Genomic DNA, 56,947 nt, shown 5'->3' on the forward strand with positions numbered 1-56,947 from the left:
CATCTCCGCTCCCGCCGGCCGCAAGGTCGCCCTGCTGACTCTCGGCTGTGCCCGTAACGAGGTCGACTCGGAGGAACTCGCCGCCCGCCTGCACGCCGACGGCTGGCAGGTGACCACCGACGGTGAGAACGCCGACGTGGTGCTGGTCAACACCTGTGGCTTCGTGGAGAAGGCGAAGCAGGACTCCATCCAGACCCTGCTGGCAGCCTCCGAGACGGGCGCGAAGGTCGTCGCCGCCGGTTGCATGGCCGAGCGGTACGGCCGGGAACTGGCCGACAGCCTCCCCGAGGCGCAGGCGGTGCTCGGCTTCGACGACTACCCGCAGATCGCCCAGCGCCTCGACGCCGTGCTCGCCGGTGAGACGCTCGTCGCGCACACCCCCCAGGACCGGCGCAAACTGCTGCCGCTGACCCCGGTGCAGCGGCGCGCCGCCGCGGTAGTGGTCCCCGGTCACGGTTCCGAGCCGGTGACCGACGAGCACACCCCGGCCCACCTGCGGCAGGTGCTGCGCCGTCGTCTGGACTCCGGCCCGGTGGCCTCCCTGAAGCTGGCCAGTGGCTGCGACCGGCGCTGCGCCTTCTGTGCGATCCCGGCCTTCCGTGGCGCCTTCGTCTCGCGTACCCCTGACGAGCTGCTCGCCGAGGCGGAGTGGCTGGCCAAGTCCGGGGTGCGGGAGCTGGTGCTGGTCAGCGAGAACTCCACCTCCTACGGCAAGGACCTCGGTGACCCGCGGGCGCTGGAGAAGCTCCTGCCGCAGCTGGCGGCGATCGACGGCATCGTCCGGGTGCGCGCGAGCTACCTGCAGCCGGCCGAGACCCGCCCCGGCCTGATCGAGGCGATCGCGGGCACTCCCGGTGTCGCCCCCTACTTCGACCTGTCGTTCCAGCACTCCAGCGAGCCCGTGCTGCGCCGGATGCGGCGGTTCGGCTCCACCGAGCGCTTCCTGGAGCTGCTCGACTCCGCCCGGGCCCTGGCGCCGGCAGCCGGTGCCCGCAGCAACTTCATCGTCGGGTTCCCCGGCGAGACCCGCGCCGACTACGAGGAGCTGGTCCGGTTCCTCTCCGAGGCACGGCTGGACGCCATCGGCGTCTTCGACTACAGCGACGAGGACGGCACCGAGGCCGCCGGGCTGCCCGGCAAGGTCTCCGCCGCGACGATCAAGCGCCGCTACGACCGGCTCGCCGCGCTCGCCGACGAGCTCTGCTCGCAGCGCGCCGAGGAGCGTCTCGGCGACACCGTCGAGGTCCTCGTCGACAGCATCGAGGAGGGCATTGTCGAGGGCCGGGCGGCGCACCAGGCCCCCGAGGTCGACGGCTCCACGACGCTGGTCGCGCCCGCCGACGGCGGGGTCGACCTGGCCGCGCTGCGCCCCGGCGACCTGGTCAGTGCCACGGTCACCGGCACCGAGGGTGTGGACCTGGTCGCGGTGCCGGTGGCGATGATCTCCGCGGCGCCGGGTCAGCGGTGACCCGGGTGACCGAGCCCGCGCAGGCCGCGGTCCGGACCCCGCCGCTGCTGAACGCGGCCAATCTCCTCACCGGGGCACGGCTGCTGCTGGTGCCGGTCTTCGTGGCGCTGGTCGTCGTCTCGCAGATGACGCGTCCCGGCTGGCAGATCGCCGCCTGCGTGGTCTTCCTCATCGCCTCGATGACCGACCTGCTGGACGGCTGGATCGCCCGCCGGTTCGATCTGGTCACCTCGTTCGGCAAGGTCGCCGACCCGATCGCCGACAAGGCGCTCACCGGCGCCGCCCTGGTGCTGCTCTCCTGGTACGACCTGCTGCCCTGGTGGGTGACGGCGCTGATCCTGGTCCGCGAGTGGGGTGTCACCGCGATCCGGTTCTGGGTGATCCGGTACGGCGTGATCGCCGCCAGCCACGGCGGTAAGGTCAAGACCGCTCTGCAGATCGCGGCGATCGTCTGGTACCTCCTGCCGCTGCCGGCGGCCCTGGCCGCGGTGGGCCCGTGGGTGATGGGGGCCGCGGTGCTGGTGACCGTGGTGACCGGGATCGACTACGTGCTGCGGGCGGTACGGCTGCGCAGCCGGGATTGAGCCTCACCCGGTCCGGGCAATTCCTGTGCCGGCTGCGCGTTGTCACATGCGGCGCAGCGGGAGGAGGAACCGATGGAACGCGACGCGCAGGGGCGGCAACCCGGCGGCAGTGCGGCCGCAGCGGTGGTGCACGCCCTGGTCGAGCGGCAGGAGAGCCTCGCCACCGTCGAGTCGCTGACCGGTGGCCTGCTCGCCTCGAACGTGGTGGAGGTGGCCGGGGCCAGCCGGGTGTTCCGGGGTGGGCTGGTCGTCTACGCCACGGAGATGAAGGCGCTGCTGGCCGACGTACCGCAGGAGCTGCTGCGGGAGCGCGGACCGGTCGACCCGGACGTCGCCCGGGCGCTGGCCGAGGGCGGCCGGAAACGCTGCCTCGCGGACTGGTGCGTGGCGACCACCGGGGTCGCCGGGCCGCAGCCGCAGGACGGCAAGCCGGTGGGCCTGGTCTACGTCGCCGTCGCCGGGCCGCAGGGGAGCACGGTGCGCCGGTTGGAGCTGTCGGGTGGCCGGGACCTGATCCGCACCGCGTCGGTGACCGAGGCGCTGCGACTGCTCGCCGACCAGCTGCACGCGCTGGCGGCCGCCGGGCGGTAGCGGGGGCCGGGCAATCTCCGGGGCGGGGTCCGATGTCAGGAGAGCCGAAGGCAGGTACGGTTGCGGGAAGGCTTCGGCAACGGATGGTGCCGCCGGAGGCGGAGCCGCCCTCCGGTGCCGCGCAGAGCCGCGGTGCGGTGGGTTCCAGATCAGGGGAGGTGCGATGGTCCTGCTCCGACGGGTGATCGGCGATGCGCTGCGGGCGCGGCGTCAGGGTCAGCATCGCACCCTGCGCGAGGTCTCCTCGGCCGCGAACGTCAGCCTGGGCTACCTCTCCGAGATCGAACGCGGCCAGAAGGAGGCTTCCAGCGAGCTGCTGGCGGCCATCTGTGACGCGCTCGGCGCCCGCCTCTCCGAGCTGTTGCGCGAGGTCAGCGACACTGTGGCGCTCGCCGAGCAGTTGCCGGAGCTGATGCCGGTGGCGGCGGCAGAGCCGGCCGCGCAGCCGGCCCGCCGCGCGGAGCGCCGGCCGGTGCGCCAGGTCGCCACCGACGGCAAGGTCTCCGTCGAGGTACGGCAGGAGACGCCGTTGAAGACCACGCTGCGTGCCACCCGGCGGGTCGCCGGCGAGCCGCACCGCGACGTGGTCTGCGCCGCCTGAAAAGGCGGCCCGATGGGGCGCGGCGGTGCATTGCCCGCTCTTCGTGGGGCCCCGCGTAGTGTTGATCACGTCGTCGGCCCGGTGACGGGTGACAGGGGTGGCGCCGGGCTGAGACGATGGAGACCCTGCCGCGTGGTCGCCGCTGTTGCGTCCCGTGGGCAGTAACCGTGGGATGTCACTGAGGGGATACCGCAACAATGGCTAACCCGTTCGTCAAGGGCTGGCGCTACCTGATGGCGCTCTTCGGCGCTCAGATCGATGAGCACGCGGATCCCAAGATCCAGATCCAGCAGGCCATCGAAGATGCGCAGCGCCAGCACCAGGCGCTGGTTCAGCAGGCTGCGGCAGTGATCGGCAACCAGCGGCAGCTGGAGCTGAAGCTCTCCCGGCAGATGTCCGAGGTCGAGCGCCTCCAGGCGATGGCCCGGCAGGCGCTGGTCCTGGCCGACCGGGCACGCGCCGGCGGCGACGAGGTCGAGGCGGGACGCTACGAGCAGTCCGCGCAGACGCTGGCCGGTCAGCTGGTCACCGCCGAGCAGGGCGCGGAGGACCTCAAGACGCTGCACGACCAGGCGATCGCCGCGGCCGGGCAGGCCCGCCAGGCGGTGGAGAACAACTCGATGATCCTCCAGCAGAAGCTCGCCGAGCGGACCAAGCTGCTCAGCCAGCTCGAGCAGGCCAAGATGCAGGAGACGGTGGCCAAGTCGCTGGAGTCGATGTCGTCGCTGGCAGCGCCCGGTAACACTCCCTCCCTCGACGAGGTCCGGGACAAGATCGAACGCCGCTACACCAACGCGATGGGCCGGGCCGAGCTGGCCGGCAACTCCGTCGAAGGTCGCATGATGGAGATCCAGCGGGCTAGCCTGGACACCGCAGGTGTGTCCCGGCTCGAGCAGATCCGCAGCAGCATGGCCGGCGAGCAGCTGGCGGCGAACCCGCAGCGGCCCGCGGTCGAGCAGCAGGCGGCGTCGGGCGCGGGCGCGGACCCGAACAGCGCGGCCCGGCTGGACGCGATCCGGGCCAGCCTCGCCAAGGAACAGGGCGGCACCGGAGACGCCGGCACCGCGAGCTGACATCAACGGGAGGGCAGTGGTGGCGGACGAACGGGCCCGGTACTTCCGCCGGCTACGCCGGCTGCGGGGGTCTGCCCGGCGGTGGAGTGTCGCCGCCGGCGGCCTTGCGGGCGCCGCCGCCATCCTCACCCCCTACGCCGGTCTCGGCATGGCCGACGCGGTCTGGGCCGGCGCGGCCGGTGCCTCGACGATGCTCGCCGCCTGGCGCTGGAGTGAGCTGCGCCGGGTCGCGGCTCGGCCGGCGCCGCCCGCCCTCGACGCGGCCGAACAGGCAGCCCGCAACCGCGCCCGGCTGGTCAGCGCCGTCGAGCGGCTGCCGGTCGGCGCCGGGGTGCTGACCGAACTCCGCCGGCAGCGGACCCGCTTCGCGCTGCGCGGCTCCGCCACCGGCACCGCCTGGGAGCGGCTCGACCGGGCATCGCAGACCCTGGCCGCTGTCGCCGGGCAGCTGACCGGGGTGGCCGAGCCGGTGCTCGCCGAAGCCGCCGAAGCCCGCCGTACGCTCAGCGCCCTGGTCGAGCAGACCGCCGGCATGGAACGCGCCCTCGCCACCGCCCCGCCGGCTGGTCGCGACCAGCTCCGGCACGCCCGTGACGAGCTCATGGGGCAGCTGCAGGGCGGGGTGGAGGCGTACGAGCACCTGGTGGTCGCGGCGCTGGACTACGTGGCCCAGACCACCGTCCCGGTCCACGGCGCCGGGCCGGACACCGCGCGGCTCACCGAAGCGGGAGACCTGCTCCGCGAGGTCGCCGCCGCGCTCGCCGAGCTGCGTGCCGCCGAACGGCCGATCTCCACCGCCTACTGAGGCCGACGTCGCACCGCAAGCCGCTACCGGGTCACCGACGGTCGGGCTGGCAGGCAGGGCACCAGTAGGTGATCCTCTCGCCCTGACCCGCGACCCGGATGGGAGTGCCGCAGCGGCGGCAGGGCCGGCCCCGGCGGCCGTGCACATAGGTCGTCTCGCCGCGCCGCAGTGAGCCCGTGCTGCTCTGGGTCCAGCGGCCGCGATTCGCCGCCAGGAGCCTGCCCGCAAGCTCCGCCAGCGCCGCCGGCTGTGTGACCTCCCCGATCGGTGTCCACGGCGAGATCCCGCGCAGGAAGAGCGCCTCGCACTTGTAGAGATTCCCGACCCCGGCGAGTTTGCTCTGGTCCAGCAGGGCCTCGCCGACTGCGGTCTCCGGCTCGGTCAGCAACCGCCGCACCACCTCGTCGACGTCCCAGTCCGTGCCGAGCGGGTCGGGCCCGAGCCGGCCGACGATCCGCTCCTCCTCGTCGGTCGGCACCAGCGTCAGCTCGTGCAGGTGGTAACCGACAGCCACCGCCTGCGGGGCGCGCAGCACCGCCCGGATCAAATGACCCGGTCCGCCGGTCCAGCGCTGCCCCGGCGCGTACGTGCGCCAGGACCCCTCCATGCGCAGGTGGGAGTGGAGGGTTCGGCGCTCGCCGCCGTCCGGTGCGGCCAGTCGCAGCAGCAGGTGCTTGCCGCGGCTGGCCGACTCGACCACGACCCAGCCGGTCAGGTCCGTCGTCGCCAGCGCCGGCACCCGCAGGTCTGTGCCGGTGAGCCGGGTTCCGGCGAGAGCGCGGTGCAGCAGCCGCGCCGTGTTCCAGACAGTGTCCCCTTCGGGCATCGCTCCATCGTGCCGCGTGGGCGGTCCGGTCGCGACGATCCACGCGGAACGTCCTGTCCGGGGACCGGAGCTGAGCAGTCACCGATTCCGTTGCACGGCGTGTGCGGTCCGCTACTTCCCGCTCCTTCGGCCATGATGAGTGACGAAATGATTACGCCGGGTTGGCCTGCTGGTCGCTCCGGATCCGTCCCGCGACACCTGCCGAGACAATTGATGATCGCTTTGCGCTTGTACCGGGTGCTCCCGAGGGAGCATCGCCTGCGACTGCTGTACCTCGTCCCGTCACAACGTCGGCTCTGGCTGGTGCGGCGGTTGACCCGGACCCCGGGCCGCCGCTCGCCGGCAGCGGTGGGCAGTCGGCTGCGCCTGACGGGCACACACGGCACCCTGCGCGCCACGGTCGTCACCGAGGCGAGTCCGACGGCCGCCTGGCGGCGGAATCTGGACACTGTCGTCGCCCTCCTGGAAAGCGGCGGCATCGAATACTCCTGCCTGCGTCCCGCCAATGACCTGACCTCGGCGGTGGCCGTCGGCGACCGCGACCGCGACCGCGTGCTGCGGCTGCTGTGTTCCGCCCCGCAGCTCGCCGGTGCGGTGATCCGGACCGGGCGGGTCGTCAACGGCGTGTTCCGGCCGGCCCAGCGCCAGGTGACGGTGGTGCAGGTCTTCTTCCCGCTCACCGACCCGACCGCGACCCTGGTCATCGCCGCCGACGTCGCCTGCGAGGTGGAGTTCTGGGCCGACCTGCCCGGCACCGAGGAAGAAGCGCCTGCGCTGCTCGCTCCCCGCCGCAACGGAGTCGGTGCGGTCTTCCCCGCCGCGCCCAGCGCCTGCCGGGTAACGGCGCGGGCGTTGAGCGAATTCCACGGCAGTGCGGATGGGCTCAAGCCGTACCGGGTCACCGCCGCCGACGACGGCTACCGCTCCCGGGAGGAGTTCGCCACCACCCCGGTGGAGACGATCGAATTCCCGATCGACGCCGTCTACACCTGGGTCGACGGCGCCGACCCCGACTGGACGAAGCGCAAGAACGCGGCACTGCAACGAACCGGCCAGGGCCAGATAAACCCGATCGCGGCGAACGACTCCCGCTACACCAGCCGCGACGAACTGCGGTACTCGTTTCGCTCACTGGCGACCTTCGCCCCGTGGCTGCGGCGCATCTTCCTGGTCACCGACGACCAGGTGCCGGCCTGGCTCGACCCGGAGCATCCCCGGATCACGGTGGTCAGCCATCGTCAGATCTTCGACGACACCTCGGTGCTGCCCACCTTCAACTCACACGCCATCGAGTCGCGGCTGCACCGCATACCCGGCCTCGCCGAACACTTCGTCTACTTCAACGACGACATGTTCCTCGGCCGTCCGGTCCGCCCGACGACGTTCTTCCACGCCAACGGCATCGCGAAGTTCTTCCGCTCGCCTGCGCAGCTGGACCCCGGCCCGGTCACCGTCTTCGACGCTCCGGTCACCGCCGCCGGAAAGAACAACCGCCGGCACATCGCCGAACGGTTCGGCCGCACCATCACCCAGAAGATGCAGCACGTGCCGTACCCGTTGCAGCGCAGCGTGCTGGCCGAGATCGAACGCGAACTGCGCGACGAGGTACGGCAGACCGCCGCCCACCGGTTCCGCCACCCCGGGGACCTCTCGATCCCCTCCTCGCTACAGCACTACTGGGCGTACCTGACCCGGCGGTCGGTGCCGGGGCGGATCGCCTACACCTACGCCGATCTGGCTCACCCATCGACTCCGGTGAAGCTGGCGAGACTGCTGCGCCGGCGCAACTTCGACGTGTTCTGCCTCAACGACACCGACTCCGCCGAGGTCCCCCTCGTGGAGCAGGTCGAGATGCTGCGTGACTTCCTGCCCCGGTACTTCCCGTTCCGCTCGCCGTTCGAGCTTCCGGAGGGGGCGAGCGCCGAACGTGCCGCGGTCACCCCCACCCAGCTCGGGCGCGCCGTCCTCGGCGGCGGTGAGGTGCTTCGGCCACGGCAGGCGCCGCCCGGCCTGGCGGCGGCCAGGCCGGAGCCGCACAGCTGACACGTGCGGCACCAGCCGGGCGGCTCACAGTCCGGCGTCAGGCACGTTCGTCAGGACGGGCGGTCCGCACCACGTCCTGGTATCGGGGATGGCTCGCGCCGTAGATGGCGAAATTCAGCCGGGCGGCGGAGAGGCTCAGATCACCGTTGGGCCCGCCACGGACCACATCGGCATCGGTGTCGCTCTGGCCGTCGTCGGTCCAGAAGCAGATCGGACAGGTCGTGACGCCGGTAAGAAAACCACAGCAAGGACATGCGCCGTCGTCGGCAGTTCGTTGTGCACCCACGGGACCAGAGCCTTCCACAACCGGGCCGTCTCCCGCATCGACCGTGTGGATCTCAATCGACGGTTTCGATCCGGAGCGGATCCGCCGCGGTCACCCCGAGCACGTCCGCGGCCCGGCCGCCGTTGATCGCCACCGCCACCAGGCCCGCCGAATCGCCGTAGACAACCATCTCACCGGGGGGCACCACCCCGAAGGTCTCCGCCTTGCTGGCGCGGACCTCGCCGACCCGGACCCGGGGACCGAGCCCCGCCAGGGCCGAGGCGTCCGCACCGAGCTGCACATTGCCGAAGTGGTCGACGGTGCGGACCGGTGCGTTCAGCCAGCCGTCACCGACTTCGACAGGGGGCTCCGGCAGCCGGACCAGGTCGGCCGGGTCGAGCTGGGGGCCGGCCTCGCTGATGCGGTGACCGAGCGCGAGGTGCGCGGCGACCGGCGCGAAGACGTCGCGGCCGTGGAAGGTGTGCGACACGGTCCCGGCGAACCAGGCCGGGTTGGTCAGCTCGACAGCCTCCCGTACGCCGCCGAGCGCATCTGCGGCCGGCAGCAGCAGGCCGTTGTCGGGGCCGACGAGCGCCCCGCGGGGCGTCTGCAGCGCGACGCCCCGTCGCTGGGTTCCCACGCCGGGATCCACCACCGCGACATGCACCGCGTCCGGCAGGTACGGCGCGGTCTGCGCCAGCACCGCCGCTCCGCGTGCGACGTCGGCCGGGGGCACCAGGTGGGTGACGTCGATGATCCGGATGGCGGGCACGATCCGGGCGAACATCCCGTGGCAGGCAGCGACGAAACCGTCCGACAGGCCGTAGTCGGTGGTCAGGCTGATCCAGTGGTAACCAGGCATGACCGCAGGCTAGCGCCGGTCGCCGTGCTGAGGCGCCGGGTCGGCGGAAGCCGGCCGTGGTCAGGCGCCCGGTCGCGGTCAGGTGCGCAGCCGCAGGCCCCGTGGCGTCGCGCGGAAGCCGGCGGCGGTCAGGGCGTCGCGAAGTGGGGAGCTCTGCACCGGCCCGCCGTCGGCGCGCTCCACCGACAGCACGCCGAGCGCGCCGGAGGCGACGGCCGCACCGAGCGCCCGTGCCGCCGCCGCGAGCGCACCGCCGTCGTCGGTGAACGAGAGGATGGTCCGGCCCCCGCGTTCGACGTAGAGGATCGGCTCGCCGGCGGCGAGCACCACCAGCGCCCCGGCCTTGCGTCCGGGCCGGTGGCCGGTGCCGCCCGGCGCGCCCGCGCCGGACTCGACAACCCGGTCCGGCCAGGGCAGGGCGGCGCCGTACGGGTTCGCGGGGTCGGTCGCGGCGAGCACTCGGGCCTCGTCATCGCCGCGGGCGGGGTCGGCGAGGGCCCGCAGCCGGTCCACCGCGCCCGGTACGGCGAACTGCGCCGCCCCCAGGCCTTCGACGAAGTAGCCGCGCCGGGCTGCCCCACGCTCCTCGAGCGCGGCCAGCACCGGGTAGACCGCGGCGTACCCGCCGGGGATCTGCTCGGCGGCGACGGCGTCGCGGGTCACCACGCCGTGCCGCTCCAGCAGCGTGTCGGCCAGCAGCGTCGCGTGCCGGGTCGGGTCCGGATCCGGGGCCGGCAGCCGGGACCAGCGCCCGGCGGCGATCGGCGGTCCGGAGCGGGCCGGCAGCACCGCCCGTCCCGGCCGGCGGTAGCGCGCCCGTGGGGCCGCCGCCCGGGACCGGTGCGCGCCGGCACCGCCGAGCAGCGCCCGCAGCGGCGCGAGCGTGTCGTTGGTCAGCCGGCCGCTCCAGACGAGGTCCCAGAGGACCGCCGTCAGCTCGGCGTCGTCGAGCGCGCCGACCCGGTCGGCCAGCGGCCGGAAGAAGAGGGCCTGGCCGTCATCGAGGGCGGCGAGCACCGCCTCGTGCAGCGGGGTCAGCGCTGTCGCCTCGTCCGGGGGCGGGAACAGCAGCGCGGCGCTGTCGGCGTAAACCAGCCGGATCCAGCCGTCCTGGCGCCCGATCGCGCCCGCCCCGGCCCAGACCAGCTCGCCCCCGGCGCAGAGCTCGTCGAGGTACGCGGGGGAGTAGCCGGCCACCCGGGCCGGCAGGATCAGGCTCTCCAGGGCGGAGGCCGGCACCGCCACCCCCTGGAGCTGCTCCACGGCCGCGGCGACAGCGTCCACCCCGCGGCCGGCGGAGCCGATGTGCTGCCAGCGGGGCAGGAAGTTCGCCAGCGTGCGCGCCGACACCGGTTCGATCTCCCGCCGCAGCGCGGCCAGCGACCGGCGTCGGAGCAGGCGCAGCACCTCGGCGTCGCACCACTGCGTCACCGCGCCGCCGCTGGCCCCGCCCACCGGGTACGGCGTGAACTCGCCGGCGACAACCCGCCCCGTGGCGGACAGGCGGCGCAGGGCGGCCTCGGCGACGGCGGCGCCGAGACCGAACCGTGCCGCGCAGTCGGCGGCGGTGAACGGCCCGTGGGTGCGCGCGTACCGGGCGATCAGGTCACCGAGCGGGTCGGTCACCGGCTCCAGGTACGCCTGCGCCACGCCGACCGGCAGCGCCACGCCGAGCGCGTCGCGGTAACGCCCGGCGTCCTCCACGCCGATCCAGCGCTCCTGCCCGGCGATGCGTACCGGCAGGATGCGCCGGGCCCCGGCCAGCTCGGCGGGCCACCGCGGGGGTGCCCCGCGTTCGGCCAGTTCGGCTTCGGAGAGGTCGCCGAGCACCCGCAGCAGCTCCACCAGGTCCTCCGGCCCGCGGGGCCGGCGCGCCTCGGTACGCCACCGCAGCTGCTGCTCGGTCTCGGTGACGACCGCAGGTTCGAGCAGTTCGCGCAGGTCGACCCGGCCGAGCAGCTCCCCGAGGAGGGTGGTGTCCAGTGCCAGGGCGGCGGCCCGCCGTTCGGCCAGCGGGGCGTCGCCCTCGTAGAGGAAGGCGCCGACGTAGCCGAAGAGCAGCGACCGGGCGAACGGTGAGGGGGCCGGTGTCTCCACCTCGACGAGCCGGATCCGGCGGTTGGCGAGGTCACGCATCACCTCGGTGAGCCCGGGCACGTCGAAGACGTCCTGCAGGCATTCGCGGGCGGCCTCCAGGGTGACGGGGAACTCCGGGTAGTCGCGGGCGACGTCGAGCAGCTGCGCGGCGCGTTGCCGCTGCTGCCAGAGCGGCTGCCGGCGGCGGGGGTCCCGCCGGGGCAGCAGCAGGGAGCGGGCCGCGCACTCCCGGAACCGGGAGGCGAAGAGCGCGGAGGCTCCGACGGACTCGGCGACCAGCGGTGCGATCTCGTCGGGATCGAAGACGATCAGTTCGGCGCCGGGCGGGGAGTCCGCGGTGTCGGGCAGCCGGACCACGATGCCGTCGTCGGCGGGGAGCACCTGGGCGTCCACGCCGTGGCGTTCGGCCAGCCGCCGGGCGATGGCCAGTGCCCACGGAGCGTTGACCTTGGCACCGAGGACGCAGTGCACGGCGAGCCGCCAGTCACCGAGCTCGTCCCGGAAGCGTTCCACCAGGACGGTCCGGTCGTCGGGGAGCGAGCGGGTGGCGGCCTGTTGGTCGCGCAGGTAACCGAGGAGGTTCTGTGTGGCCCACTTGTCCAGGCCGGCCTCGCCCAGCGACGTCGCCGCGGCCTCGTCGTCGGACCGGGCCAGGTTCCGCAGCCGGGCACCGATGGCCCGGCCCAGCTCGATCGGGCGGCCCGGGGAGTCGCCCTTCCAGAACGGCATCCGGGCGGCCTGACCCGGCGCCGGGCTGACCAGCACCCGGTCGGCCGTGATCTCCTCGATGCGCCAGGAGGAGGAGCCGAGCAGGAACACGTCACCGACGCGGGACTCGTAGACCATCTCCTCGTCGAGCTCGCCGACCCTCGCGACGCGCTCGGCGCCGGCGAGGAAGACGCCGAAGAGCCCGCGGTCGGGGATGGTGCCGCCGGAGGTGACGGCGAGCCGCTGCGCGCCGGGCCGGCCGGTGAGCAGGTCTTCGGCCCGGTCCCAGACGAGCCGGGGCCGTAGTTCGGCGAAGGCGGTGGAGGGGTAGCGCCCGGAGAGCATGTCCAGCACGGCGTGCAGTGCCGAGTCGGGCAGTTCGGCGAAGGAGCAGGCGCGGCGCACCACGGCGGCCAGGTCGGCGACGCGCCACTGGTCCAGCGCCACCATCGCCACGATCTGCTGGGCCAGTACGTCGAGGGGGTTGCGGGGTGGCCGCAGCTCCTCGATGGCGCCGTCGGTCATCCGTTCGGCGACCACCGCGCAGGAGACCAGGTCGCCACGGTGCTTGGGGAAGACCACACCCCGGGAGACGGCGCCGACCTGGTGCCCGGCGCGTCCGACGCGTTGCAGGCCGGCGGCGACGCTCGGTGGCGCCTCGATCTGCACGACGAGGTCGACCGCGCCCATGTCGATGCCGAGTTCGAGGCTGGAGGTCGCCACCACGGCGGGCAGCTGCCCGGACTTGAGCGCCTCCTCGATGTGCTGGCGTTCGGCGCGCGAGACGCTGCCGTGGTGGGCGCGGGCGACCAGCGGTGCGGCGCCACCGGCGGTGCCGGACTGCCCGATGGCCTCCGCCGGCACCCGGTCCGGCTGCGGTGGTGCGCCCTCGGTCTCGGCGACGGCGAGCTCGTTGAGGCGGGCGCAGAGTCGTTCGGCGGAGCGGCGCGAGTTGGTGAAGACGATGGTCGAGCGGTGGGCCCGGATCAGTTCGTAGACGCGCTCCTCGACCGCCGGCCAGATCGAGGCGCGCCGCGGCTGCCCTTCCGGGTCCGGCTCGCCCTCGTCCAGCCGTGTCATGTCCTCCACCGGTACCTGCACGCTGACGGAGATCGTCTTGGCGGCGGGCGGTTGCACCACCTCGACCGGGGCCGCGCCGCCGAGGAACCGGGCCGTGGCATCGACCGGGCGGACCGTGGCGGATAGGCCGATGCGCTGGGCGGGCCGGGGCAGCAGCTCGTCGAGGCGTTCCAGGGAGAGCGCCAGGTGTGCGCCGCGCTTGGTGCCGGCCACCGCGTGCACCTCGTCGACGATCACCGTCCGGACGCTGCGCAGCGACTCGCGGGCGGCGGAGGTCAGCAGCAGGAAGAGCGACTCCGGTGTGGTGATCAGCACATCCGGGGGAGTGCGGCCGAAGGCGCGGCGTTCGTCGGCGGGGGTGTCTCCGGTACGCATCCCGACGGTGATCTCGGGCGGGGCGATGCCGAGCCGGGTGGCGGCGTGCCGGATGCCGGTCAGCGGCGCGCGCAGGTTGCGTTCGACGTCCACGGCGAGCGCCTTGAGCGGGCTGATGTAGAGCACACGACAGCGCTGCTTCGGTGCGGGGACCGGCTCGGCGGCGAGGCGGTCCAGCGACCAGAGGAAGGCGGCCAGTGTCTTACCGGAGCCGGTGGGGGCGACGACCAGGGCGTTGCGGCCGGCGCCGATCGCCGCCCAGGCGCCGGTCTGCGCCGGGGTGGGCGCGGCGAAGGACGCGGTGAACCATTCGCGGGTCGCCGCGCTGAACTGTTCGAGGACCTCCGGCACCGTTCCATCCTGCCGCGCCGGTGTGACGGAGTGGGACCCATGCCCGCGACGGGCCGATTTCGGGACGGATCATGACGGATGCGGGAAGTTGTGCCTTAAACCTCACTTAACTGCTTGCATGCGAATCACGACTTAAAGTAACTTCACAGCGAGCCGCCAGGACGGCACCGAGGAGGTCCGATGGCCGCTGTGCAGCGAGACTTCCGCCCTGGCACCGACGAGCTGATCGTCAAGATCGACAGCTACCTGGCCGCCGCCCGCGCCGGGCTGCGCGAAGGGGATCTCGCGCTGGTCGAGCGGCTCGTCGGCTGCCTGCACGAGCTGGTGATCCAAACCAGTCAGGCGAGCGCCGCCGACCGTGCCCAGGTGCGCGCCGCGGTGCACTATCTCGTCCCGCGCCGTGAGGCCCAGCGCCACCTGCCGCTGCGCTCGCTGGCCAACGCGCAACGGGTCGTCAACCGGGTCGCGCTCAACCTCGGTCGCCCGGATCTGCTGGTCGAGCCCTCCGCGGAGCATCCCGTTCGCTGAGAGCGTGGCTGATCCACTTCGGTAACGACTGGGAACAGCCGGTAGACTTACCCTCCATTGGACCGCGGGGAGGCGGTAGATGCGGGGTGCGAGCGAGGTCGGCCGTTGGACGGGCCGACTGACGTCCGTCGCACTTTTCGCTGTTCTGGTATTGACAGGCATCCATGGCTCGGCCTCCGTGGCCGCGCCCGCCGGTGCCATCGCCTCCTGCCCCGCCTCCATCGGTGCCGCCCTGCAGCACACGTCCGGCTGCGGCATGCAACGCGACGGCGACAGCGTCAAGGCGCTGCGGGCCCAGGCGTTCGAAGAGCCGCCCGAACGCGAGGCGGCCGGGACGGATCTGCCGCTGTTCGCCCCGGTGGAGCAGCCGGCGCCGGCCGCCGAGACCAGTTCGCTCCCGGTCGCCGAGCAGGATCACCAGCTCACACCCGCGCCCGCCGGTCACCACCAGGGACGCGCGCCCCCGGCATGAGCGCCGGGCCGAGAAACCCGGCCCAGTCCCGAGGAAAAAATCGGCAATCCCGCCCGTCGGCGGGTTTTCTGCCGTCCCGTTAGTCACAGTCCCCCACGTCGGGACTGTGCCGACACCTACCTGGAGCGTGCATGGTCGGGCTGCTCATCCTCCACGTCGCAGCGGCGCTGGTCGCACCGCTGCTTGTCCGCTGGTGGGGACGGAATGCCTGTTACGTGCTGGCGCTGGTCCCCGCCACCGCGTTCGGATGGGCGCTGGCGCACTGGAAAGAGGTCAGCGAGGGGGGCGCGATCTCCGAGAGCTACGGCTGGATCAGAGCCCTCGACCTCGACATCGACCTGCGCGTCACAACCCTGTCCTGGCTGATGCTCCTACTGGTCGGGGGCGTCGGAGCACTCGTGCTCACCTACTGCGCGCGCTACTTCAAAGCGGGCGACCCGGCGCTAGGCCGCTTCACCAGCGTCTTCGTCGGCTTCGCCGCCGCCATGCTGGGCCTGGTCCTCGCCGACAACCTGCTGCTGCTCTACGTCTGCTGGGAAGGCACCACGATCCTCAGCTTCCTGCTGATCGGTCACAAGCCCGAGCAGCAGGGCAGCCGGCGCGCCGCCAACCAGGCCCTCATCGTCACCACCGTCGGCGGCCTGGCCATGCTGATCGGCTTCATCATGCTCGGCGAGTACGCCGGCACGTACCGCTGGTCGCAGATCGTCGAGGCCGGTGCCCTGCCGGGTGGCGCGTACCTGGCCACGGCGCTGGTGCTGATCCTTGCCGGCGCCATCTCCAAGTCGGCGATCTTCCCGGTCAGCTTCTGGTTGCCGGCGGCGATGGCCGCCCCGACCCCGGTGAGCGCGTACCTGCACTCGGCGGCCATGGTCAAGGCCGGCGTCTACCTGATCGGCCTGCTCGCCCCGGTCTTCGCGGTGATCACCCCGTGGCGGCCGCTGCTGTTCACCCTCGGCGCGCTCACCATGCTCTTCGGTGGCTGGGCCGCGCTGCGCCAGACCGACCTCAAGCTGGTCCTGGCCTACGGGACCGTCAGCCAGCTCGGTCTGCTGGTGGTGGTCGCCGGCGCCGGCACCCCCGAAACGGCGCTGGCCGCGGCGGCGATGCTGCTGGCGCACGGCCTGTTCAAGTCCACGCTCTTCCTGGTCGTCGGCATCGTCGACCACCAGGCCGGGACCCGTGAACTGCCCGAACTCTCCGGGGTCGGGCGGCGAATGCCCGGCGTCGCTGTTGTGGCGACCCTTGCTGCCGCCTCGATGGCCGGGGTCCCCCCGCTCTTCGGCTTCGTCGCCAAGGAAGCGGTCTTCCAGTCGCTGCTCGAGTGGCCGATCGTGCTCGCCGCGCTGGTGGCCGGCACCATGCTCACCGTCGCCTACAGCGCCCGCTTCCTCTGGGGTGCCTTCGCCAGCAAACCGGGCGTGAAGCCGAACGACGTCAAGCCCTCCGAGCTCAGCCTCTTCCTCCCGCCTGCGGTGCTCGCCGCCGTCGGTCTCGCGCTCGGTCCGCTCTCCGGCTGGTTTGAGAAGCTGCTCAAGCCGTACACGGAACTCTTCGGTGAGGCCTCCGGGGAGGTGCACCTCGGCCTCTGGCACGGCCTGACCCCGGCGCTCGGGCTTTCCGCGCTGGCCCTGCTCGTCGGCGGACTGCTCTTCGCCGGACGCCGGCAGATCACCCCCCTGGCGTGGCTGCTGCGGTTCCCGGTCAACGGCGCCCGGGCGTACGAGTGGGTGACGCACCGGGTGGACCGGGTCGCCATCGAGGTGACCGGTGCCACCCAGCGTGGTTCGCTGCCGCAGTACCTCGGCACCATCCTGATCGCGCTGATCGCCGCGCCGGGCATGGCGCTGCTGATCGGCGGGCCGTGGCCGGACGACTGGGTCTACTGGCACAACCCGCTGCAGCTCGTTGTCGTGGGCATCATGAGCGTGGCGGCGCTGCTCGCCGTCCGTGCCCGGCGTCGGCTGACCGCGATGCTCCTGGTCGGCGTGACCGGTTACTCCACGGCGGTGACCTTCGTCCTCTACGGCGCGCCGGATCTGGCGCTGACCCAGTTCCTGGTGGAGACCGTCACCATCGCGGTCTTCGTGCTGGTGCTGCGCCGGCTGCCGGAGAAGTTCTCCGCCCGCCCGTTGCTGCGCAGTCGCTGGCTGCGGCGCGCCATCGGGCTGGTCGTCGGGCTGGTGATGGGCGGAATGGCCTTCGCCGCCGCCGGTGGCCGGATCGCGGTGCCGATCTCCGTGGACTTCCCCCAGCTCGCGTACGACTTCGGGCACGGCCGCAACGTCGTCAACGTGACGCTGGTCGACATCCGCGCCTGGGACACCATGGGAGAGATCTCCGTGCTGGTCGTGGCCGCCACCGGCGTCGCGAGCCTGATCTTCCAGCGCTCGCGGGTCGGGCCACAGACCCGGCGGCGGCCGACACCCTGGTCCGGTCCGGCCCGGCGCAAGGATCAGCGGGTCTGGCTGCGGGGCGGACCGACGCTGCTGCACCGGCGCCGCTCGATCGTGCTCGAAGTCGTCACCCGGCTGCTCTTCCACACCATGGTGATCTTCTCGATCTTCCTGCTCTTCTCCGGGCACAACGCGCCGGGCGGTGGTTTCGCCGGCGGCCTCGTCGCGGGGCTGGCGCTGGTGGTGCGCTACCTGGCCGGCGGCCGGTACGAACTGGAGGAGGCAGCGCCGATCGGCGCCGGCGTGGTGCTCGGCTCGGGCCTGGCGATCTCCGTGCTCAGTGGCGCCCTGCCGATGATCTTCGGGGCCGACGCGCTGCAGAGCTACAAGATCGATCTTTTCCTGCCGGGGGTGGGCGACTTCTATCTCGTCACGTCCCTCTTCTTCGACATCGGGGTGTATCTGATCGTGGTCGGTCTCGTGCTCGACATCCTGCGCAGTCTCGGCGCCGAGGTGGACCGCCACATCGAGGCCGGTGACACCTCGGACGAGGCGATGACCACCAGGAGGCAGTCATGACGGAGGCGGCCCAGGGCCCGGCCCTGGTGATGGCCCTGGCGGTCGGCGTGCTCTGCGCCGCGGGCGTGCGGCTGCTGCTCGAGCGCAGCCTCACCCGGATCCTGCTCGGGGTGATCCTGCTCGGCAACGGCGTCAACCTGCTGATCCTGATGGGCGGCAACCGGGGCGTGGCGCCGATCATCGGTCTCAGCGACAAGGAGATGAGCGACCCGCTGCCCCAGGCGATGATCCTCACCGCCATCGTGATCACACTCGGCATCACGGCGTTCCTGCTGGCCATGGCGTACCGCAGCTGGGCGCTGACCGGCAACGACGAAGTCCAGGACGACCTGGAGGACCGGCGCATCGTCGAGCTCGCCGAGCGCGACGAGGTGCCCAGCCAGGACGTCGGCGGCGAGGACCGCCGGGCCGACCCCGAACAGGTCGAGGACGAAGAACCAGGGCCCTACCGGCCGCGGCAGAAGGGCCAGGAACAATGAGGTACCTCGTTCCACTGCCGGTGATGATGCCGCTGCTCGGCGCCGCGTTGACGCTGGTGCTGGCGAGCCGGCCCCGCGCACAGCGGGTGGTCAGCCTGGCGGTGCTCAGCGCCACGCTCGGCGTGTCGGTCGCGCTGCTGGTGCTCAGCTACCAGAACGGGCCGCTGGTGGTGAACGTCGGCGGCTGGCCCGCGCCCATCGGGATCGTGCTCGTGGCCGACCAGCTCGCCACGCTGATGCTGGTGGTCTCCGCGGCCGTGACGCTCTGCGTCCTGATCTACTCCGTGGGCCAGGGAGACAACGACAGTCACGAGGAAGCCCCCGTGACGATCTTCCACCCGACGTACCTGGTGCTGACCGCGGGCGTCACCAACGCCTTCCTCTCCGGGGACCTGTTCAACCTCTTCGTCGGCTTCGAGATCCTGCTGGCGGCGAGTTATGTGCTGATCACACTCGGCGGCACCGAGGTGCGGGTCCGGGCCGGCACCACGTACGTCGTGGTCAGCCTCCTCTCGTCGATGATCTTCCTGAGCGCGATCGGCCTGATCTACTCCGCCACCGGCACGCTCAACCTCGCCCAGCTCGCCGAGCGGCTGGACGGCCTGCCGGACAACCTGCGCCTGGTGCTGGAGCTGATGCTGCTGCTGGCGTTCGGGATCAAGGCGGCGGTCTTCCCGCTGTCGGCCTGGCTGCCGGACAGCTACCCGACCGCGCCGGCGCCGGTCACGGCGGTCTTCGCGGGCCTGCTCACCAAGGTCGGCGTGTACGCGATCATCCGTACCGAGACGCTGCTCTTCCCCGGCGGCCGCACCTCCGAGCTGCTGATGGTCGTGGCGTTGCTGACCATGCTGATCGGCATCCTGGGCGCGGTCGTGCAGTCGGACATTAAACGTCTGCTCTCCTTCACCCTGGTCAGCCACATCGGCTACATGCTCTTCGGGGTGGCGCTGAGCACGGTGGCCGGGCTCAGTGGTGCGATCTTCTACGTGCTGCACCACATCACGATCCAGACCACGCTCTTCCTGGTGGCGGGGCTGGTCGAACGAAGAGCCGGCAGCACCAACCTGCAGGAGCTCGGCGGGTTGGCCCGGATGGCGCCGCTGTTGGGCATCCTGTTCTTCCTGCCCGCGCTCAACCTCGCCGGCATCCCGCCCTTCTCCGGCTTCCTCGGCAAGATCGGGCTGTTGCAGGCCGGTGTGGTCGAGGGTGGCCCGCTGGCGTGGGCGCTGGTCGCCGGCGGCACCGTGACGAGCCTGCTCACCCTCTACGCCATCGCCCGGGTCTGGAGCGTGGCGTTCTGGCGGCCGGCGCAGGTCGCGCTCCCCAAGGCGGATGCGCCGGCGCGCCTGCCGCGCACCATGGTCGGCGCCACCATCGGCCTGGTGGTCTTCGGCCTGGCGCTCACCCTGATCGCCGGTCCGCTCTTCGACGCCACGACCGAGGCCGCGACGGACCTGCGTGAGCGGGTGCCGTACGTGGAGGCCGTCTTCCCGGGAGGTACCGAATGACGACCCCGACCACGCCGGTGAAGCGGTGGGGTTGGCGCCGCTTCCGTGACGAGCTGATCGCCTTCGGCTGGCTGGTGGTGATCTGGAACCTGCTCTGGGGCGAGTTCACCTTCGGCAATCTGCTGGGCGGCATGGCAGTGGCCGTCGCGGTGCTGGTGTTCTTCCCGCTGCCGTCGGTGACCTTCGGCGGCCGGCTGCGCCCGCTGGCCCTGCTCGCCTTCGTGATCCGGTTCAACTACGAGCTGATCACCGCCAGTTTCCATGTCGCCTGGCTCGCTGTACGCCCGGCCAGCCCACCGCGCAGTGCCATCATCGGGGTGCCGTTGCGGGTCAAGAGCGACCTCAACCTGACCCTCACCGCGGAGGTCGTCTCCCTGGTGCCCGGCACGCTGATCATCGACGTTAACCGCGAGACCGGCACCCTCTACCTGCATGTTCTCGAGGTGCGCAGCCCTGAGGACCTGCGGATCAACCGGCAGCGGGTCTACCTGCTGGAGCGGATGATCGTCCGTTCGCTCGGCTCCCCGGCGGAGCTGGCGCAGGTGCGGGCCGAGCCGCAGCTTGAAGGAGTTTTCCAGTGAACATCCTGGTCATCGTGACCGTGACCGTGCTGCTCTCCGTGACCGCGGTGCTGGCGCTGGTGCGCATCGTGCGCGGACCGAGCCTGCTGGACCGGGTCGTCGGCTCCGAGGTGCTGCTGGCGGTCATCGTCGCAGCGGTCGGCGCGGAGGCTGCGATCAACCGGCACGCCACCACCCTGCCCGTGCTGGTGGTGCTCTCGCTGCTCGGCTTCGCCGGCTCGGTCTCCATCGTCCGCTTCGCTGCCGGGGAGGAGTCGTGACCTGGGATTCCGTCGCCACGGTGCTCTCCGCCATCTGCCTGATCACCGGCGCGGCGCTGAGCCTGGCGGCGGCGATCGGGCTGATGCGCTTCCGGGACGTCCATGCCCGGATGCACGCCTCCACGAAGCCGCAGGTGCTGGGCGTGCTGTTGATGCTGGCGGGCGTGGCGCTGCGGCTGAACTCCCCGGCCGACCTGACCATGATCCTGCTGGTCGGCGTCTTCCAGATGATGACGGCGCCGGTGTCGGCGCAGATGATCGGCCGGGCCGCGTACCGATCGGGCACCTACCGCCCGGACACGCTGGTGGTCGACGAACTCGCCGAACACAGCGATGCCGCCGATGCCGCCACGGTCCCGGGCATCACCGCCGGTGCCGACACCACCAAGGACACCCGATCGGGCGGCTCCGCCACCGGCGGTTGACCCGGTACGGCGGCCGGTGCCACGAACACCGGCCGCCGTGTCAGCGGACGCTCAGGTGGTGTCGATAAAATAGGGCGCATGATCGAATCTTCTGCCCAGGAGGGCAGCAGTAGCGAGCCGGGTTTGACCCGGCTGCGCCATTCCGTCGGCTCTCCGCAGGGAGCACTGAGCCTCCCGTGTTGATCTCCATAGCCATCGGGCTTCTCCTTATCACGGTCCTCACGGCCGCCACCGGCTACTTCGTCGCCCAGGAATTCGGGTACGTGGCGGTCGACCGGGGCCGGCTCAAGCAACTCGCCGACAGCGGCGACCAGTCAGCGGCCCGGGCCCTCGAGGTCACGGGCCGGCTGTCGTTCATGCTCTCCGGCGCGCAGCTGGGCATCACCATCACCGCCCTGCTGGTCGGTTACGTCGCCGAGCCCTTCCTGGGCGAGGGGCTGGCCGGCCTGCTCGGCGTGGCCGGTGTGCCGAGCAGCGTCAGCCTGCCGCTGGCGGTCGTGCTCGCCCTGGTCATCGCCACCATCGTGCAGATGGTGCTCGGCGAGCTGGCCCCCAAGAACCTCTCCATCGCGCGGCCGGTGCAGGTCGCCCGGGCGCTGGCCAGTTCGACGCTCGCCTACATGGCGATCGCCGGACCGGTGATCCGGTTGTTCGACCGGGCGGCCAACCGGCTGCTGCGCCGCGTCGGCATCGAGCCGATCGAGGAGTTGCCGAGCGGGGCCACTCCCGAGGACCTGGAACAGATCATCGCCGAGTCGCGGCAGGAGGGACACCTCGACCCGGAGATGTCGATCCTGCTGGACCGGGGCCTGGATTTCCGGACCCTGACGGCGGCGGAGGCGATGGTGCCCCGTGTCGACGTCGACACCGTACGCGCCGACGACTCGCTGACCCGGGTTGTCGAGCTCTTCGCCACCGGGCACTCCCGCTTCCCGGTGACCGGCGCCGACGGCGTCGACGACGTGATCGGCGTGATCGGTATCGCCGACATCCTCGGCGTGCCGGCCGCGCGCCGCGCCACGACGACGGCGCGTTCGGTCACGACCCCCCCGATGCTCGTGCCCACGACCCTGCCGCTGCCGAAGGTCCTGGAGCGCATGCGCGCCGGTCACCGGCAGCTGGCCTGCGTCGTGGACGAGTATGGCGGCTTCGCCGGTGTGATCAGCCTGGAGGACCTCGCCGAGGAGCTGGTCGGTCCGATCCTCGACGAGGACGACCTGCCGGAGCGTGCGGCGGTGCGGCAGGAGGACGGCTCCTGGGTGGTGCCGGCCCGGCTGCGGATCGACGAGATCGCCGACAGCACGGGTATCGAGCTGCCGGCGGCGCCGGAGTACGACACGCTCTCCGGTCTGGTGATGCGTGAGCTCGGCCGGGTGCCGGAGGTCGGCGACCAACTGGAAATGATCATGCAGGCCGAGTCCGAGGACGAGGAGGACCGGCGGGTGCTGGTCGAGGTGCTGTCCGTCGACCGTCACGTGGCCGACTCCGTGCGGATGCGGGTGCTGTCATGAGCGCGGGTGTGGCCCTTTTCGTCTCCGTGGTGCTGCTGGCGTTGAACGCGTTCTTCGTCGCGGCCGAGTTCGCGTTGATCGCGAGCAAGCGCTACCGCCTGGAGCACGCGGTCTCCTCCGGTGGTGGCCGCGCCGCGAAGGCCGCCCTGGACGGGCTGCGGGAACTCTCCCTGATGCTCGCCGGCGCGCAGCTGGGCATCACCCTCTGCACGCTGGGTCTTGGCGCGCTCGCCGAACCGGCGATCGAGCAGCTGCTCGGCCCGCTGCTGCAGGCGGTGGGTCTGCCGTCGGGTGCCAGCCACGTCATCGCGCTGGTCTTCGCGCTCTCCCTGGTGACCTTCCTGCACCTGGTGGTGGGGGAGATGGCACCGAAGTCGTGGGCGATCAGCCACCCGGAGCGGTCGGCGCTGCTGCTGGCCCTGCCGTTCCGGGCGTTCGCCCGGGTGGCGCGTCCGGTGCTCTCCGCGCTGAACTGGCTCGCGAACGTGATCCTGCGGACGGTGCGGGTAACCCCGCAGGATCAGCTCGCGCAGGCACACGGCCCCGCCGAGCTGCGGATCCTGCTGGAGCAGTCCCGCGAGCACGGGCTGCTCGGCGCCGAGCAGCACCAGCTGCTCACCAGCATGCTGGCGTTGCAGGCCACCAAGGTGGCCGACGTGATGGAGCCGGTGGAGCGGATGGTCAGCGTCGGTGTTGACGACTCCGCCGAGCGGATCGAGCAGGTCAGCCGCGAGAGCGGGCGTTCCCGCCTGGTGGTGGTCGACCCGGCAGGGCTGGTCGTGGGCATGGTCCACGTCCGGGAGGCGCTACGGGCGACCACGGCGGGGCGTACGGAGACCGCCGGGTCGTTGATGACCCCGGCGTTCCGGCTCTCGGCCGCGGCGACAGTGACCGAGGCGGTCGGGTCGATGCGCGCCGATCAGGCGCAGTTCGCCTTGGTTGTCAACGGAGCGGGTATGGACCGTCCGGTGGGCTTCGTGGCCCTGGAGGACCTCCTCGAGGAGGTAATCGGGGAGTTCGACGACGAGACGGATCCGGTGCCTCGCGGGCGGCGGATGCGCTGAGGCACTACGGGGGTGCGGCATGGGGTACACGGGAGTGTCCCCGGAGTCGGCGTGGACAGGTCTTGCGGTCCGCACCACCCTCGGTAATCCGAGCACCCGGCCGGGCATGTCGCTGCCCGGCCGGGTGACCGTCTCGGCGGGCGGTCTGCCGGTGCCGGTCGACGAGATCCGGGTCGGCCTGCTCACGCAGGTCGAGTCGCCGTCGCCGGACGCGCGGCGGAGGCTGCTGCAGTTCTGCTCGGCCCCGGCCGCCGGCGGGTTCGCCGTGGCGGCCGGGCAGACCCGTACCGTGGACTTCGCGCTGCCGGTGCCGTGGGAGACCCCGGTGACGGTGGTCGACGGCAAGGTGCCGCTGAACCTGCGGATGGCGCTGCGGACCGAGGTGCGGGTCGGCTCCGGCCTGGCCCAGGGACCGACGGTTCCGGTCTTCGTGCACCCGCTGCCCGCGCAGGCCGGTGTCCTCGACGCGCTGCACACGCTCGCCTTCACTCCCCGGCAGGTCGGCCTGCGCTACGGCCGCCTGCCCTGGGCCGGGCAGCTGCTCCCGTTCCACCAGCTGCTCGGCTACTGGGTCGCGCCGCTCTACACCGGGCCGATCACGGAGCTGGAGGTGACATTCGTCGCCGGCCCCGAGGAGCTCGAGGTGGTCTTCTGGCTGGACCGCCGCCTGGCACTGTCGGGGCTGACGCACGCCAGCGTGAGCCGCTTCCGGGTACGCCACGCCGGTGCCGGGCGGCAGCAGTGGCCGGCGCTGGTCGACGGGTGGCTGCGCCGGGCGCTGAACCACCACGGCGACGTAGCCGCCGGCGGCCCTTCGGAGCCGATCAGCGAGGTGATGCACGTGAACCGGCCGCCGAGCGAGCCGGAGCGGCCCGGCATCGGCCTGGAGGGCATCGGCGGCGGATCCGGGGAGGGCGGCGGTGGCGGCACCTGACCGTTGCGCCGGTGCGCGGGGTCAGGCGAGGCCGGCGGTGGCGAGCTTGATGCCGAAGCCGACGAAGAGCGCGCCGACGCCGCTGGTGACCCCGGCGGCGAGCCGCCGGCGCCGGCTGAACTGCGCGGCCAGGAAGGTGCCCGCGAAGATCAGCCCCGTCAGGTACAGCATGCTGGTCACCTGGGCGATCGCCCCGAGCAGCAGGAACGACAGCGCCGGGTACGCGTACGCCGGGTCGACGAACTGGATGAAGAAGGAGATGAAGAACAGGATCGCCTTCGGGTTCAGCAGGCTGATCACCAGCGCCTTGGTGAAGGGCCGTTCGGTCGCCGCCGGCTCCGCCGCGTCGATGAGCCGCGGGGTGTCCGGGTCGTTGCGGGTGCGCCAGCGCTGCCAGGCGCCGCGGATCATGGTCAGCCCGACGTAGCCGAGGTACGCCGCACCCGCATACTTGATCACCATGAAGAGCGGCGGGTACGCCTTGAGCAGCGTCGCGACACCGGCGGCGGAGAGCAGCATCAGCAGCGCGTCGCCGATGAAGACCCCGCCGGCGGCGCGGTAGCCGGACCGTACGCCCCGGCGGGCGGCGGTGGAGAGCACGAAGAGGGAGTTCGGCCCCGGCAGCAGGATGATCGCCACCGTGCCCAACACGTACGTCCAGATGTCGGTGATGCCCAGCACGCGGTCATCATCGGACCTGCGGGGGTGGCGAGTCGACGCAATTCCGCAGGTTGAGCTGTGTACTGGACCACCTGATCGACGGCGGTGACTTGGTGTCGGGCGGGCGCGCGGTCTGGCTCAGCCCAACGGCAGGTACGCAGGGGTCGGCGCGGTGACCCCCGGGGCCGGCTCGGGGTGGCCGTGGACGGTGCGCAGCGGCACGACGCCGGCCCAGTGCGGCAGCCCCAGGTCCTCGGGTTCGTCCCGGACGCCACCGCTGCGGGTGCGCACCGATACCTCGTGCAGCGGCAGGGCGAGGAGCGCGGTCTCGGCGAGCTCCTTCGCGGTGGGGGGCCGGCTCTCGGTGCTGCGGCCGGTGCCGAGCTTCTCCACCAGGGCCGTCAGCACCCGGGTCTTCTCGTCCCGGCCGGTGACGAGCCCGGCGATGCCGTGCGCCACCAGTGAGCGGTAGTTGGCGCTGTGGTGGAACTGGGACCGGCCGTAGACCAGCCCGTCGAGCAGGGTCACCGAGACGCAGACCCGCAGTCCGTCGGGGCCGCGGGCGGCCAGCAGCGGCCGGCTGCCGGTCGAGCCGTGCAGGTAGAGGGTGTCGTCGAGCCGCACGTGCAGGGTGGGCAGGATGCGCGGCTCGCCGTCGACGGTGAAGCCGAGTGCGCAGTGGTACGCCTCGTCCAGGATCGCGTGGGCGGCGGCGCGGTCGTAGCTGATCCGGCCGCGGTCGCGGTTGGCGGTGGTCCGGCTGGTCGGTTGATACATGTGACAATCGCCTTTTGTACTAGTACAATCTCGTAATTGTGGCAGAACAATATCAGGTGACCGGCCGGAGCGCCGCCGAGATTTCGGCCAGCGTGGAATCCGGCATCCGCGACGGTCACCTCCCCGGCGGCGCCGCGCTGCCGCCGGTCCGGGCGCTCGCCGCCGACCTCGACGTCAGCCCGGGCACGGTCGCCAAGGCGTACCAGGAACTCCGCCTGCGGGGCCTGGTCGCCACCGCCGGGCGCAACGGCACCCGGGTCCGGCCCCGGCCGCCGGTGGCGGCGACCCGGGCGGCCGCGCAGCTGCCGGTCCCCGCCGACGCGCTCGACCTCGCCTCCGGCGAGCCGGACACCAGGCTGCTCCCGCCGCTGTCACCGCATCTGGCCGCCCTAGCCGCCGAGAACGATCCGCCGAGGGGCTACGCCGACGTCGGGGTGCTGCCGGCCGTCGTCGACGCCGCCCGGGCGCGGCTGGCCGCCGACGGCGTGCCGGCGCAGGCCGTCACCGTCACCAGCGGCGCCCTCGACGGCATCGAGCGGCTGCTCACCGCCCGGCTCGCCCCGGGCGACGCGGTGGGCGTCGAGGACCCCGGCTGGGGCAACCTGCTCGATCTGGTCGCCGCCCTCGGACTCACCCCGGTCGGGGTGCCCGTCGACGACGAAGGGCCCACCGTCGCCGGCGTCCGCGGCGCGCTCGCCGCCGGTGTCCGGGCGCTGATCGTCACCGCCCGCGCCCAGAACCCGTACGGGGCCGCGATCAGCGCCGCCCGGGCGCGGGCACTGCGCGACCTGCTGGCGGGTGCGCCCGAGCTGTTGCTGATCGAGGACGACCACGCCGCAGAACTTGCCACCGAGACGCTGCACCCGCTGGCCGGGGCCACCGGCTCCTGGGCGTTCCTGCGCTCGGCCAGCAAGCCGTACGGGCCGGATCTGCGCCTGGCAGTGCTCGCCGGTGACGCGGCAACCGTGGCGCGGGTGGCCGGCCGGATGAGCATCGGCTCCGGCTGGGTCTCCACCGTCCTGCAACGCCTTGCGCTGCGGCTCTGGAGCGACCCGGCCGCCGGCGAGATCGTCGCGGGTGCGCGCCGCAGCTACGCCGAGCGGCGGGAGGGCCTACTCGCGGCGCTGCGGCAGCGCGGGGTCCCGGCGCACGGGCGCAGCGGCATCAACATCTGGGTGCCGGTGGCGGACGAGACCCACGCGGTGGCCGCGCTGCGCGACGCCGGTTTCGCGGTGGCGCCCGGGGCACGCTTCCGGCTGGGCGCGCCCGCCGGGATCCGGATCACGGTCAGCCGGCTCGACCCGGCCCGGACGGACGCGCTGGCCGAGGCGGTACGGCACGCGTTCCGGCCCGCCACGCCGCGGGGCTTCACCACCTGAGCCGTACGCCGGCCGCAGGAACCTTCGCACCGCCCGCCCTGTGGTGAGCGCTCAGGAGAGCGCGGGCCGCTTCTGCGGTGATCGTCGGGGCCGAAGTGCCGGCAGCGCGCCGGTGAGCACTTCCCGGTGTACGCGCTGAAGTGCCGACCCCGGCTCGATGCCGAGTTCGTCGACGAGGTGCCTGCGCGTGCGGCGGAACACTGCCAGCGCATCGGCCCGTTGCCCGGACCGGTGCAGCGCGATCATCAGCTGGCCGACGATCCGTTCCCGCAGCGGGTGGTACGCAACGAGACGGTGCAATTCGCCGATCAGTGCGGTGTGGTGCCCGAGTCGCAGTTCGACGTCCATGCGGTCCTCAACCGCGCTGAGCCGAAGCTCCCGCAGACGCGGACCTTCCAGACCGCGGATCGCCGCCGATCCCAGGTCGGCCAGTGCCGGTCCCCGCCACAGTGCCAGGGCCGCGCGCAGTGCTCTCGCCGCGGTGGCGGGATCGGTCTCGCGCACCGTCCGGGCGTGGGCGACCTGCTGCTCGAAGCGGTGCAGGTCGAGCGCGTCCGGTTCGACGCGCAGCAGATAACCGTGCCCGGTGGTGTGCAGAACCTGCTCGGGCAGCACCTGCCGGATCCGCGACACGTAGTTGCGGATCGTCCGCGCCGCGCTCGGGGGCGGCCGGTCTCCCCAGACGCTGTCGGCGAGCGAGGCGACACCGACCGAACGGTTGGCCGACAGCAGGAGAACCGCGAGCACAGCGCGTTGTCTGGCCGCGTCCAGCGTCAGGGTCCGGTTGCCGTACCCGATCTCCAGCGGCCCGAGAAGTCGAAAGTCCACGTGCCGAGACAAGCAACCGGACGCGATGTCCGGCAAGATCGCCAAACGGTTCCGGACCAGGCCGGACAGGGACAGACGGCCGCCGATCCACTGCGGATTACCTCGCTCGGACTCCGGAGGGAATCGTGGCCCCTGGTGATCGTCACGTCGCGCTGAGATCATGTACGGACTATGGGAACGGCGAAGTTCGATGAGGCGGATGAACGGCGGCTCGCCGGCATCCCTGATCCCGGGGTGGCCCGGGACGGGGGCCAGTTCGTGGCGCAGCTGAACCGGCTGAGGACCTGGGCGGGCTGCCCCTCCCTGCGGGTACTGCGGTCCCTGTCCGGGCCGCCGGCCTCCGCCGGCCGGCACGGGGTGAGATCGCTGTCGGTCAGCACCACTCACGAGGTGCTCACCGGCAAGCGGCTGCCCCGGCTGCCGCGGCTGGAGTTCGTCGAGGCCTTCGTCACGGCCTGTCTGCGCGCCCGGTCCTGGCCCGAGGGGCAGATCGAGGAAGAGGTCGAACGGTGGCGCCGGGTCTGGCGGGTGCTGGCGCTGCCGCCGGACCTCCGGGACGCCGGTGCCCCGGAACCGGTGCCGGTGCCGGCCGTGCTGCCGGAGCCGTCCGTGACGGTGGTGCCTGCACCGCCGGGCCTGCGCCGGTGGTGGTGGATCGCCTCGACCGTGTCGGCTTTTCTCCTCGGCGCCGTCGCGGGTCTCGTCGGTGACCGGCTCGTCGTGGCGGAGAGCGCCGAAGGGGCAGATCTCGTCGCCCGCGGAGACCGGCCTGCCTCCGCGGTGGTCCGCGAGGAAGGCGCCGGGGCCGGCGGTTGTGTTGTCGCCTCCCGGCCGGCCGGCGCGGAGCTGCTTGACGACAGGGCGTTCAGCACACCCGGTCGCTGGGACCTGAGCGCCTCCAATCTCGACGTCGCCGGTGACGGCGGCCGGCTCGAAATCCGGGTGCTGGGCGGAACCGCCGAGCCCTGGGACGCGATCCTCATGCGCCGCGAACTGGTACTGACCGAGGGGCGCCGGTACACGCTCGCCTTCGACATCCGGACCAGTGCGGCGGTGCGGCTACGGGTCACGGTGCAGGAGAACCGGCCACCGGAGTACCGGGCAGTGCTGATGCGCGATTTCCATGCCGGCTCCACGCTGTGCCACCGGAGCTACTCGTTCGTCCCCGACCGGGACATCGTCCCTGGTGAGATCACCTTCCAATTCGGCGGGCACGCCGAGGACCTCCGGGTCGAGCTCGTCGGTCTCTCGCTTGTGGAGGAGGCCGGATAGGGCAGACCACGGTGGTAGCGGAGCGTGTCCGTCGCGCTACCACGGCGAGGACGAGGCTGGCGAGACTCCTGGCACCCGACCCGGGTCCGTCAGTATGGGAGCCCCTCGGTGGACCATCACCTGTCTCCATCCGCCACCGCGCCCGCACCGGGCGTGAAACGCAGACTCCGGCTACTGGCCGGCGCCGCGCTCGTCACGACAATCGGCAGCATCCTCGTGTTGCCCGCCGCTCCCGCGGCGGCCGTGCCCCTGACCGAACTGGTCGCCAACGGCACGTTCGACACCACCACCGGGCCCTGGTGGAACAGCCAGAACACCACCACCGGGATCGTCGCCGGCCGGCTCTGCGCCGACGTCGCCGGCGGCACGGCCAATGTCTGGGACGCGGTCGTCGGCCAGAGTGGGCTCGCCTTGAGTTCCGGCCGGGCCTACACGCTCTCCTTCGACGCGTCGGCGAGCACCGCGATGACGATCCGGGCCCGGGTCCAGGTCGAGGGGACGTCCCACCCGGCGAGCCTGGACCACGGGGTGCATGTCAACGGCGACCTGCGCCGGATCTCGTTGCCGTTCACCGCCGCCGCCACCAGCAACGCGGGGCAGGTCGTCCTCCAGCTCGGTGGCCGGCCGCAGGCGGTCACCGTCTGCCTCGACAACGTCTCCCTGCAGGAGACGGAGCTGATCGGCAACGGCGCCCTCGACGGCGACACCTCCACCTGGTGGCGCAGCGCCGGCCGGCAGCTGGCGCTGGACAGCCAGCGGCTGCGGGTCGACGTCGCCGCCGGCACCACCCAGCTCTGGGACGACATGGTCGGCCAGAGCGGTGTCCGGCTGCGGGCCGGGCAGAGCTACCGGCTGACCTTCGACGCCTCGGCAAGTGCCGGACGCACCATCCAGGCGGTGGTGCAGCGGGAGAGCGCACCGCATGCCGCGCCGCTGAGCAGACCCGTTGCCCTCGGCGCCGACGCCCGGCAGGTCTCGTACACCTTCACCTCGCCCTTCTCCGTGACCGACGGGCAGCTGCTCTTCCAGTTCGGCGGCAGCGGTGCCTACACCGCCTGGCTGGACAACGTCTCGCTCGTCGAACTCCCCGAGGCGCCGTTCGATCCGATGCGCTACTGGAACGACGTCCTGCTTGAGACGTATGCCGAAGAGACCGGTACCGCGGCCGGACCGACGGTGCTCGGCCGGGCCGGGGCGATGGTCCTGGGGGCGATGTACGACGCGGCGACATCGGTGGTCCCGACCGGTCAGCCGTACCTGACCCGGGTGTCGGTCCCGGCGGACAGCGTCGCGGCGTCGCCGGAGGCGGCTATCAACAAGGCGGCGCACGCCGCGCTGGTGGCGGCCTTCCCCGGCCGGAACTTCGACGCCGACCTCAGCGCCGCCACCGCTCAGTTGCCCAACGGCGTCAGCCAGGCCCAGCTCGACCGCAGCTCCTACATCGGCGCGCAAGCGGCTGCCGCGATGGTGCAGGCGCGCAGCAACGACGGTGCGGCCAACGACGCGCCCTACCAGCTGGACAACGTGCCCGGCGCCTGGCGCCCGACCGACTCCCGGCCGGCGCTCGCACCGAACTGGGGTCTGGTCACGCCCTTCACGATGACCTCCGGTTCCCAGTTCCGTCCGGCACCGCCGCTGGGTGCCACGTCCTACGCCCACCTGCTCGCCAAGCCCGCCTACGGCGTCCAGGTCAACGAGGTCAAGGACTACGGGGCGCGCAACTCCACCGTGCGTACCGCCGAGCAGACCCAGATCGCGCACTTCTGGGCCAACGACCTGGACGGCACCTACAAGCCCCCGGGGCAGTTGCTGGAGCACACCGCGATCCTGGCGGAGCAGCGGGGACTTCCGCTGATGGAGAAGGTCCGGCTCTTCGGACTGGTCGGGCTGGCGCTCGGTGACGCCGGCATCGTGGCCCGGGACGGCAAGTTCCTGACCGCCATCGACCTCTGGCGGCCGGAGACGGCGATCCGGCTGGCGGACCAGGACGGGGTGGCGGAGACGGTGAAGGACGAGCACTGGCAGCCGCTCTCCAAGGACCATGCCGGCAATTCGTTCTCCCCGCCGTTCCCCGCGTACGCCTCCGGGCACGCCACCTTCGCCGGGGCCTGGGCCGGGATCATGCGGCGCTACTTCGGCACCGACGACATGACCTTCACCCTGACCACCGTGGATCCGTACGCCACGGGGGTGACCCGCAGCTTCACCGGCTTCGGGGCGGCGGCCGAGGAGAACGCGATCAGCCGGATCTACCTCGGTGTGCATTTCCGGTTCGACGCCGAGGCCGGGCTGGCCTCCGGCGACGGGCTGGCGCAGCACGTCTTCGCCAACCATCTGCGTCCGTAACGGGTGGCGGTCACGGCCGCCGGTGGCAGGTGCCGCCGGCGGCCGTGACCCTGTGGAGGGGGCCCGGTGGCAGACCGGCTGACCAGGTACGCCGATCCGGCCGGTGCGCAGCCGTCGAATCCGCCCGGGTCGGCGCTCCGCCGGAAACCCGGTGGGCCGTACGGAATGCCGTGGGCGAGGATGAGCCGGTAGGAACATCTGCCGGGAGGGCCAGTGGTCGCCGACATCACCCGCACCGAGCCGCCGCCGGCCACCGGAGCGATCCAACGCCGTACGCTCCGGACTCTCGTCGCCACGCAGGTGGTGACCAGCATCGGCGTGACGATCGGGCTCAGCGTCGGTGCGCTGCTGGCCCAGGACGTGGCCGGCACCACCCTCTCCGGCCTGGCGTCGAGCGCCGCGGTGGTGGGCGGAGCGCTGCTCGCGGTGCCGGTGACGCGGATGATGAGCCGTTCGGGGCGGCGTCCCGGCCTGGTGCTGGCGTACCTGATCGGCGCCTTCGGCGCGGCGCTGGTGGTGGTGGCGGCGGTCACCCGGTCGGTGCCGCTGCTCTTCGTCGGCATGTTCCTCTTCGGCGGTGTCTCCACGGGCAACCTCCAGGCCCGGTACGCCGCCGTGGACCTGGCCGAGCCGAATCGCCGGGGCCGGCAGCTCTCGCTGGTGGTCTGGGCCACCACCGTCGGCGCGGTGCTGGCCCCCAACTTCAGCCCGGAGGCGGGGACGCTGGTCCGGGGGATGGGGCTGCCGCCGCTGGCCGGCCCCTTCATCGTCAGTGCGGTTGCCTTCGCGCTGGCGGCGGTGCTGCTCTTCGCGCTGCTGCGCCCGGATCCGCTGCTGACGGCACGTCAGTTGGCACCTGCGGACGCGAGCGCGCCGGGGCGTACCCGCGGGGTCTGGTCGGCGGTGCCGGTGGTGCTGCGCCGCCCGGATGCCCGCCTGGGTGCGGCCGCGATGGCGGTGGGGCACCTGGTGATGGTCGCTGTGATGACCATGACACCGGTACGGCTCGGCGAGTTCCACGGGGAAGCCGACGTACTGCGGGTGGTGGGCCTGGTGCTGAGCCTGCACATCGCCGGCATGTACGCGTTCTCCCCGCTGGTCGGCTGGCTGACCGACCGGGCCGGCCGGCGGGCGGTGATCCTCGGCGCGAGCGCGCTGCTGCTGGCGGCCTGCGCGGTCGCCGGGACCGCCGGCCACGACACCCCGCTGCTCTCGGTCGGGCTGGTCCTGCTCGGCCTGGGCTGGTCGGGGACCATGGTCGCCGGCTCCACCCTGCTGTCGGAGTCGGTGCCGACCCCGGACCGGCCCGCCGCGCAGGGGCTGTCGGACATGACCATGGGGTTGGCCGGGGCCGGGGGCGGGGCGGTCAGTGGCTTCGTCGTGGCCTACGCCGGCTACCCGGTGCTGACCCTGCTCGCCGCGCTCGCGGTGGTGCCGCTGGTGGCGCTAGCGTTGCGATGGAGACCGGATCCGGTCCGGCGCGACGAGGAGGGGTGACGGGTGCGGCTCACGGATTTCTGGGCGCGGCTGGAGCAGTCGTTCGGCCCGGGTTACGCGGGCAGCATCGCCGCCGATCAGGTCCTCGCCCAGCTGGACGGGCGGACGATCCGGCAGGCGCTCGCCGAGGGGGAGCAGACCCATGTCGTCTGGCGGGCGGTCTGTGCGGCGTACCCCGACCGGGTGCCGTCCCGGCTGCGCTGACGGGCGCCGGATCGATCGGCGTGTCACTTGGCGAGTCGTACACCTGTTCGGCTATTGTCCACAGCGAGGGGCTTGTCCACAGGTCACCGGCACCTGGTTGGTTTTCTGTCGTACCCAGGGCCTAGCGTGTCCCGCGTGACGAAGAGCTCGAAGACGCCGGCAAAGTCAGGGGTGGCATCGATGGCGGCAGCGCCAGACCGGGAGAAGGCACTCGACCTAGCTCTCGCGCAGATCGACAAGCAGTTCGGCAAGGGCTCAGTGATGCGGCTGGGGGAGCGGCCTGTCGTTCAGACCGCGGTCATTCCGACCGGTTCGATCGCCCTGGACGTGGCGCTCGGCGTGGGCGGCCTGCCCCGCGGCCGGGTGGTGGAGATCTACGGTCCCGAGTCCAGCGGTAAGACCACGGTGGCGCTGCACGCGGTGGCCAGCGCCCAGCGGGCCGGCGGCATCGCCGCCTTCATCGACGCCGAGCACGCGCTCGACCCGGAGTACGCCAAGGCCCTCGGCGTCGACACCGATGCGATGCTGGTCTCCCAGCCGGACACCGGCGAGCAGGCGCTGGAGATCGCGGACATGCTGATCCGCTCCGGCGCACTGGACGTCATCGTCATCGACTCGGTCGCCGCGCTCGTGCCGCGGGCCGAGATCGAGGGTGAGATGGGTGACAGCCACGTCGGCCTCCAGGCCCGGCTGATGAGCCAGGCGCTCCGCAAGATCACTGGTGTGCTCAGCCACACCGGCACCACGGCGATCTTCATCAACCAGCTCCGCGAGAAGATCGGCGTGATGTTCGGCAGCCCGGAGACCACCACCGGTGGCCGGGCCCTGAAGTTCTACGCCTCGGTCCGCCTCGACGTGCGGCGTATCGAGAGCCTCAAGGACGGCACCGACGTGGTCGGTAACCGCACCCGGGTAAAGGTCGTGAAGAACAAGGTCGCGGCACCGTTCAAGCAGGCCGAGTTCGACATCATGTACGGCAAGGGCATCTCGCGTGAGGGATCGTTGATCGACGTCGGGGTGGAGCAGTCGATCATCCGCAAGTCCGGTGCCTGGTACACCTACGACGGTGACCAGCTCGGCCAGGGCAAGGAGAAGGCCCGCGAGTTCCTCCGGGAGAACCCGGACGTCGCCGCCGAGATCGAGAAGAAGATCCTGGAGAAGCTCGGCGTCGGAGCCGGAGCCGGCGGTGACGCCGCCGGCGGACCGGAGTTGCCGCCGGTCGACTTCTGACCGGTAGCCGACCATGGTTGGACGACGTGGCGCCCGTACGGGGCGGGGCTGGGATGCCGCCCCGTCCCGTACGGGCAATTTCGGCACCGGAAACGCCCGGCGCCGCGTCGGGCGGACCGCGCCCGACACCGACGATCAGGAAACACCGCCCGAGTCTGCTCGTGACGAGGGCGAGCAGGCGCGGGAGATCTGTCTGCGCCAGCTCGCCGTCCGACCCCGTACCCGGGCGGAGCTGGCGGCCGCCCTGGCCCGGAAGGGAATCTCGGAGGAGGTCGCCGCCGAGGTGCTCGACCGTTACGACGAGGTCGGGATCATCGACGACGCGGCCTTCGCCCGCGCCTGGGTGAGCAGCCGGCACACCGGCCGTGGGCTGGCGCGCCGGGCGCTCGCCAACGAACTGCGCCAGCGCGGCGTTGACGGCGAGATCGCCACCGAGGCACTCGGTGAGCTGGATCCGGAGACCGAGGCCCAGACGGCGCGGGCGCTGGTCGACCGCAAGCTGCGCACTGCCCGGGGGGAGCCCCAAGCGGTCTTCCGGCGGCTGGTGGCGATGCTCGCCCGCAAGGGTTATCCGCCCGGGGTCGCCATCACCGCGGTCAAAGAGGCACTGGCGGCCCGGGACGCGGAGGCTGCCGAGTTCGCCGAGCAGATCGACGCGGACGCGCTCGCCGCCGTCGAGTCCGAGATGGACCTGGATCGGCCGACGGCCCACTGACCGGCGAGAGAACCTCCGCCGGTGACTGCGGGGTGCGAACGAACCGCACCCGACGACGGACGCGCTGTTCGCCGATGGCGTCACGTCAATAACGGAGTGATTGCGATATCGACCGCCGGCCACTATGGAATTCGTCCGGATTCGATATGGTCCGAGCAGCCCTGCACGCGCGCGCTCCGCTCATTCGGCGGCAGTGGCCAAGAGCGCCATCCATGGTGGAGGGATTCAATACCGTCATGGATGCGGGGTATCTTGTCCAGGTCCTACGGTCGCTGGATTTCATGATCCGCTATTCGACGTAGGCAGGGTGACCATGGTGATCCACCATGGCGATGGGGAGGAATTTGGTGCGTAACCATTCCATGCGCAGCAGGACCATCCGCGCGGTGAGCAGGGCGGGGGCGGCACTCGGTGCCGTCGCGATCGCCACGTTCGCCGTCGCGACCTTTGGCGCCTCGGCCGCTTCGGCGGCTGAGGAGGCCGAGGACCCCGGCTACAACGTCACCGCTGAGCCGCCGGAGCCGGGCGACCCGGGTGACCCTGGCGACCCTGGCGACCCTGGCGACCCTGGCGACCCTGGGGACCCGGGTGACCCCGGCGATCCTGGGGATCCTGGCGATCCGGGTGACCCCGGCGATCCTGGCGACCCTGGTGACCCGGGCGACCCTGGTGACCCGGGCGACCCTGGCGACCCCGGTGACCCTGGCGACCCTGGAGATCCGGGCGACCCTGGAGATCCGGGCGAGCCGGGTGACCCCGGCGACGGTGGTGGCGGCGGCGAGCCCGGCGACGGCGACGGCAACGACGGCGACGGCGACGGCAACAACGGCGGCGGCAACAACGGCGGCGGCGCCAACAACGGCGGCGGCGCGAACAACGGCGGCGGCGCCAACAATGCCGGCGGCGGCGGTAGCGGTGGCCCGAGCCTGCCGGTGACCGGCGTGGACGCGGCCGGCATCGCCGGCTTCGGCGCGCTGCTCGCCGCCGGCGGCGTCGCGCTGGTGGTCTTCGGCCGCCGGCGCGCGGAGGTCTCGGCCGAGAGCTGAGACCGCCCGCGGGATCTTCCGGAAACTTTCCGATGAGATCGACGCGGTTGATCGGCTGAAACGGCCGGGGATGGTGGGCGCCCACCATCCCCGGCCGTTTCCCATGTGGACTGTTCCGATATCGAGCCGGCCACCCGGCGCGAAAGTGGCAGCCCGCACCTCCTGCGAATTCAGATTTGTCGCCGGATCACGTTGGGGCACAAGGCGTGGCGGTAAGGGTCCTTGCCCTTCCGCCGGCAAGCGCGGACCGCAACGGATGCGGAAAGTGGAGGGTGTACCGGACTGGTAGCGTTCCTCCTCGTGGGCGAGGGGCAGAATGCAGGACCGCAGAGCGGTCAGCGCGGCGATCAGGTCAACCCGGTCTCGACGGGAAACCAGGTCTATCCGTCGGCCGGATCAGGCGGTGCGGTTCAGGGCGGGTCGGGCGGGCACTATTCTCCGGTGCCCCCACCGGCCGCCGGCGGATACGCCCCGGGCCCCTACCAGCCGGCGAACCCCTACCCGCCGATCGGCGCGCCGTACGGCGCCGACGCGGCCGCGCCGAACTCCGGGATCCCGGCCGGCTCGTACGGTCTCGATCCGTTCGCCGACCAGGGTGGCGGCACGCCGTCCCGGATCGAGGCCGCGCCGGCGCCGCGTGGCAGCAAGCTCCTGCTCGGGTTGGCGATCGGCGCTCTCGCCGGGCTGCTGGTCTTCGGTGCCACCGGCTTCTTCGTCGGACGGGCGACCGCCCCCGAACCGCCCGCAGCAGCGCCGGCGCCCGCGCCCGAACCAGGGCTGGGCGTCTTCGAGCAGCAGCAACTGGTGATGAACACCCAGAAGTTCACCCCGGAGCTCAGCCGACTCGCGCAGGGCTGGATGCCCTGGATGGGCGGCTGCCTCAAGGAGGGCGAGCTCGACGGGCCGACTCTCGCCGCCGGTGAGGTCGCCAAGGTCTCGTGCGAGGTCGGTGCGATGAACATCTACTTCGTGCAGTACTCCTCGGTCGCCGAGCGCGACAAGGCCCAGCTCCAGAATCTCAAGTACGCCGTCGACGCCCCGGCGCTGACCCCGGGTGTGCAGCCGGCCACCAAGAAGGCGTCACCCTCGGCGCGCAGCAACGGCAACTACGTCGAGTACGCGTACACGGTCGGCACCGGCGAGAAGAAGCGCATCGTCGGCGCGCTGTGGTGGGACGACGCGAACGCGCCGGTGGCCGCGTACGTCCGGGCCTACTGGGTCGAGGGGATGGGCGAGACCTGGGAGCCGCTGCGGGATCTCTGGCAGCGCTACAGCTGAGGCCGCTGTGCCGGATCGCCCGGTACGCAGCGGCCCGCTCTGCCGTACTTGGGCGTGATCGGGCTGTCTTGACCGATGCGCCCTGCGCGCCCTAGCCTCGCGAGTAGGCGAAATGCCCGACCAGCGCAGGCGAATTTTCACAACATAGATCGCGTAACGTTCTCGAAACAATTTGACCAGCTCAACGGCTTGGACGTCGACAGCGGCAGGCCGTGCGCGGTCGACGTGACAACTCCACCCGGTCGCCGACGTGTCGAACTGCACGGCGGCGGGCACCAACGTACCCACGGCCAGTCGCCTCGGTCGGGCATCGAAGCCGTATGGGTCGCGCGTGACGTGCGACGGTGCAGGGGAGGCAGCATGGCGGGGTGGGGCGCAAGACGAGGCAGTGAAGACCGGACGGTGCCGACATGAGCGGCCTGATGATCACGTTGCTGGTCGCGGTGGCGCTGCTGGCCGCGGTCGTGGTGGTGGCCCTGCTCCTCGGCCTGCGGACGGTGCGCAACCTCGGCGCTGCGGGCGCGGCGCCGGTCGCCGACCCGGCGCTCGACGCCGAACGGGACCGGCAGGAGCAGTCCCTCGCGGCCCTGCGCAACGCCGCCGACGAGGCCTACACCACCGCGGACATCGCGAAGTCGGCAGCCGCGGCAGCGCGCGCCGAGGCCGCCGCCGCCCAGGCAGAGGCGGAAGCGGCTCGCGCCGAGGCCCGGCGGGTGCTCGATGCGGCTCGTGCCGAGGCCGACACCGTGCTGGAGCGGGCACACCGGCAGGCCGAGGCGGACGCCGAGCAACTCCGGGCCGCCGCCCGCCGCAGCGGGGAGCGGGAGTCGGCCATGCTGGCGGCCACCACCCGGGAACAGGCCGCCGAGGTGGAGCGCCGGGCGCAGCGGATGGACGAACGGGAGCGGCTGCACACCGAGGATGTCGAGCGGCTCGCCGAACGTGAACGGGGGCTCCTGGCCGCGGCCGCACAGCTCACTCAGCGGGAAGAGGAGCTCAAGGAGCGGGAAGCGGCGCTGCAGCTCGCCGAGGAGGAACGCCGGCGCGCGCTGGAACGCATCGCCGGCCTCACCGCCGAGGCGGCGCGCAGCCAACTGATCGAGTCGCTGGAGACCCAGGCGAAGCGGGAGGCGGCGCTGCTGATCCGCGACATCGAGACCGACGCGCGTAACACCGCCGAGCAGCGGGCCCGGGGCATCGTCGTCGATGCCATCCAGCGGGTCGCCAGTGAGCAGACCGCCGAGAGCGTGGTCAGCGTCCTGCACCTGCCCGGTGACGAGATGAAGGGCCGGATCATCGGCCGCGAGGGACGCAACATCCGGACCTTCGAGTCGGTGACCGGCGTCAACCTGATCATCGACGACACCCCCGAGGCGGTGTTGCTGAGCTGCTTCGACCCGGTCCGCCGGGAGATCGGCCGGCTCACCCTGGAGAAGCTGGTCCTCGACGGGCGCATCCACCCGCACCGGATCGAGGAGGTCTACGACCGGGCCCGCAGCGAGGTCGACGAGCTCTGCGAGCGGGCCGCTGCGGACGCGTTGCGCCAGGTCGGCATCACCGACCTGCACCCGGAGCTGACCAGCCTGCTCGGGCGGCTGCGCTACCGGACCTCGTACGGGCAGAACGTGCTCAAGCACCTGATCGAGACCGCGCACATCGCCGGGATGATGGCCGCCGAGCTGCGCCTGGACGTGCCGACGGTCAAGCGGGCCGCGTTCCTGCACGACATCGGCAAGGCGCTCACCCACGAGGTGGAGGGGAGCCACGCCATCATCGGCGCCGACCTGGCCCGCCGCTACGGCGAGAGCGAGGAGGTCGTGCACGCCATCGAGGCGCACCACAACGAGGTCCCCCCGCAGACCGTCGAGGCGGTCCTGACCCAGGCCTCGGACGCCTGCTCCGGCGGACGCCCGGGCGCCCGCAGGGAGAGCCTGGAGGTGTACGTCAAGCGGCTGGAGCGGATCGAGGAGATCGCCGCCGGCAAGCTCGGCGTGGAGAAGGTCTTCGCGATGCAGGCCGGCCGGGAGATCCGGGTGATGGTCAAGCCCGACGAGGTCGACGACATCGGCGCGGCGGTGCTGGCCCGGGACGTGGCCAAGCAGATCGAGGAGGAGCTGACCTATCCGGGGCAGATCCGGGTGACGGTGGTGCGGGAGTCCCGGGCAACCGAGGTCGCCCGCTGATCCTCGCGGCGCCAGGCCGGCCCCGGCCGTTGACGCTCCTGACGGGGACCGTCCGTTGACCTGGGGGCGCCTGGCCGGGGCCGTCCGGTCTCGCCGGTGGCCCGCGGCGGACGGGCAGTGCTGAACAACGGCCCGGGCCGGCTGGAGACTCTCCAGCCGGCCCGGGCCGTATCAGTGCTTCTGCCTCAGGCGGCGCGTCGCGCCCGTCCCGAGAGCTGGTGGGCAGTCAGTTCCCGCCGCCGGTCGCCTGCGCGGTGAGCGCTGTCGACGGGTCCGGCGGAATCGGGGTCTGCTTGGTCTTGCTGCCGCGGGCGAGCCGGCGCTGGACGTACTGGGCCAGCTTCGACAGCGAGTAGTTCACCAGAATGAAGAGCGCGCCGATCAGGAGGTAGACCTGGATCGGGTTGTCCAGTGCGCCGATGAGCTGCTTGGCGATGTTGAGGGTGTCCTCGTAGCTGATGATGAAGCCGAGCGAGGTGTCCTTGAGGACCACCACCAGCTGACTGATCAACGCCGGCAGCATGATCCGGAACGCCTGCGGGAGCAGGATCATCCGGGTGGTCTGGAACGGCGAGAGCCCGATCGCCGACGCCGCCTCGGCCTGGCCGCCGGGCAGTCCTTCCATGCCGGAGCGCAGGATCTCGCCGATGACCACCATGTTGTAGATGGTTAGACCGATCACCAGGTAGGTCAGGGTGGAGAAGGTGATCCCGAACTCGGGAAGGCCGCGGGCGACGAAGAAGATCGTCAACACCACCGGCAGGCCGCGGAAGACCTCGACGCAGATCCGGGTCACCACCGCCAGCAGCCGGCTCAGTCCGCGCAGCGGATAGGCGGCCACCGCGGAGAGGCCGGTGAAGCGGCGCTTGAGCAGGTGCTTGAGCTGAATTCGCAGCACGGCCAGCACCGTGCCCAGCACGAGCGAGGTGACGATGGCCAGCGCAGCGGCGACCAGGGTCTGCCGGAAGCCGAAGCCCAGGCGCTCCCAGACCGCGACGAAGTACTCGTTGGAGGGGTCGATCAGCGGGCCCCAGAGCTCCATCGAGAGCTGGCCCTTGTCGTCGAGCGGCTTGTAGATCAGGGCGTACGCGGCCCAGCCGAGGGCCAGCACCGCGGCGATGCTGCTGATCCAGGTGATCTTGCGCTGCCGTGGGCCGGGGTTGTCGTAGAGGACGGCGAGGTTCTGGCTCATCGGGCCACCGCCTGTCGCTTCTCCAGCCGGTCGAGGTACATGCCCAGGGGCACAGTCATGATCAGGTATCCGATCGAGATGCCGATGGCGACCGGGATGAAGGGGAAGCCGCCGGCCGAGGTGAGCTGGTCGGCGGCGCTGGAGAGGTCGCCGACAACGCCGAAGAAGCCGACCAGCGCGGAGTTCTTGATCATCGCGATGATGACCGAGCCGAGCGGCACCGCCGCCGCCTTCCAGGACTGCGGCAGCACCACGTAGCGCAGGTTCTGGATGAAGGTCAGGCCCAGCGACCGGGCGGCCTCGGCCTGCCCCGGGGAGACCGCGTTCACGCCCGAGCGCAGTGCCTCGCAGACGAAGGCGGCGGTGTAGAGCGTGAGCGCGATGATCGCGAAGCGGAAGTACGGCAGGTCGGTGCCGAGCCGCGTGAAGACGACGTCGAGCACCGGGATCCGCAGGAAGTCGGCGTTGGAGCCGAGCGTCGGCAGGCCGAAGGCGGCGAAGAACATCACGACCGTCAGCGGCAGGTTGCGGAAGATCGTGACATACGCGGTGCCGACCGCGCGCAACGGCGGCACCGGGGAAATTCGCAGGACCGCCATGAGGCCACCCAGGATCAGGGCCCCTATCGCGGAGAGAATGCAGATCTGGAGGGTGATCCAGAACCCACCCGTGAAGACGTCGAAGTTATCGATGATGACACTCACGTGCGTACCTTCCGCTCACCCTCCAGATCGATGAACTCAGTAGCGGTTGACGGTGGGCGCAGCGCCCAGCTCAGCGCCGAACTTGCCGGCGGTGTTGTCCCACGCCTTCTGCCAGCGGCCGTCCTCGAAAGCCTTCTCCAGGACCGTGTTGATCCAGTCGCGGAAGTCGGCGTCGTCCTTCTTCACACCGATGCCGTAGGGCTCCTTGGTGAAGTTCTCGCCGGCCAGCTTGAACTCGCCCTCGTCCTTGGCGATGTAGCCGAGCAGGATGACGTTGTCGGTGGTGACGGCGTCGACCTGGCCACTGCGCAGGGCGTCACGGCACTTGTCGTACGTGTCGAAGAGGGTCAGCTGGCTGCCGACGTCCTTGACGTACTTCTTGATCTCCTCGGCCGGCGTGGAGCCCGTGACCGAGCAGACCTTCTTGCTGCCGTCCTTGAACGAGTCCGGGCCGGTGATCGAGGCGTCGTCGGCCTTGACCATGATGTTCTGACCGGCCTCGTAGTACGGGCCGGCGAACGCGATGCGCTCCTTGCGGGCGTCGTTGATGGTGTAGGTGGCCACCACCAGGTCGACGTTGTCGTTGACGATGACGTCCTCGCGGACCTTGGACGGCGCCTCGGTCCACTCGATCTTGCTGGCCGGGATGCCGAGCTCGTCAGCGATGATCTTCGCGACCTCGACGTCGAAGCCCTCGGGGGTGTCCGTCAGGCCCTTCTGGCCGAAGCCGGGCTGGTCGAACTTGGTGCCGACCCGCAGCTTCTGCGCCTTGTTCAGCTTCTCCATCGTGCTGCCGGCGGCGAAGTCCTTGTCGCCACCGGTGGTCTCCTCGCTGTCGCCACCACAGGCCGCCATGCCGACGGTCAGGGCGGCGACCGCGGCGAGCGTCGCTACGCGCTTGATACGCATTCGTACTCCTTTTCACGAGAAGCGCCGCCCGGGGGCGACGGCCTTCAACACCAGACGCGGCTAGGTGACTAGTGCGTCAGGATCTTCGACAGGAAATCCTTGGCCCGCTCGCTGCGGGGGTTGGCGAAGAACTCCGCCGGGGGCGCGTCCTCGACCAGCTGGCCGTCGGCCATGAAGATCACCCGATTGGCGGCGTGCCGCGCGAAGCCCATCTCGTGGGTGACGACGACCATGGTCATCCCCTCCTTCGCAAGCGAGGTCATCACGTCCAGCACCTCGCCGACCATCTCCGGGTCCAGGGCGCTGGTGGGCTCGTCGAAGAGCATCGCCTTCGGCTGCATCGCCAGGGCGCGGGCGATCGCCACCCGCTGCTGCTGGCCGCCGGAGAGCTGAGCCGGGAACTTGTCGGCCTGGTTGGCGATGCCGACCCGGTCGAGCAGGGCCAGCGCGCGCTCGCGGGCGGCAGCCGGCTTCTCCTTGCGGACCTTGACCGGACCCAGGGTCACGTTCTCCAGGATCGTCTTGTGCGCGAAGAGGTTGAACGACTGGAAGACCATCCCGACGTCGGCGCGGAGCCGGGCCAGCGCCTTGCCCTCCTCGGGCAGCGGCTGACCGTCGAAGGTGATGGTTCCCGAGTTGATCGGCTCCAGGCGGTTGATCGTCCGGCAGAGCGTCGACTTGCCCGAGCCGGACGGGCCGATGACGACGACGACCTCTCCCCGGTTGACGGAGAGTGAGACATCATCGAGCACGTGCAGGGGGCCGAACCACTTGTTCACCCCGTCGAGCACGATGAGCGGGTCACCCGTCGTCACGCTGTCACCGTCCTGTCCTCTGGCGTTCGACACGCCGATTGGCCTCATGCTGGGGCAACTCTAGGCGGGTGCGGGTGTACTAGCGCAAGCGCTACGGTCACGGAGCGATAACACCGACACCTGCGATCGGTCACTTCGTCTTGATCATGCACAAAAGTCCTGCGCTGAACAGCAGGTTAGGTTCCCCTCAGTAAGGAGTTTCGCTGGTGGACGTCCGGCTGACGCGCTACTCCCGCGGTGGTGGTTGTGCGTGCAAGATCCCGCCCGGAGAGCTCGAGGAGATGGTCGCGGGCCTGCCCGCCGGTGGTGGGACCGCCGAACTGCTGGTCGGCCTCGACCACGGCGACGACGCCGCGGTCGTACGGCTGGACCCGACGACCGGCATCGTCGCCACCGCGGACTTCTTCACCCCGGTCGTCGACGACCCCTACGACTGGGGGCGCATCGCCGCCACCAACGCCCTCTCCGACGTGTATGCCATGGGAGGCACCCCGCTGGTGGCCCTGAATCTGCTCTGCTGGCCCCGGGACGTGCTGCCGATGGAGGTGGCCCGGGAGGTGCTGCGCGGCGGCCACGACGTCACCAGGGAAGCCGGGTGCCACCTCGCCGGCGGGCACAGCATCGACGACGAGGGGCCGAAGTACGGGCTGGCCGTCACCGGCCTGGTCCGCCCCGAGGAGCTGATCACGCTGGACGCCGGCCGGCCCGGACTGCCGTTGAGCCTGACCAAGCCGCTCGGCGTCGGGGTGCTCAACACCCGCCACAAGTCCACGGGCGAGCGGTTTCCGCAGGCGGTCGCGGCGATGACGACCCTCAACCGCGATGCGGCCCGGGCGGCGGTCGGCGCCGGGGTGCGCTGCGGTACCGACGTGACCGGCTTCGGGCTGCTCGGGCACCTGTCGAAACTGGCCCGGGCCAGTGGTGTCACGGCTGTCGTGGACACCGCCGCGGTGCCGTACCTGCAGGGGGCGCGGGAGGCGGTGCGCGACGGGTTCGTCAGTGGCGGCAGCCGGCGCAACCTCGACTGGGTGACGCCCTGGACCGACTTCGGGCAGGTGGCCGAGGACGACCGGATCCTGCTCGCCGACGCGCAGACCTCCGGCGGCCTGCTGGTGGCGGGGGAGGTGCCCGGCGGCACCGTCATCGGCGAGCTGCGGCCGCGGGGGGAGCATCTCGTCGTGCTCCGCTGACCGCGATAAACTGTCACCTTCCGATCGCGCTCCGCAGCCGGAAGGGTTCACGTTCTTCTTAAATGGTCACAGACCGGTAACTTGCCCCACCTGGCCGCAAAATGCTCGTCACCATCGAATCAGGAAGGCCCGAACCCGAAGGCCCGCACGACGGCGAGGAGGCGGCATGACGGAGCTGTGGAACTGGAGAATCGAACGCCGGAGCGCCCAGGCGGAGGTCCACACCGCACTCGCCGAGGCCATCGGCAGGCCGGTGCTCTCCCTGGCCGGCGCTGCCGCCGGCCTGACCGCCGCCGGCGCGGTCCTCTGCGACGTCTGGCACGCCCCGGGCGACTTCCCGACCGTCGTCGACTGCTACGCCCCGCCGGAGAACGTCGACGAGCACGCCGCCGTCGCGGCCCTGGCCCGCCGCCTCGGGGTGAACTGCCTGCTGCGCGACGACACCCTCGACGCCGGACGGCACCTGCTCGTGGGACCGGACGGGACGATCCGCCCGGTCCACTTCGACGTCGCCGACACCGACGACGGCGAGGTGCTGACCAATCAGCGGCTCTGCACCCACGCCGACCCCGGCTGCCGGGGCTGGTCGCGCTGTCAGCGCTCGCGCTGGACGCCGGACTCGGTGCTCTCGGCCCGCACCGCGGCCTGAGCCGGCGCCACCGCCGCGCCCGGCCCGCCCGCTGCACCGCCGGCCGGACCGCCGCCGGCGACCACCAACTGCTCCAGCAGGGTCGTGGTCGCCGCCGCCACCGCGTCGACCGCCGCGGCGAAGGCGGCGGCGTTGCGGGCAGACGGCGTACGGAACCCGGAGATCTTGCGGACGTACTGCAGGGCCGCGGCGCGCACGTCGGCCTCGGTCACCTCCGGGGCGTACGGCTCGCGCAGGGTGCGGATGCTGCGACACATGGCTCCTCCTCGGAGCAGGGGGACCGGATCGGCCCGGATAGGCTGTCCCCGTCATGACTACCGCAACCGCGGGCAGCCCGCGCACCTATCACGTACGCACCTACGGCTGTCAGATGAACGTGCACGACTCGGAACGCATCTCCGGCCTGCTCGAAGCGGCCGGCTATGTCCGGGCGGCCGAGACCGACGATCCCGACGTGATCGTGTTCAACACCTGTGCGGTGCGGGAGAACGCCGACAACCGCCTCTACGGCAACCTCGGGCACCTGCGCCCGACCAAGGCCCGCAACCCGGGCATGCAGATCGCCGTCGGCGGCTGCCTGGCGCAGAAGGACCGCGGTGAGATCGTGCGCCGCGCCCCCTGGGTCGACGTGGTCTTCGGCACCCACAACATCGGCTCCCTGCCGGTGCTGCTGGAGCGCGCCCGGCACAACGCCGCCGCCGAGGTGGAGATCCTCGAATCGCTGGAGGTCTTCCCCTCCACCCTGCCGACCCGGCGCGAGTCGACCTACGCCGGCTGGGTGTCGATCTCCGTCGGCTGCAACAACACCTGCACCTTCTGCATCGTGCCGTCGCTGCGCGGCAAGGAGAAGGACCGCCGCCCCGGCGAGATCCTCGCCGAGGTGCAGGCACTGGTCGACACCGGCGTACTGGAGGTGACGCTGCTCGGGCAGAACGTCAACTCCTACGGTGTGGAGTTCGGCGACCGGTACGCCTTCGGCAAGCTGCTACGGGCCTGCGGCGAGATCGACGGGCTGGAGCGGGTCCGCTTCACCAGCCCGCACCCGAAGGACTTCACCGACGACGTGATCGCGGCGATGGCCGAGACGCCGAACGTCTGCCACTCGCTGCACATGCCGCTGCAGTCCGGCTCCGACGACGTGCTGCGCGCGATGCGGCGGTCGTACCGGGCCGACCGCTACCTCGGGATCATCTCCAAGGTCCGCGAGGCGATGCCGGACGCGGCGATCACCACCGACATCATCGTCGGCTTCCCCGGAGAGACCGAGGCCGACTTCGAACGCACCCTCGACGTCGTCCGGGAGGCCCGGTTCTCCTCGGCCTTCACCTTCCAGTACTCCAAGCGCCCCGGCACCCCCGCCGCCACCATGGACGACCAGCTCCCGAAGCAGGTCGTGCAGGAGCGCTACGAGCGGCTGATCGCCGCCGTCGAGGAGATCAGCTGGGCGGAGAACAAGTTGCTGGTCGGCGAGACCGTCGAGGTGCTGGTCGCCGTCGGCGAGGGGCGCAAGGACGAGCGCACCGGACGGATGTCCGGCCGGGCCCGCGACGGCCGGCTGGTGCACTTCGCCACCGGCGCGCCCGGCGCCGTCGGCGAGGCCGCCACGATCCGCCCCGGCGACATCGTGCACACCACGATCACCTACGCGGCGCCGCACCACCTCAACGCCGACGGCGCGCCGCTGGCGCACCGCCGTACCCGCGCCGGTGACGCCGCCGAAGCCGGCCGGACACCCCGCACGCCCGGGGTGCTGCTCGGCCTGCCGACGATCGGCGCGCCCCCGGCGGTGCCGCCGCAGACCGGCGGCTGCGCGGTGAGCTGACCCGGGAGACCGGATCCGACCGGTCGCGAGCCCGCAGGTCACCCGCAGGCCGGCACGTTGCGCCGGCGGGCCGGCGCATGCACGGCGCAGACGAAGAAAGGGCTCCGGCACATCGGTTGAGACCGACGTGCCGGAGCCCTTTTCTTCGTATCGGTCAGGCGGCGCCTTCGGCGAGCTGGAGGATCTGCCGCTTGGCGTTCAGCGCCTGCTCGGCGTCGCGCACCCGGCGGGCGTCACCGGCGGCCTGGGCACGGCTCAGCCGCTCCTCGGCCTCGGCGACCTGGGCGCGCATCTGGGCCAGCAGCGGGTTCTCCGACGGGTCGGTACGCCGCCAGGCGGAGTCCATCGCCTGACGCACCTTGTCGTCGATGGCGCGCATCCGGCGGTCCAGCCCTGCGGCGGCGTCGCGCGGCACCCGGCCGGCGTCGTGCCAGGCAGCCTGGATCTCGCGCAGCTTCACCTGGGCGGCCTGCGGGTCGGCGTCGACGTCGACCGCCTCGGCCTCGGCCAGCAGCGCCTGCTTGCGCTCCAGGTTCGCCCGCTGCTCGTTGTCACGGGCCGAGAAGACCTCGCTGCGCCGGGTGAAGAAGGCGTCCTGGGCGGCGCGGAACCGTTCCCAGAGCTTCTGCTCGGTCTCCTTCGCGGCCCGCGGCGCGGCCTTCCACTGCGCCATCAGCTCCCGGAGCTGGTCGGCGGTGGGCGCCCAGTCGGTGGAGTCCTTCAGCGCCTCGGCGGCGGTGATCAGCTCCTCCTTGAGGGTCTGCGCCTGCTTGCGCTGCGCGTCGAGGGTGGCGAAGTGCGCCCCGCGGCGGCGGGTGAAGGAGTCCCGGGCGGCGGCGAAGCGCTTCCAGAGCTCACCGTCGGTCTTCTTGTCGACCCCGCGGATGCCCTTCCACTCGTCGAGGATCTCCTTGAAGCGGTCGCCGGTGGTCTTCCAGCCGGTCGACTCGGCCGCGAGCTTCTCGGCCTCCTCCACCAGTTCGGTCTTGCGGGCCAGCGCCTGCACCCGGGCCGCTTCCTTGGCGGCCTTGGCCTCGCCGACCTTCGCCTCGGCGGCGACGGCCAGGCGGTCCAGCCGGGCCGCGAGGGTGTCGATGTCGCCGACCACGTGCGCCTCGTCCAGGGAGGCGCGCATCCGCTTGATGCCGGCCAGCGAGTGCGCCGCGTCCGCGGCACCCGAGTTGAGCCGGGCCTCGGTCAGGTTCACCTCGGTGACCAGGTCGGCGAAGCGCCGGGCGAAGTGGGCAAGGCCCTCCTCCGGCGCACCCGCCTGCCAGGAACCGACCACCCGTTCGCCTGCGGCGGTCTTGACGTACACAGTGCCGTCAGCGTCCACCCGTCCGAAGGCAGTCCAGTCGCTCATGTGCCCATCCTCGTTCTCCCGGCGTCGTCGGGAGGTGTCTCCCGCGATCACCGCCACAGCGCAGCAACGTCTTCACCGGGCATTGTCACAGGTTCGCCCGGGGCCGCGTCGAGCGGCTGTCCGCTACCGTGACCATACGGTGTCCTAGCGTGGCTCCTGAGGTACGAGCGCCGAATGCTCACCGGGCGGCCGCTACCGTGGGAGCCGTGCCCCTGGTCGCCGCAGCTGTCTGCCCCCACCCGCCGCTGATCGTCCCCGAGGTCGCCCAGCGGGCGGCCCCCGAGTTGGACGCGCTGCGTGCCGCCGCCGACGCCGCCGTGGTGCGGCTGCTCGCCGCCGAACCGGACACGGTGCTGATCGTCGGCGCCGCGCCGCGGACCCACCGCTTCGCGCCCGACGACGCCGGTGACCTGAGGGCGTACGGCGTCGCGGTCGAAGCCGGCCTGGGCGCTGCGACCCGTGGCGGTCCACACGTCCTGCCGTTGAGCCTGACGATCGGGGCGTGGCTGCTCGCGCGCACCGGCACCGGAGTGCCCCGCTTCGCGCAGGGCGTCGCCGCCGACGCGTCGCCGCCGGAGTGCGCCCGGCTCGGCGCCCGGCTCGCCGCCGAGTTCACCGCCGAACCGGCGCGCCGGGTGGCGCTGCTGGTGACCGGGGACGGCAGCGCCTGCCGCGGCGAACGCTCGCCCGGCCACGACGATCCGCGCGCCGAGGCGTACGACCGGCACGTTGCGGCCGCGCTCGCGGCGGCCGACACCCGGGCGCTGCTCGACCTGGACCCGGCGCTGTCGGCCGCGCTGCGGGCGGCCGGCCGCCCGCCGTGGCAGGTCCTCGCCGCTGCCGTCGAGGCCGCGGGCGGCGACTGGCGGGGCGAGCTGAGCTACGACGCTGCCCCCTACGGTGTGGCGTACTTCGTGGCGAACTGGGAGCCCCGGCGGTGAACGTGCTGCCGGACAGCCCGGCCGTGCGTGCGGTGAGCGGGCTGCGCGACGGCCGGACGGTGCTCGCGGTGGTCGGGCCGACGGCGGCCGGCAAGTCCGCCCTGAGCATCGCCCTGGCCCACGCGCTCGACGGCGAGGTCGTCAACGCCGACTCGATGCAGCTCTACCGGGGCATGGACATCGGGACGGCGAAGCTCACCCTGGCCGAACGCGACGGCGTGCCGCATCACGTGCTGGACATCTGGGACGTCAGCGAGCCGGCCAGCGTCGCCGAGTACCAGCGGCTCGCCCGCGCGGCCGTCGATGACATCCTGGCCCGCGGCAAGGTGCCGCTGCTGGTCGGTGGCTCCGGGCTCTACGTGCGCGCGGTGCTGGAGGAGTTCGAGTTCCCCGGTACCGACCCGGCGCTGCGCGAGCGCCTGGAGCAGGAGCTCGCCGAGGCCGGGCCCGCGCCCCTGTACGCCCGGCTGAGCCGGATCGATCCCGCCGCGGCCGGCAAGATCCTGCCCGGCAACGGACGGCGGATCGTCCGCGCGCTGGAGGTGATCGAGCTCACCGGCCGCCCGTTCGCCGCCGCGCTGCCGCAGCCCCGCCCCTGCTATCCGAACATTCAGCTCGGCGTGGACCTGGACACCGCACTGCTCGACGAGCGCATCACGACACGGGTGGACCGGATGTTCGACGCCGGCCTGGTCGCCGAGACCGGGGCACTGATCGCCGGCGGTTTGCGCGAGGGACGCACGGCGTCGCGGGCGCTCGGCTACCAGCAGGTGCTGCGGATGCTCGACGGGGAGCTGACCGAGGCGCAGGCCCGGGAGGACACCGCTCGCGCCACCCGCCGGTTCGTACGCCGGCAGCGCTCCTGGTTCCGGCGCGACCCGGCGATCGGCTGGCTCGACGCGGCCGTCGACGACCTGATCGCGGCCGCGCTGCAGCTGCTCGCCGGCCGTCGGCAATGATGGGGCAGTGGAGTTCACCAAGGGCCATGGCACCGGCAACGACTTTGTGATCCTGCCCGACCCGCAGGGCCGGCTCGCGCTCTCACCGCAGCTGGTGGCGGCGCTTTGCGACCGGCGCCGCGGCGTGGGCGGCGACGGCGTCCTGCGGGTCGTACGGGCGGCGCACCACCCGGCGGCGGCGGCGTCGGCGCAGCAGGCCGAGTGGTTCATGGACTACTGGAACTCCGACGGTTCGATCGCCGAGATGTGCGGCAACGGCGCACGGGTCTTCGTGCGGTACCTGCTGGCCAAGGGGCTCGTCACCGGGGCGGGCGAGGTGCCGGTGGCGACCCGGGCCGGTCTGGTGCTGGCCGCCGTCGACGGCGACGACATCGCGGTGCAGATGCGCCGTCCGCACCTCTTCGACGTCGGTGCCGCCCGCCTCGGCGCGCTCACCGTCGCCGGCACCGCCGTTGACGTGGGCAACCCGCACCTGGTCTGCGCGTTGCCGCACGGGCTGGAGCTGGACCGGATCGACCTGACCGTCGCCCCCGGCTACGACCCGGTGCTCTTCCCGGCCGGGGTGAACGTCGAGTTCACCACCCCCGCCGAACCGGTCGCCGGCACCGACCGGCATGTCCGGATGCGCGTCTACGAGCGCGGCTCCGCCGAGACGCTCTCCTGCGGCACCGGCGCCTGCGCGGTCGCCGCCGTGGCGCTGCGGGATGCCGGCCGCACCACCGGCGTCGTCGCGGTCGACGTCCCCGGTGGCCGGCTGACGGTGACCATCTCCGACGAGGCGTGCTGGCTGGCCGGACCGGCGCTCCTGGTCGCCGACGGCGTGATCGACCCGGCGGCCCTCACCGTCTGAATACCCGGTCGCCGCCCACGGCCCGTCTGAACACCCGGCCCGGGTCTGCCTGAACACCCGGCCCCCGGTCCGTCGGCCGCTGTGGCGGCGCTGCCCGGCCGGCACCGCCGTGCTCAGCGACGAGCACGGCGATGCCGCTGCCCGACGTCAGTCGGCTGCGACGGCGCGGGCAGCGGTGGCCGCCAGGTCCGCCGGGCCGGAGTCGGCGGCCGGCGGCGGGGCCGGCGACTGGGCCGCGGCCCGGACGGCCGCGGCGACGGCCGGCGCCACCCGGGTGTCGAAGACGCTCGGGATGATCACCGTGGGGTTGAGCTGCTCCTCGCCGACCACGTCCGCGATCGCCCGGGCCGCGGCCAGGGCCATCTCCTCGGTGAACTCCTGGGCGTGGGCGTCGAGCATGCCCCGGAAGACGCCCGGGAAGGCCAGCACGTTGTTGATCTGGTTGGGCTGGTCGGAGCGGCCGGTGGCGACGACGGCGGCGTGCTTGCGCGCCTCGCGCGGGTCCACCTCCGGGTCGGGGTTGGCCAGCGCGAAGACGATCGCGCCGTCGTTCATCTGGGCGATGTCGTCGCCGTCGAGCAGGTTCGGGGCGCTGACCCCGATGAAGACGTCCGCTCCGCGGAGTGCCCCGGCCAGGTCGCCGGCGTAGTTGTCCCGGTTGGTGTGCTCGGCGAGCCACTGCCAGGCCGGGTTGAGCCCGGTCATGCCCTCGTGCAGCGCGCCCGGCCGGTCGCAGGCGATGATGTCGCCCACACCCTGTCGCAGCAGCAGCTTCATGATCGCGGTGCCGGCGGCGCCGGCGCCGGAGACGACCACCCGTACGTCCGCCAGCTCCTTGCCGACCACCCGCAGCGCGTTGGTCAGCGCGGCGAGCACGCAGATCGCGGTGCCGTGCTGGTCGTCGTGGAAGACCGGGATGTCGAGCAGGTCGCGCAACCGGGTCTCGATCTCGAAGCAGCGCGGCGCGGCGATGTCCTCCAGGTTGATGCCGCCGTACGCCGGGGCGATGGCCCGCACGATGGAGACGATCTCGTCGACGTCCTGGGTGTCGAGCACCACCGGCCAGGCGTCCACGCCGCCGAAACGCTTGAAGAGGGCGGCCTTGCCCTCCATCACCGGCAGGGCTGCGGCCGGGCCGATGTTGCCCAGGCCGAGCACCGCGGAGCCGTCGGTGACGACCGCGACGGTGTTGCGCTTGATGGTCAGCCGGCGGGCGTCGTCGGGGTTCTCGGCGATCGCCAGGCAGACCCGGGCGACCCCCGGGGTGTAGGCGCGGGAGAGTTCGTCGCGGTTGCGCAGCGCGACCTTCGAGGAGACCTCGATCTTGCCGCCGAGGTGCAGCAGGAACGTGCGGTCGGAGACCTTGCGCACCTCGACGCCGGGCAGCTCCTTCAGTGCCTCGACCACCCGGTCGGCGTGCGAGGAGTCGGCGGTATCGCAGGTCAGGTCGACGACCACGTGCGTCGGATCGGAGTCGACGACGTCGAGTGCGGTGACGATGGCGCCGGCGTCCCCGACGCGGGTGGTCAGCCGGCCGATCGCCGAGGCCTCCGCGGTGACGCTGATCCGGATGGTGATCGAGAATCCGGCGCTCGGGAGTCGGTTGATCGTCAAGGCGTGCCTCCACATCGTGGGCGGCGGACGGAATCGCCGCTCCGAGCAAGTTTCTACCCGCCCGGCGAGGTGCGCCGCCACACGGGCGTATCGGACATTCAGCTCGGTCGTGCTGCCGACGTCAGCAGCCGGGCAGAGGGAATATTGCCTCTTCGATGCGGGGTTGTGTGTGTCAGGATTGGCGGACTGACGTCAGCACTGACAGGAGACCGGATTGCCGTATCAGGAGAGCTTCGCCCCGTCCATCGACGACGAGATCGAAGCCACGACGGGCGAGCTCGAGCTGGAGGACCGCCAGGCGCTGCGCCGGGTCGCGGGTCTGTCCACCGAACTCACCGACGTCACCGAAGTCGAGTACCGCCAGCTTCGTCTGGAGCGGGTCGTGCTCGTCGGGGTGTGGACCGAGGGCAGTGTCGAGGATGCCGACAACTCGCTCACCGAGCTGGCGGCGCTGGCGGAGACCGCGGGTTCGCAGGTGCTTGAGGGGCTGATCCAGCGTCGTGGACGTCCGGACCCCGCCACCTTCATCGGCCGGGGCAAGGTCGACGACCTGCGCGCGGCGGTGCTCGACCGCGGTGCCGACACCGTCATCTGCGACGGTGAACTCTCCCCGTCACAGCTGCGCAACCTCGAGCAGCGCACCAAGGTCAAGGTGGTCGACCGGACCGCGCTGATCCTGGACATCTTCGCCCAGCACGCCAAGAGCCGCGAGGGCAAGGCGCAGGTCGAACTCGCCCAGCTCGAGTATCTGCTGCCCCGCCTGCGCGGCTGGGGCGAGTCGCTCTCCCGGCAGGGCGGCGGCAGCGGCGGTGGCGCCGGCGGCGGCGTGGGTCTGCGTGGTCCCGGTGAGACCAAGCTGGAGACCGACAAGCGGCGCATCCGCACCCGCATCTCCCGGCTGCGCCGCGAGATCAAGGCCATGCGCACCATCCGGGTGACCAAGCGGGCCCGGCGCAGCCGCAACGGCATCCCGTCGGTGGCGATCGCCGGATACACCAACGCGGGCAAGTCGAGCCTGCTCAACCGCCTCACCGGCGCCGGTGTGCTGGTGGAGAACGCCCTCTTCGCCACGCTGGATCCGACGACCCGGCGGGCGACGACCTCCGACGGGCGTCTCTACACCCTCTCGGACACGGTCGGTTTCGTCCGGCACCTGCCGCACCAGATCGTCGAGGCGTTCCGCTCGACGCTCGAGGAGGTCGCCGAGTCGGACCTGGTGGTGCACGTGGTGGACGGATCGCACCCGGATCCCGAGGAGCAGGTTCGTGCGGTGCACGAGGTCCTCGGCGAGGTCGGTGCCGATCAGCTGCCCGAGCTGCTGGTGATCAACAAGGTCGACGCGGCCGACGAGGAGACTCTGCTGCGGCTCAAGCGCCACTGGCCGGAGGCGATCTTCGTGTCGGCGCACACCGGGCAGGGGATCGACGGGCTGCGCGCCGCGATCGAGGAACGGCTGCCGCGGCCGGCGGTCGAGCTTCGCGCGGTGCTGCCGTACGAACGCGGTGACCTGGTCTCCCGGGTGCACCGCAGCGGCGAGGTCCTGGAATCCGAGCACCTGCCGGAGGGCACGCTGGTGCACGTACGGGTCGACGCGGCGCTCGCCGCCGAACTGGCTCCCTTTACCGCAGCCTGAGCCGAATCGCGCGCCAGGGACAGAGCGCGCCGTACCCGCCATGCGACACTGACGGGATGCGGCGCGCTCTGTTTTCGATCACGGCCGTCCTCGGTGTCGTCATGCTTCCGGCGTCGGCAGGCGTCGCGGCAGTCGGCACCCGCGGGCCGGTGTTGCAGGCTCAGGCAAAACCGAAGGCGGTCTGCACCGTCACAGACCCGCGGCTCGTCGAGCTCTCCGGCCTGGTGGCGACCAAGAGCGGCTACATCGTTGTCAACGACAGCACCGACCTCGAAGAGCGACGCAAGATCTTCTATCTGAACCAGGACTGCGCGGTCACCAACGCCGTCGACTACTCCGGGGCCGGTCCCTACGACACCGAGGATCTGGCGCTGTCGCCGGATCGCAAGACGCTCTGGATCGCCGACACCGGCGACAACATCACCAGCGCGCAGCGCCGGGAGCGGGTGGCGCTCTGGAGCATGCCGGTCTCGGGCAACAAGCCGCCGAGCCTGCACCGGCTCGCCTACCCGGAGAAGGCCCCGCACGACGCCGAGGCGCTGCTCATCGCCGACGACGGCACTCCGATCATCATCACCAAGTCCCTCAGCGGCTCGAAGATCTTCGTTCCGGTCGGGCCGCTGCAGACCGACAACGAGACTCCGGTGCCGATGAAGGAGGTCGGGCGGCTCAAGCTGCCCAGGACCAGCACCGACAACCTGCTGGGTACCTCGGGACGAGTGCTGGTCACCGGTGCGGCCCGTTCGCCGGACGGCAGCAAGGTGGTGGTGCGCACCTACGCCGACGCGTTCGAGTTCGACGTGCCGAACGGCGACATCGTCAAGGCGCTGACCGACGGGAAGCCGCGGGCCACGGCGCTGGCGGACCCGTTCGGCGAGGCGATCGCCTACACCGCCGACGGCAAGTGGTTCCTGACGGTGTCGGAGATCGCGGACGTCGCCAGCGCCACCGAGCTGCAGATCCTGCGCTACCAGCCCTCGACCACGGTGGCGACCGAGGCGCCGGTGCCGGGGGCGGGTGCGCCGGGTTCGGAGGATTCGTTCTTCCAGAGCCTGTCGCTGCAGCAGATCACCTATCTGATCGCCGGTGTGGGTGTGGTCGGCGTGCTCCTCGTGGCGGCCGGTGTCACCGGCATCCTGCGGGCCCGGCGCAAGCCGGCCGCCAAGGGTGCTGCCGACGACGCCGAGGGTGCTGCCGCCGGCGAGGACGGCGGACGGCGCCGCCGGGGTGCTGCAGCGGTGAACGAGCCCGGCGGCCGGGGCGAGCCGGTGCCTGCCGCGTCCGCCCGGGCCGCCGCTGCCGCAGCCGGCGTCTACGGTGGCGCGCCGCGCGACGGTGGCGCGTCGCGTGGCGGCGCGGTCTACGGCGGGGCGGCTCCCGCCGGCGGCGTGTACGGCGGCGCCCGCGCTGCGGGCCCGGGGGCCGACGGCGTCTACGGTGGCCGCGGCACCGGCCCGGCGGCGGCTGGTGGCGGTCGGCCTTCGCGCGGCGGCGTCTACGGGGGCAGCGGTCCGGAGCCCGGCTCCGGCGGCGGTCACGGCCGTGGCCCCGCGGGTGGCGGCGGTTACAGCGGCCCGGCCCCGAGTGAGCGCGGTGGGCGTCCGGGTGGTCCCGGTGGGCGTCCGGGTGGTCCCGGTGTCTACGGCGGTCGCTCCGGTGGGGGCCGGGACGAGAACGAGGGCCGCGGGCGGCACCACAACGGCTACGCCCAGGAGCCTCCGGTTCGGGGCCGGGGCCGGCGTTCCGAGGACCCGGGCCGCGGCGAAGCGGGCTACCGCGAACCGCGCCAGGGCGAACCCGGATACAACGGCCCGCGCTATGACGACCGCGGGTACGACGAGCGAGGGTACGACAGGCGGGGCCACCGCGACCCCGGCTACGACGACCGCCACCGGGGCGGCGGCTACCGCTGAACTCGGGACCGTCGCCGGCCCGGCGGGGCCGGCGACGGCGCGTCGGCCTCAGACGCGGCGCAGCACCGCCACGACCCGGCCCATGATGCTGGCGTCGTCGCCGAGGATCGGCTCGAAGGCGGCGTTGGCCGGCATCAGCCAGACGTGCCCGTCGCGGGGTTTGTAGGTCTTGACCGTCGCCTCACCGTCGATCATCGCGGCGACGATGTCGCCCGGGTCGGCGGCCTGCTGCCGGCGGATGACCACCCAGTCGCCGTCGCAGATCGCGGCCTCGAGCATCGAGTCGCCCTTGACCTGGAGCATGAAGACCTCGCCCTCGCCGACAAGCTCGCGGGGGAGGGGGAAGACGTCCTCGATCGCCTGCTCGGCGAGGATCGGCCCACCGGCGGCGATGCGGCCGAGCAGCGGCACGTACGCCGGGGTGGGGCGCTGGGCGCGGCCTGCCTCGTCGTCGGCGACGTCGTTCGGTGGGCGTACGTCCACCGCGCGGGGGCGGTTGGGGTCCCGCCGCA

General features: G+C 72.0%; 50 protein-coding genes and 1 pseudogene (2 of these 51 only partly in view). 36 read left to right on the forward strand and 15 right to left on the reverse strand.

All coding sequences use genetic code 11. The annotated features are described in order from the left end of the window. The 6 genes from rimO to pspM all read left to right on the forward strand — a co-directional run. Positions 1-1,468, forward strand: partial view of a 30S ribosomal protein S12 methylthiotransferase RimO gene (gene rimO, locus ACK8GG_RS10535; protein WP_440350029.1) — the 3' portion only. Its footprint begins 20 nt before the window's first position; 1,468 of the gene's 1,488 nt are visible here — the last part of the coding sequence; its start codon lies off the left edge, out of view; the stop codon is at positions 1,466-1,468. Then, positions 1,465-2,052, forward strand: coding sequence for a CDP-diacylglycerol--glycerol-3-phosphate 3-phosphatidyltransferase (gene pgsA / locus ACK8GG_RS10540; RefSeq protein ID WP_440350030.1), 588 nt, complete (start codon positions 1,465-1,467; stop codon positions 2,050-2,052). The genes rimO and pgsA overlap by 4 nt, the downstream gene beginning before the upstream one ends. A gap of 72 nt (positions 2,053-2,124) precedes the next feature. Beyond that, positions 2,125-2,643, forward strand: a complete 519-nt coding sequence (locus tag ACK8GG_RS10545) for a CinA family protein (protein WP_440350031.1) — start codon at positions 2,125-2,127, stop codon at positions 2,641-2,643. Positions 2,644-2,806: 163 nt separating this feature from the next. Continuing rightward, complete coding sequence (locus ACK8GG_RS10550; RefSeq protein ID WP_440353502.1) at positions 2,807-3,244, forward strand: helix-turn-helix domain-containing protein; 438 nt, start codon at positions 2,807-2,809, stop codon at positions 3,242-3,244. 197 nt (positions 3,245-3,441) lie between these two features. Beyond that, positions 3,442-4,317 carry a PspA/IM30 family protein gene (locus tag ACK8GG_RS10555; RefSeq protein ID WP_440350033.1) on the forward strand — a complete coding sequence of 292 codons (876 nt, stop codon included), beginning with the start codon at positions 3,442-3,444 and terminating at the stop codon, positions 4,315-4,317. A 19-nt stretch (positions 4,318-4,336) separates the two neighbouring features. Beyond that, entirely contained in the window at positions 4,337-5,122 is a 786-nt protein-coding gene (gene pspM / locus ACK8GG_RS10560; protein ID WP_440353503.1) for a phage shock envelope stress response protein PspM, read from the forward strand. A 31-nt stretch (positions 5,123-5,153) separates the two neighbouring features. On the opposite strand, the gene ACK8GG_RS10565 is transcribed toward pspM, so the two are convergent. Continuing rightward, a complete protein-coding gene (locus tag ACK8GG_RS10565; RefSeq protein WP_440353504.1) occupies positions 5,154-5,948 on the reverse strand; it encodes a DNA-formamidopyrimidine glycosylase family protein in 795 nt (264 codons plus the stop codon). A gap of 303 nt (positions 5,949-6,251) precedes the next feature. On the opposite strand from ACK8GG_RS10565, the gene ACK8GG_RS10570 reads away from it, so the two are divergent. Continuing rightward, on the forward strand, positions 6,252-7,991 hold the full coding sequence (locus ACK8GG_RS10570) for a stealth family protein (protein WP_440356181.1): 1,740 nt from the start codon (positions 6,252-6,254) through the stop codon (positions 7,989-7,991). A gap of 37 nt (positions 7,992-8,028) precedes the next feature. On the opposite strand, the gene ACK8GG_RS10575 is transcribed toward ACK8GG_RS10570, so the two are convergent. From ACK8GG_RS10575 to ACK8GG_RS10585, 3 genes are all read right to left on the reverse strand, one after another. Next, on the reverse strand, positions 8,029-8,277 hold the full coding sequence (locus tag ACK8GG_RS10575) for a CPCC family cysteine-rich protein (RefSeq protein WP_440350036.1): 249 nt from the start codon (positions 8,275-8,277) through the stop codon (positions 8,029-8,031). A 52-nt stretch (positions 8,278-8,329) separates the two neighbouring features. Further along, the gene (locus ACK8GG_RS10580) at positions 8,330-9,118 is read right to left on the reverse strand and encodes an SAM hydrolase/SAM-dependent halogenase family protein (RefSeq protein ID WP_440353506.1); all 789 of its coding nucleotides are present in this window, start codon (positions 9,116-9,118) and stop codon (positions 8,330-8,332) included. A 78-nt stretch (positions 9,119-9,196) separates the two neighbouring features. Next, positions 9,197-13,729 (reverse strand): ATP-dependent helicase, encoded by a 4,533-nt coding sequence (locus tag ACK8GG_RS10585; protein WP_440356182.1) that lies wholly within the window; start codon positions 13,727-13,729, stop codon positions 9,197-9,199. Between the two features lie 180 nt (positions 13,730-13,909). Between ACK8GG_RS10585 and ACK8GG_RS10590 the strand changes: the two genes are divergently transcribed. From ACK8GG_RS10590 to ACK8GG_RS10640, 11 genes are all read left to right on the forward strand, one after another. Continuing rightward, on the forward strand, positions 13,910-14,257 hold the full coding sequence (locus tag ACK8GG_RS10590; RefSeq protein WP_440356183.1) for a hypothetical protein: 348 nt from the start codon (positions 13,910-13,912) through the stop codon (positions 14,255-14,257). Between the two features lie 79 nt (positions 14,258-14,336). Further along, the gene (locus ACK8GG_RS10595; RefSeq protein ID WP_440356184.1) at positions 14,337-14,729 is read left to right on the forward strand and encodes a hypothetical protein; all 393 of its coding nucleotides are present in this window, start codon (positions 14,337-14,339) and stop codon (positions 14,727-14,729) included. A gap of 131 nt (positions 14,730-14,860) precedes the next feature. Next, positions 14,861-17,704: a Na+/H+ antiporter subunit A gene (locus ACK8GG_RS10600; protein WP_440356185.1), complete on the forward strand. Its 2,844-nt coding sequence runs from the start codon at positions 14,861-14,863 to the stop codon at positions 17,702-17,704. Next, on the forward strand, positions 17,701-18,183 hold the full coding sequence (locus ACK8GG_RS10605) for a Na(+)/H(+) antiporter subunit C (RefSeq protein WP_440353511.1): 483 nt from the start codon (positions 17,701-17,703) through the stop codon (positions 18,181-18,183). The genes ACK8GG_RS10600 and ACK8GG_RS10605 overlap by 4 nt, the downstream gene beginning before the upstream one ends. Then, complete coding sequence (locus ACK8GG_RS10610) at positions 18,180-19,691, forward strand: Na+/H+ antiporter subunit D (protein WP_440356186.1); 1,512 nt, start codon at positions 18,180-18,182, stop codon at positions 19,689-19,691. The genes ACK8GG_RS10605 and ACK8GG_RS10610 overlap by 4 nt, the downstream gene beginning before the upstream one ends. Beyond that, on the forward strand, positions 19,688-20,272 hold the full coding sequence (locus tag ACK8GG_RS10615) for a Na+/H+ antiporter subunit E (protein ID WP_440356187.1): 585 nt from the start codon (positions 19,688-19,690) through the stop codon (positions 20,270-20,272). Before ACK8GG_RS10610 ends, ACK8GG_RS10615 begins: the two co-directional genes overlap by 4 nt. After that, on the forward strand, positions 20,269-20,532 hold the full coding sequence (locus tag ACK8GG_RS10620; protein WP_440350045.1) for an MrpF/PhaF family protein: 264 nt from the start codon (positions 20,269-20,271) through the stop codon (positions 20,530-20,532). Before ACK8GG_RS10615 ends, ACK8GG_RS10620 begins: the two co-directional genes overlap by 4 nt. Further along, on the forward strand, positions 20,529-20,957 hold the full coding sequence (gene mnhG, locus ACK8GG_RS10625) for a monovalent cation/H(+) antiporter subunit G (RefSeq protein ID WP_440356188.1): 429 nt from the start codon (positions 20,529-20,531) through the stop codon (positions 20,955-20,957). Before ACK8GG_RS10620 ends, mnhG begins: the two co-directional genes overlap by 4 nt. Before the next feature lie 182 nt (positions 20,958-21,139). Continuing rightward, positions 21,140-22,468 (forward strand): hemolysin family protein, encoded by a 1,329-nt coding sequence (locus ACK8GG_RS10630; RefSeq protein ID WP_440350317.1) that lies wholly within the window; start codon positions 21,140-21,142, stop codon positions 22,466-22,468. Continuing rightward, a complete protein-coding gene (locus tag ACK8GG_RS10635; protein ID WP_440350047.1) occupies positions 22,465-23,532 on the forward strand; it encodes a hemolysin family protein in 1,068 nt (355 codons plus the stop codon). The genes ACK8GG_RS10630 and ACK8GG_RS10635 overlap by 4 nt, the downstream gene beginning before the upstream one ends. A gap of 19 nt (positions 23,533-23,551) precedes the next feature. Next, positions 23,552-24,466: a sporulation protein gene (locus tag ACK8GG_RS10640; RefSeq protein WP_440353512.1), complete on the forward strand. Its 915-nt coding sequence runs from the start codon at positions 23,552-23,554 to the stop codon at positions 24,464-24,466. A 21-nt stretch (positions 24,467-24,487) separates the two neighbouring features. On the opposite strand, the gene leuE is transcribed toward ACK8GG_RS10640, so the two are convergent. Further along, a complete protein-coding gene (gene leuE, locus ACK8GG_RS10645; protein WP_440350049.1) occupies positions 24,488-25,147 on the reverse strand; it encodes a leucine efflux protein LeuE in 660 nt (219 codons plus the stop codon). Between the two features lie 129 nt (positions 25,148-25,276). Further along, positions 25,277-25,903: pseudogene (locus ACK8GG_RS10650) on the reverse strand (pyridoxamine 5'-phosphate oxidase family protein); the annotation flags it as partial. Positions 25,904-25,941: 38 nt separating this feature from the next. Between ACK8GG_RS10650 and ACK8GG_RS10655 the strand changes: the two are divergent. Next, positions 25,942-27,282 carry an aminotransferase class I/II-fold pyridoxal phosphate-dependent enzyme gene (locus ACK8GG_RS10655; RefSeq protein ID WP_440356189.1) on the forward strand — a complete coding sequence of 447 codons (1,341 nt, stop codon included), beginning with the start codon at positions 25,942-25,944 and terminating at the stop codon, positions 27,280-27,282. 51 nt (positions 27,283-27,333) lie between these two features. Here the strand turns inward: ACK8GG_RS10655 and ACK8GG_RS10660 are convergent, their stop codons facing one another. Further along, positions 27,334-28,272 carry an AfsR/SARP family transcriptional regulator gene (locus tag ACK8GG_RS10660; RefSeq protein WP_440356190.1) on the reverse strand — a complete coding sequence of 313 codons (939 nt, stop codon included), beginning with the start codon at positions 28,270-28,272 and terminating at the stop codon, positions 27,334-27,336. Between the two features lie 9 nt (positions 28,273-28,281). Here ACK8GG_RS10660 and ACK8GG_RS10665 point away from each other — a divergent pair, with 9 nt between their 5' ends. The 9 genes from ACK8GG_RS10665 to rny all read left to right on the forward strand — a co-directional run bounded on the left by ACK8GG_RS10665 (position 28,282) and on the right by rny (position 39,881). Then, on the forward strand, positions 28,282-29,382 hold the full coding sequence (locus ACK8GG_RS10665) for a carbohydrate binding domain-containing protein (RefSeq protein ID WP_440350052.1): 1,101 nt from the start codon (positions 28,282-28,284) through the stop codon (positions 29,380-29,382). A gap of 153 nt (positions 29,383-29,535) precedes the next feature. Further along, complete coding sequence (locus ACK8GG_RS10670; RefSeq protein WP_440356191.1) at positions 29,536-31,728, forward strand: carbohydrate binding domain-containing protein; 2,193 nt, start codon at positions 29,536-29,538, stop codon at positions 31,726-31,728. 213 nt (positions 31,729-31,941) lie between these two features. Then, a complete protein-coding gene (locus ACK8GG_RS10675) occupies positions 31,942-33,225 on the forward strand; it encodes an MFS transporter (RefSeq protein ID WP_440350054.1) in 1,284 nt (427 codons plus the stop codon). Positions 33,226-33,228: 3 nt separating this feature from the next. Next, positions 33,229-33,429: a DUF3046 domain-containing protein gene (locus ACK8GG_RS10680; protein ID WP_440356192.1), complete on the forward strand. Its 201-nt coding sequence runs from the start codon at positions 33,229-33,231 to the stop codon at positions 33,427-33,429. Positions 33,430-33,609: 180 nt separating this feature from the next. Continuing rightward, entirely contained in the window at positions 33,610-34,659 is a 1,050-nt protein-coding gene (recA, locus tag ACK8GG_RS10685) for a recombinase RecA (RefSeq protein ID WP_440353517.1), read from the forward strand. A gap of 13 nt (positions 34,660-34,672) precedes the next feature. Further along, positions 34,673-35,374, forward strand: coding sequence for a regulatory protein RecX (locus ACK8GG_RS10690; protein WP_440353518.1), 702 nt, complete (start codon positions 34,673-34,675; stop codon positions 35,372-35,374). 534 nt (positions 35,375-35,908) lie between these two features. Continuing rightward, the gene (locus ACK8GG_RS10695; protein ID WP_440356193.1) at positions 35,909-36,310 is read left to right on the forward strand and encodes a hypothetical protein; all 402 of its coding nucleotides are present in this window, start codon (positions 35,909-35,911) and stop codon (positions 36,308-36,310) included. 551 nt (positions 36,311-36,861) lie between these two features. Then, on the forward strand, positions 36,862-37,698 hold the full coding sequence (locus ACK8GG_RS10700) for a hypothetical protein (RefSeq protein ID WP_440350060.1): 837 nt from the start codon (positions 36,862-36,864) through the stop codon (positions 37,696-37,698). A 410-nt stretch (positions 37,699-38,108) separates the two neighbouring features. Next, positions 38,109-39,881, forward strand: coding sequence for a ribonuclease Y (gene rny, locus ACK8GG_RS10705; RefSeq protein ID WP_440353521.1), 1,773 nt, complete (start codon positions 38,109-38,111; stop codon positions 39,879-39,881). A 226-nt stretch (positions 39,882-40,107) separates the two neighbouring features. Here the strand turns inward: rny and ACK8GG_RS10710 are convergent, their stop codons facing one another. The 4 genes from ACK8GG_RS10710 to ACK8GG_RS10725 all read right to left on the reverse strand — a co-directional run bounded on the left by ACK8GG_RS10710 (position 40,108) and on the right by ACK8GG_RS10725 (position 43,549). Then, positions 40,108-41,073: an amino acid ABC transporter permease gene (locus ACK8GG_RS10710; RefSeq protein WP_440350062.1), complete on the reverse strand. Its 966-nt coding sequence runs from the start codon at positions 41,071-41,073 to the stop codon at positions 40,108-40,110. Then, on the reverse strand, positions 41,070-41,777 hold the full coding sequence (locus ACK8GG_RS10715) for an amino acid ABC transporter permease (protein ID WP_440350063.1): 708 nt from the start codon (positions 41,775-41,777) through the stop codon (positions 41,070-41,072). Before ACK8GG_RS10715 ends, ACK8GG_RS10710 begins: the two co-directional genes overlap by 4 nt. A gap of 36 nt (positions 41,778-41,813) precedes the next feature. Next, complete coding sequence (locus ACK8GG_RS10720) at positions 41,814-42,686, reverse strand: glutamate ABC transporter substrate-binding protein (RefSeq protein ID WP_440350064.1); 873 nt, start codon at positions 42,684-42,686, stop codon at positions 41,814-41,816. Positions 42,687-42,754: 68 nt separating this feature from the next. Continuing rightward, on the reverse strand, positions 42,755-43,549 hold the full coding sequence (locus ACK8GG_RS10725) for an amino acid ABC transporter ATP-binding protein (RefSeq protein WP_440350065.1): 795 nt from the start codon (positions 43,547-43,549) through the stop codon (positions 42,755-42,757). 158 nt (positions 43,550-43,707) lie between these two features. Between ACK8GG_RS10725 and selD the strand changes: the two genes are divergently transcribed. Both selD and ACK8GG_RS10735 read left to right on the forward strand, forming a co-directional pair. Beyond that, a complete protein-coding gene (selD, locus tag ACK8GG_RS10730) occupies positions 43,708-44,691 on the forward strand; it encodes a selenide, water dikinase SelD (protein WP_440356194.1) in 984 nt (327 codons plus the stop codon). Between the two features lie 166 nt (positions 44,692-44,857). Next, positions 44,858-45,340, forward strand: a complete 483-nt coding sequence (locus ACK8GG_RS10735; RefSeq protein ID WP_440356195.1) for a hypothetical protein — start codon at positions 44,858-44,860, stop codon at positions 45,338-45,340. Here ACK8GG_RS10735 and ACK8GG_RS10740 read toward each other — a convergent pair. Then, entirely contained in the window at positions 45,286-45,597 is a 312-nt protein-coding gene (locus ACK8GG_RS10740; RefSeq protein WP_440353524.1) for a DUF2277 family protein, read from the reverse strand. The two genes, ACK8GG_RS10735 and ACK8GG_RS10740, sit on opposite strands and share 55 nt — an antisense overlap. A 53-nt stretch (positions 45,598-45,650) precedes the next feature. Between ACK8GG_RS10740 and miaB the strand changes: the two genes are divergently transcribed. Further along, entirely contained in the window at positions 45,651-47,162 is a 1,512-nt protein-coding gene (miaB, locus tag ACK8GG_RS10745) for a tRNA (N6-isopentenyl adenosine(37)-C2)-methylthiotransferase MiaB (RefSeq protein ID WP_440356196.1), read from the forward strand. Between the two features lie 154 nt (positions 47,163-47,316). Here miaB and ACK8GG_RS10750 read toward each other — a convergent pair whose 3' ends face one another. Next, a complete protein-coding gene (locus ACK8GG_RS10750; RefSeq protein ID WP_440350070.1) occupies positions 47,317-48,525 on the reverse strand; it encodes a DUF349 domain-containing protein in 1,209 nt (402 codons plus the stop codon). Between the two features lie 197 nt (positions 48,526-48,722). Between ACK8GG_RS10750 and ACK8GG_RS10755 the strand changes: the two genes are divergently transcribed. The 3 genes from ACK8GG_RS10755 to dapF are packed head-to-tail and all read left to right on the forward strand — an operon-like array spanning position 48,723 to position 51,275. Continuing rightward, positions 48,723-49,466 carry a class III extradiol ring-cleavage dioxygenase family protein gene (locus ACK8GG_RS10755; protein ID WP_440356197.1) on the forward strand — a complete coding sequence of 248 codons (744 nt, stop codon included), beginning with the start codon at positions 48,723-48,725 and terminating at the stop codon, positions 49,464-49,466. Beyond that, on the forward strand, positions 49,463-50,425 hold the full coding sequence (gene miaA, locus ACK8GG_RS10760) for a tRNA (adenosine(37)-N6)-dimethylallyltransferase MiaA (protein ID WP_440356198.1): 963 nt from the start codon (positions 49,463-49,465) through the stop codon (positions 50,423-50,425). Before ACK8GG_RS10755 ends, miaA begins: the two co-directional genes overlap by 4 nt. Positions 50,426-50,432: 7 nt before the next feature. Beyond that, a complete protein-coding gene (dapF, locus tag ACK8GG_RS10765; protein ID WP_440356199.1) occupies positions 50,433-51,275 on the forward strand; it encodes a diaminopimelate epimerase in 843 nt (280 codons plus the stop codon). A 147-nt stretch (positions 51,276-51,422) separates the two neighbouring features. Here the strand turns inward: dapF and ACK8GG_RS10770 are convergent, their stop codons facing one another. Further along, a complete protein-coding gene (locus tag ACK8GG_RS10770; RefSeq protein WP_440350074.1) occupies positions 51,423-52,889 on the reverse strand; it encodes an NAD-dependent malic enzyme in 1,467 nt (488 codons plus the stop codon). A 214-nt stretch (positions 52,890-53,103) separates the two neighbouring features. Between ACK8GG_RS10770 and hflX the strand changes: the two genes are divergently transcribed. Both hflX and ACK8GG_RS10780 read left to right on the forward strand, forming a co-directional pair. Then, entirely contained in the window at positions 53,104-54,522 is a 1,419-nt protein-coding gene (gene hflX / locus ACK8GG_RS10775; protein WP_440353528.1) for a GTPase HflX, read from the forward strand. 56 nt (positions 54,523-54,578) lie between these two features. Further along, complete coding sequence (locus ACK8GG_RS10780; protein ID WP_440356200.1) at positions 54,579-56,435, forward strand: hypothetical protein; 1,857 nt, start codon at positions 54,579-54,581, stop codon at positions 56,433-56,435. A 48-nt stretch (positions 56,436-56,483) separates the two neighbouring features. Here the strand turns inward: ACK8GG_RS10780 and lexA are convergent, their stop codons facing one another. Continuing rightward, positions 56,484-56,947, reverse strand: the 3' portion of a protein-coding gene (lexA, locus tag ACK8GG_RS10785) for a transcriptional repressor LexA (protein ID WP_440350077.1). It continues 322 nt past the right edge of the window; the window shows 464 of its 786 coding nt (coding positions 323-786); the start codon falls outside the window, past its right edge; the stop codon is at positions 56,484-56,486.

The sequence above is a fragment of the Melissospora conviva genome (assembly GCF_049523535.1).
Taxonomy (GTDB): Bacteria; Actinomycetota; Actinomycetes; order Mycobacteriales; family Micromonosporaceae; genus Melissospora; species Melissospora conviva.

Excerpts from the sequence above, each read along its gene's own strand:
- ACK8GG_RS10545 (WP_440350031.1), top strand. The coding sequence starts at position 2,125 with ATGGAACGCGACGCGCAGGGGCGGCAACCCGGCGGCAGTGCGGCCGCA.
- ACK8GG_RS10550 (WP_440353502.1), top strand. The coding sequence starts at position 2,807 with ATGGTCCTGCTCCGACGGGTGATCGGCGATGCGCTGCGGGCGCGGCGT.
- ACK8GG_RS10555 (WP_440350033.1), top strand. The coding sequence starts at position 3,442 with ATGGCTAACCCGTTCGTCAAGGGCTGGCGCTACCTGATGGCGCTCTTC.
- ACK8GG_RS10565 (WP_440353504.1), bottom strand. The coding sequence starts at position 5,948 with ATGCCCGAAGGGGACACTGTCTGGAACACGGCGCGGCTGCTGCACCGC.
- ACK8GG_RS10580 (WP_440353506.1), bottom strand. The coding sequence starts at position 9,118 with ATGCCTGGTTACCACTGGATCAGCCTGACCACCGACTACGGCCTGTCG.
- ACK8GG_RS10590 (WP_440356183.1), top strand. The coding sequence starts at position 13,910 with ATGGCCGCTGTGCAGCGAGACTTCCGCCCTGGCACCGACGAGCTGATC.
- ACK8GG_RS10595 (WP_440356184.1), top strand. The coding sequence starts at position 14,337 with ATGCGGGGTGCGAGCGAGGTCGGCCGTTGGACGGGCCGACTGACGTCC.
- ACK8GG_RS10600 (WP_440356185.1), top strand. The coding sequence starts at position 14,861 with ATGGTCGGGCTGCTCATCCTCCACGTCGCAGCGGCGCTGGTCGCACCG.
- ACK8GG_RS10605 (WP_440353511.1), top strand. The coding sequence starts at position 17,701 with ATGACGGAGGCGGCCCAGGGCCCGGCCCTGGTGATGGCCCTGGCGGTC.
- ACK8GG_RS10610 (WP_440356186.1), top strand. The coding sequence starts at position 18,180 with ATGAGGTACCTCGTTCCACTGCCGGTGATGATGCCGCTGCTCGGCGCC.
- ACK8GG_RS10615 (WP_440356187.1), top strand. The coding sequence starts at position 19,688 with ATGACGACCCCGACCACGCCGGTGAAGCGGTGGGGTTGGCGCCGCTTC.
- ACK8GG_RS10635 (WP_440350047.1), top strand. The coding sequence starts at position 22,465 with ATGAGCGCGGGTGTGGCCCTTTTCGTCTCCGTGGTGCTGCTGGCGTTG.
- ACK8GG_RS10640 (WP_440353512.1), top strand. The coding sequence starts at position 23,552 with ATGGGGTACACGGGAGTGTCCCCGGAGTCGGCGTGGACAGGTCTTGCG.
- ACK8GG_RS10660 (WP_440356190.1), bottom strand. The coding sequence starts at position 28,272 with ATGATCTCAGCGCGACGTGACGATCACCAGGGGCCACGATTCCCTCCG.
- ACK8GG_RS10665 (WP_440350052.1), top strand. The coding sequence starts at position 28,282 with ATGGGAACGGCGAAGTTCGATGAGGCGGATGAACGGCGGCTCGCCGGC.
- recA (WP_440353517.1), top strand. The coding sequence starts at position 33,610 with ATGGCGGCAGCGCCAGACCGGGAGAAGGCACTCGACCTAGCTCTCGCG.
- ACK8GG_RS10690 (WP_440353518.1), top strand. The coding sequence starts at position 34,673 with ATGGTTGGACGACGTGGCGCCCGTACGGGGCGGGGCTGGGATGCCGCC.
- rny (WP_440353521.1), top strand. The coding sequence starts at position 38,109 with ATGAGCGGCCTGATGATCACGTTGCTGGTCGCGGTGGCGCTGCTGGCC.
- ACK8GG_RS10710 (WP_440350062.1), bottom strand. The coding sequence starts at position 41,073 with ATGAGCCAGAACCTCGCCGTCCTCTACGACAACCCCGGCCCACGGCAG.
- ACK8GG_RS10720 (WP_440350064.1), bottom strand. The coding sequence starts at position 42,686 with ATGCGTATCAAGCGCGTAGCGACGCTCGCCGCGGTCGCCGCCCTGACC.
- ACK8GG_RS10725 (WP_440350065.1), bottom strand. The coding sequence starts at position 43,549 with ATGAGGCCAATCGGCGTGTCGAACGCCAGAGGACAGGACGGTGACAGC.
- ACK8GG_RS10735 (WP_440356195.1), top strand. The coding sequence starts at position 44,858 with ATGACGGAGCTGTGGAACTGGAGAATCGAACGCCGGAGCGCCCAGGCG.
- ACK8GG_RS10740 (WP_440353524.1), bottom strand. The coding sequence starts at position 45,597 with ATGTGTCGCAGCATCCGCACCCTGCGCGAGCCGTACGCCCCGGAGGTG.
- miaB (WP_440356196.1), top strand. The coding sequence starts at position 45,651 with ATGACTACCGCAACCGCGGGCAGCCCGCGCACCTATCACGTACGCACC.
- ACK8GG_RS10750 (WP_440350070.1), bottom strand. The coding sequence starts at position 48,525 with ATGAGCGACTGGACTGCCTTCGGACGGGTGGACGCTGACGGCACTGTG.
- ACK8GG_RS10780 (WP_440356200.1), top strand. The coding sequence starts at position 54,579 with ATGCGGCGCGCTCTGTTTTCGATCACGGCCGTCCTCGGTGTCGTCATG.